Origin of the sequence: Cellulophaga baltica (assembly GCF_018861125.1) — a bacterium.
Taxonomy (GTDB): domain Bacteria; phylum Bacteroidota; class Bacteroidia; order Flavobacteriales; family Flavobacteriaceae; genus Cellulophaga; species Cellulophaga baltica_A.
Genome location: NZ_JAHKQN010000036.1, coordinates 57,672 through 109,308, shown reverse-complemented (window position 1 = coordinate 109,308; position 51,637 = coordinate 57,672). Strand labels below are relative to the sequence as shown.

Annotated in this window: 57 protein-coding genes and 1 tRNA gene (1 of these 58 running past the window's edge); 39 read left to right on the top strand and 19 right to left on the bottom strand. The window is 31.4% G+C overall.

The window, feature by feature from the left end; all coding sequences use genetic code 11:
- Positions 1 to 46 precede the first annotated feature (46 nt).
- Positions 47 to 772, bottom strand: coding sequence for an NUDIX hydrolase (locus tag KO500_RS17295; RefSeq protein ID WP_215957811.1), 726 nt, complete (start codon positions 770 to 772; stop codon positions 47 to 49).
- Between the two features lie 222 nt (positions 773 to 994).
- Here KO500_RS17295 and KO500_RS17290 point away from each other — a divergent pair, with 222 nt between their 5' ends.
- On the top strand, positions 995 to 2,485 hold the full coding sequence (locus KO500_RS17290) for a mannitol dehydrogenase family protein (protein WP_215957810.1): 1,491 nt from the start codon (positions 995 to 997) through the stop codon (positions 2,483 to 2,485).
- A 71-nt stretch (positions 2,486 to 2,556) separates the two neighbouring features.
- On the opposite strand, the gene KO500_RS17285 is transcribed toward KO500_RS17290, so the two are convergent.
- Genes KO500_RS17285 through KO500_RS17260 form a run of 6 tightly spaced genes read right to left on the bottom strand, consistent with a single transcriptional unit; the run spans position 2,557 to position 9,454 of the window.
- Entirely contained in the window at positions 2,557 to 3,438 is an 882-nt protein-coding gene (locus KO500_RS17285; RefSeq protein WP_215957809.1) for a carbohydrate kinase family protein, read from the bottom strand.
- Positions 3,439 to 4,935, bottom strand: coding sequence for a mannitol dehydrogenase family protein (locus KO500_RS17280; protein WP_215957808.1), 1,497 nt, complete (start codon positions 4,933 to 4,935; stop codon positions 3,439 to 3,441). It abuts the gene before it with no gap.
- An 11-nt stretch (positions 4,936 to 4,946) separates the two neighbouring features.
- The gene (locus KO500_RS17275; protein ID WP_215957807.1) at positions 4,947 to 5,915 is read right to left on the bottom strand and encodes an ABC transporter permease; all 969 of its coding nucleotides are present in this window, start codon (positions 5,913 to 5,915) and stop codon (positions 4,947 to 4,949) included.
- A 31-nt stretch (positions 5,916 to 5,946) separates the two neighbouring features.
- Complete coding sequence (locus KO500_RS17270; RefSeq protein ID WP_215957806.1) at positions 5,947 to 7,461, bottom strand: sugar ABC transporter ATP-binding protein; 1,515 nt, start codon at positions 7,459 to 7,461, stop codon at positions 5,947 to 5,949.
- Positions 7,462 to 7,479: 18 nt separating this feature from the next.
- Positions 7,480 to 8,541, bottom strand: coding sequence for a substrate-binding domain-containing protein (locus tag KO500_RS17265; RefSeq protein ID WP_215957805.1), 1,062 nt, complete (start codon positions 8,539 to 8,541; stop codon positions 7,480 to 7,482).
- Positions 8,542 to 8,575: 34 nt separating this feature from the next.
- Entirely contained in the window at positions 8,576 to 9,454 is an 879-nt protein-coding gene (locus KO500_RS17260; protein ID WP_252732622.1) for a hypothetical protein, read from the bottom strand.
- A gap of 309 nt (positions 9,455 to 9,763) precedes the next feature.
- Here KO500_RS17260 and thrS point away from each other — a divergent pair, with 309 nt between their 5' ends.
- From thrS to KO500_RS17235, 5 genes are all read left to right on the top strand, one after another.
- Complete coding sequence (gene thrS, locus KO500_RS17255) at positions 9,764 to 11,704, top strand: threonine--tRNA ligase (protein ID WP_215957804.1); 1,941 nt, start codon at positions 9,764 to 9,766, stop codon at positions 11,702 to 11,704.
- Positions 11,705 to 11,735: 31 nt separating this feature from the next.
- Positions 11,736 to 12,293 (top strand): translation initiation factor IF-3, encoded by a 558-nt coding sequence (gene infC, locus KO500_RS17250; RefSeq protein ID WP_436835713.1) that lies wholly within the window; start codon positions 11,736 to 11,738, stop codon positions 12,291 to 12,293.
- Between the two features lie 111 nt (positions 12,294 to 12,404).
- Positions 12,405 to 12,602: a 50S ribosomal protein L35 gene (rpmI, locus tag KO500_RS17245; protein ID WP_215957803.1), complete on the top strand. Its 198-nt coding sequence runs from the start codon at positions 12,405 to 12,407 to the stop codon at positions 12,600 to 12,602.
- Positions 12,603 to 12,695: 93 nt separating this feature from the next.
- Positions 12,696 to 13,040, top strand: a complete 345-nt coding sequence (gene rplT / locus KO500_RS17240; RefSeq protein ID WP_215957802.1) for a 50S ribosomal protein L20 — start codon at positions 12,696 to 12,698, stop codon at positions 13,038 to 13,040.
- A gap of 148 nt (positions 13,041 to 13,188) precedes the next feature.
- Positions 13,189 to 13,578 (top strand): DUF4870 domain-containing protein, encoded by a 390-nt coding sequence (locus KO500_RS17235; RefSeq protein ID WP_215957801.1) that lies wholly within the window; start codon positions 13,189 to 13,191, stop codon positions 13,576 to 13,578.
- Here the strand turns inward: KO500_RS17235 and KO500_RS17230 are convergent.
- The gene (locus KO500_RS17230; RefSeq protein WP_215957800.1) at positions 13,575 to 13,997 is read right to left on the bottom strand and encodes a secondary thiamine-phosphate synthase enzyme YjbQ; all 423 of its coding nucleotides are present in this window, start codon (positions 13,995 to 13,997) and stop codon (positions 13,575 to 13,577) included. The two genes, KO500_RS17235 and KO500_RS17230, sit on opposite strands and share 4 nt — an antisense overlap.
- 98 nt (positions 13,998 to 14,095) lie before the next feature.
- On the opposite strand from KO500_RS17230, the gene KO500_RS17225 reads away from it, so the two are divergent.
- The 10 genes from KO500_RS17225 to KO500_RS17185 all read left to right on the top strand — a co-directional run bounded on the left by KO500_RS17225 (position 14,096) and on the right by KO500_RS17185 (position 23,027).
- Entirely contained in the window at positions 14,096 to 14,896 is an 801-nt protein-coding gene (locus KO500_RS17225) for an HAD family hydrolase (protein WP_215957799.1), read from the top strand.
- A 90-nt stretch (positions 14,897 to 14,986) separates the two neighbouring features.
- Positions 14,987 to 15,550, top strand: a complete 564-nt coding sequence (locus tag KO500_RS17220; RefSeq protein ID WP_215957798.1) for a TetR/AcrR family transcriptional regulator — start codon at positions 14,987 to 14,989, stop codon at positions 15,548 to 15,550.
- Positions 15,551 to 15,624: 74 nt separating this feature from the next.
- Positions 15,625 to 16,176: a carboxymuconolactone decarboxylase family protein gene (locus KO500_RS17215; protein ID WP_215957797.1), complete on the top strand. Its 552-nt coding sequence runs from the start codon at positions 15,625 to 15,627 to the stop codon at positions 16,174 to 16,176.
- Positions 16,177 to 16,351: 175 nt separating this feature from the next.
- Entirely contained in the window at positions 16,352 to 17,086 is a 735-nt protein-coding gene (locus KO500_RS17210) for an SDR family oxidoreductase (RefSeq protein ID WP_215957796.1), read from the top strand.
- Between the two features lie 20 nt (positions 17,087 to 17,106).
- A complete protein-coding gene (locus tag KO500_RS17205; protein ID WP_215957795.1) occupies positions 17,107 to 17,421 on the top strand; it encodes an EthD family reductase in 315 nt (104 codons plus the stop codon).
- 2 nt (positions 17,422 to 17,423) lie between these two features.
- Complete coding sequence (locus KO500_RS17200) at positions 17,424 to 18,074, top strand: DsbA family oxidoreductase (RefSeq protein WP_215957794.1); 651 nt, start codon at positions 17,424 to 17,426, stop codon at positions 18,072 to 18,074.
- Positions 18,075 to 18,222: 148 nt separating this feature from the next.
- Positions 18,223 to 18,651 carry an aspartate/glutamate racemase family protein gene (locus KO500_RS17470; protein WP_252732618.1) on the top strand — a complete coding sequence of 143 codons (429 nt, stop codon included), beginning with the start codon at positions 18,223 to 18,225 and terminating at the stop codon, positions 18,649 to 18,651.
- A 122-nt stretch (positions 18,652 to 18,773) separates the two neighbouring features.
- The gene (locus KO500_RS17465) at positions 18,774 to 18,983 is read left to right on the top strand and encodes an aspartate/glutamate racemase family protein (RefSeq protein WP_303489120.1); all 210 of its coding nucleotides are present in this window, start codon (positions 18,774 to 18,776) and stop codon (positions 18,981 to 18,983) included.
- A gap of 248 nt (positions 18,984 to 19,231) precedes the next feature.
- The gene (locus tag KO500_RS17190) at positions 19,232 to 21,637 is read left to right on the top strand and encodes a TonB-dependent receptor (protein ID WP_215957793.1); all 2,406 of its coding nucleotides are present in this window, start codon (positions 19,232 to 19,234) and stop codon (positions 21,635 to 21,637) included.
- A 10-nt stretch (positions 21,638 to 21,647) separates the two neighbouring features.
- Positions 21,648 to 23,027 (top strand): hypothetical protein, encoded by a 1,380-nt coding sequence (locus KO500_RS17185; protein ID WP_215957792.1) that lies wholly within the window; start codon positions 21,648 to 21,650, stop codon positions 23,025 to 23,027.
- A 116-nt stretch (positions 23,028 to 23,143) separates the two neighbouring features.
- Here KO500_RS17185 and KO500_RS17180 read toward each other — a convergent pair whose 3' ends face one another.
- From KO500_RS17180 to tgt, 6 genes are all read right to left on the bottom strand, one after another.
- A complete protein-coding gene (locus KO500_RS17180; RefSeq protein WP_215957815.1) occupies positions 23,144 to 24,331 on the bottom strand; it encodes an asparagine synthetase B in 1,188 nt (395 codons plus the stop codon).
- A 103-nt stretch (positions 24,332 to 24,434) separates the two neighbouring features.
- Complete coding sequence (gene dnaB, locus KO500_RS17175) at positions 24,435 to 25,985, bottom strand: replicative DNA helicase (protein ID WP_215957791.1); 1,551 nt, start codon at positions 25,983 to 25,985, stop codon at positions 24,435 to 24,437.
- A 168-nt stretch (positions 25,986 to 26,153) separates the two neighbouring features.
- Positions 26,154 to 27,107, bottom strand: coding sequence for an acetyl-CoA carboxylase carboxyltransferase subunit alpha (locus KO500_RS17170; protein WP_215957790.1), 954 nt, complete (start codon positions 27,105 to 27,107; stop codon positions 26,154 to 26,156).
- A gap of 57 nt (positions 27,108 to 27,164) precedes the next feature.
- Positions 27,165 to 28,058 carry a DMT family transporter gene (locus KO500_RS17165; protein WP_215957789.1) on the bottom strand — a complete coding sequence of 298 codons (894 nt, stop codon included), beginning with the start codon at positions 28,056 to 28,058 and terminating at the stop codon, positions 27,165 to 27,167.
- A gap of 23 nt (positions 28,059 to 28,081) precedes the next feature.
- A complete protein-coding gene (locus KO500_RS17160) occupies positions 28,082 to 29,167 on the bottom strand; it encodes an LptF/LptG family permease (protein ID WP_215957788.1) in 1,086 nt (361 codons plus the stop codon).
- Complete coding sequence (gene tgt / locus KO500_RS17155; RefSeq protein ID WP_215957787.1) at positions 29,167 to 30,297, bottom strand: tRNA guanosine(34) transglycosylase Tgt; 1,131 nt, start codon at positions 30,295 to 30,297, stop codon at positions 29,167 to 29,169. The genes KO500_RS17160 and tgt overlap by 1 nt, the downstream gene beginning before the upstream one ends.
- A gap of 240 nt (positions 30,298 to 30,537) precedes the next feature.
- On the opposite strand from tgt, the gene KO500_RS17150 reads away from it, so the two are divergent.
- The 3 genes from KO500_RS17150 to KO500_RS17140 all read left to right on the top strand — a co-directional run bounded on the left by KO500_RS17150 (position 30,538) and on the right by KO500_RS17140 (position 32,210).
- Positions 30,538 to 31,128, top strand: a complete 591-nt coding sequence (locus tag KO500_RS17150) for an outer membrane beta-barrel protein (protein WP_215957786.1) — start codon at positions 30,538 to 30,540, stop codon at positions 31,126 to 31,128.
- A 155-nt stretch (positions 31,129 to 31,283) separates the two neighbouring features.
- Positions 31,284 to 31,673: an RNA-binding S4 domain-containing protein gene (locus KO500_RS17145; protein WP_215957785.1), complete on the top strand. Its 390-nt coding sequence runs from the start codon at positions 31,284 to 31,286 to the stop codon at positions 31,671 to 31,673.
- A 39-nt stretch (positions 31,674 to 31,712) separates the two neighbouring features.
- Positions 31,713 to 32,210 carry a phosphoribosyltransferase family protein gene (locus KO500_RS17140; protein ID WP_215957784.1) on the top strand — a complete coding sequence of 166 codons (498 nt, stop codon included), beginning with the start codon at positions 31,713 to 31,715 and terminating at the stop codon, positions 32,208 to 32,210.
- Here KO500_RS17140 and KO500_RS17135 read toward each other — a convergent pair.
- Positions 32,202 to 32,717, bottom strand: coding sequence for a shikimate kinase (locus KO500_RS17135; RefSeq protein WP_215957783.1), 516 nt, complete (start codon positions 32,715 to 32,717; stop codon positions 32,202 to 32,204). The two genes, KO500_RS17140 and KO500_RS17135, sit on opposite strands and share 9 nt — an antisense overlap.
- Before the next feature lie 147 nt (positions 32,718 to 32,864).
- On the opposite strand from KO500_RS17135, the gene KO500_RS17130 reads away from it, so the two are divergent.
- Both KO500_RS17130 and KO500_RS17125 read left to right on the top strand, forming a co-directional pair.
- Positions 32,865 to 32,937: transfer RNA gene (locus tag KO500_RS17130), tRNA-Lys, on the top strand.
- A gap of 233 nt (positions 32,938 to 33,170) precedes the next feature.
- Complete coding sequence (locus tag KO500_RS17125) at positions 33,171 to 34,421, top strand: site-specific integrase (protein ID WP_215957782.1); 1,251 nt, start codon at positions 33,171 to 33,173, stop codon at positions 34,419 to 34,421.
- 184 nt (positions 34,422 to 34,605) lie between these two features.
- Here KO500_RS17125 and KO500_RS17120 read toward each other — a convergent pair whose 3' ends face one another.
- Positions 34,606 to 35,511: a hypothetical protein gene (locus tag KO500_RS17120; RefSeq protein WP_215957781.1), complete on the bottom strand. Its 906-nt coding sequence runs from the start codon at positions 35,509 to 35,511 to the stop codon at positions 34,606 to 34,608.
- Positions 35,512 to 35,864: 353 nt separating this feature from the next.
- Here KO500_RS17120 and KO500_RS17115 point away from each other — a divergent pair, with 353 nt between their 5' ends.
- From KO500_RS17115 to KO500_RS17045, 15 genes are all read left to right on the top strand, one after another.
- Positions 35,865 to 36,029, top strand: a complete 165-nt coding sequence (locus tag KO500_RS17115) for a hypothetical protein (RefSeq protein WP_215957780.1) — start codon at positions 35,865 to 35,867, stop codon at positions 36,027 to 36,029.
- Between the two features lie 72 nt (positions 36,030 to 36,101).
- Positions 36,102 to 38,042: an ATP-binding protein gene (locus tag KO500_RS17110; protein WP_215957779.1), complete on the top strand. Its 1,941-nt coding sequence runs from the start codon at positions 36,102 to 36,104 to the stop codon at positions 38,040 to 38,042.
- Between the two features lie 23 nt (positions 38,043 to 38,065).
- Positions 38,066 to 38,731 carry a DNA-binding response regulator gene (locus tag KO500_RS17105; protein WP_215957778.1) on the top strand — a complete coding sequence of 222 codons (666 nt, stop codon included), beginning with the start codon at positions 38,066 to 38,068 and terminating at the stop codon, positions 38,729 to 38,731.
- Between the two features lie 492 nt (positions 38,732 to 39,223).
- A complete protein-coding gene (locus tag KO500_RS17100; RefSeq protein WP_215957777.1) occupies positions 39,224 to 39,373 on the top strand; it encodes a hypothetical protein in 150 nt (49 codons plus the stop codon).
- A gap of 37 nt (positions 39,374 to 39,410) precedes the next feature.
- A complete protein-coding gene (locus KO500_RS17095) occupies positions 39,411 to 39,944 on the top strand; it encodes a hypothetical protein (protein ID WP_215957776.1) in 534 nt (177 codons plus the stop codon).
- A gap of 72 nt (positions 39,945 to 40,016) precedes the next feature.
- On the top strand, positions 40,017 to 40,226 hold the full coding sequence (locus KO500_RS17090) for a hypothetical protein (protein WP_215957817.1): 210 nt from the start codon (positions 40,017 to 40,019) through the stop codon (positions 40,224 to 40,226).
- A 132-nt stretch (positions 40,227 to 40,358) separates the two neighbouring features.
- A complete protein-coding gene (locus tag KO500_RS17085) occupies positions 40,359 to 40,553 on the top strand; it encodes a YegP family protein (protein ID WP_215957775.1) in 195 nt (64 codons plus the stop codon).
- A gap of 1 nt (position 40,554) precedes the next feature.
- Entirely contained in the window at positions 40,555 to 40,851 is a 297-nt protein-coding gene (locus tag KO500_RS17080) for an excalibur calcium-binding domain-containing protein (RefSeq protein WP_252732614.1), read from the top strand.
- A gap of 12 nt (positions 40,852 to 40,863) precedes the next feature.
- Positions 40,864 to 41,259: a hypothetical protein gene (locus KO500_RS17075; RefSeq protein ID WP_215957774.1), complete on the top strand. Its 396-nt coding sequence runs from the start codon at positions 40,864 to 40,866 to the stop codon at positions 41,257 to 41,259.
- A 1-nt stretch (position 41,260) separates the two neighbouring features.
- Complete coding sequence (locus KO500_RS17070; protein WP_215957773.1) at positions 41,261 to 42,523, top strand: ABC transporter permease; 1,263 nt, start codon at positions 41,261 to 41,263, stop codon at positions 42,521 to 42,523.
- Positions 42,524 to 42,527: 4 nt separating this feature from the next.
- Positions 42,528 to 43,436 (top strand): hypothetical protein, encoded by a 909-nt coding sequence (locus tag KO500_RS17065; RefSeq protein ID WP_215957772.1) that lies wholly within the window; start codon positions 42,528 to 42,530, stop codon positions 43,434 to 43,436.
- A 2-nt stretch (positions 43,437 to 43,438) separates the two neighbouring features.
- Positions 43,439 to 43,687, top strand: coding sequence for a DUF4236 domain-containing protein (locus KO500_RS17060; protein ID WP_215957771.1), 249 nt, complete (start codon positions 43,439 to 43,441; stop codon positions 43,685 to 43,687).
- Between the two features lie 63 nt (positions 43,688 to 43,750).
- Positions 43,751 to 43,984: a DUF4177 domain-containing protein gene (locus KO500_RS17055; protein WP_215957770.1), complete on the top strand. Its 234-nt coding sequence runs from the start codon at positions 43,751 to 43,753 to the stop codon at positions 43,982 to 43,984.
- The gene (yidD, locus tag KO500_RS17605) at positions 43,981 to 44,295 is read left to right on the top strand and encodes a membrane protein insertion efficiency factor YidD (protein ID WP_215957769.1); all 315 of its coding nucleotides are present in this window, start codon (positions 43,981 to 43,983) and stop codon (positions 44,293 to 44,295) included. The genes KO500_RS17055 and yidD overlap by 4 nt, the downstream gene beginning before the upstream one ends.
- Before the next feature lie 86 nt (positions 44,296 to 44,381).
- Positions 44,382 to 45,164, top strand: coding sequence for a hypothetical protein (locus tag KO500_RS17045; protein ID WP_215957768.1), 783 nt, complete (start codon positions 44,382 to 44,384; stop codon positions 45,162 to 45,164).
- Positions 45,165 to 45,319: 155 nt separating this feature from the next.
- On the opposite strand, the gene KO500_RS17040 is transcribed toward KO500_RS17045, so the two are convergent.
- Positions 45,320 to 46,132, bottom strand: coding sequence for an endonuclease/exonuclease/phosphatase family protein (locus KO500_RS17040; RefSeq protein WP_215957767.1), 813 nt, complete (start codon positions 46,130 to 46,132; stop codon positions 45,320 to 45,322).
- Positions 46,133 to 46,608: 476 nt separating this feature from the next.
- Between KO500_RS17040 and KO500_RS17035 the strand changes: the two genes are divergently transcribed.
- Positions 46,609 to 46,791 carry a hypothetical protein gene (locus KO500_RS17035; RefSeq protein WP_215957766.1) on the top strand — a complete coding sequence of 61 codons (183 nt, stop codon included), beginning with the start codon at positions 46,609 to 46,611 and terminating at the stop codon, positions 46,789 to 46,791.
- Between the two features lie 231 nt (positions 46,792 to 47,022).
- Here KO500_RS17035 and KO500_RS17030 read toward each other — a convergent pair whose 3' ends face one another.
- Both KO500_RS17030 and KO500_RS17025 read right to left on the bottom strand, forming a co-directional pair.
- Positions 47,023 to 47,865 (bottom strand): RteC domain-containing protein, encoded by an 843-nt coding sequence (locus tag KO500_RS17030; protein ID WP_215957765.1) that lies wholly within the window; start codon positions 47,863 to 47,865, stop codon positions 47,023 to 47,025.
- A 111-nt stretch (positions 47,866 to 47,976) separates the two neighbouring features.
- Positions 47,977 to 50,391, bottom strand: coding sequence for an aminotransferase class I/II-fold pyridoxal phosphate-dependent enzyme (locus KO500_RS17025; RefSeq protein WP_215957764.1), 2,415 nt, complete (start codon positions 50,389 to 50,391; stop codon positions 47,977 to 47,979).
- A 213-nt stretch (positions 50,392 to 50,604) separates the two neighbouring features.
- Between KO500_RS17025 and KO500_RS17020 the strand changes: the two genes are divergently transcribed.
- The gene (locus tag KO500_RS17020; protein WP_215957763.1) at positions 50,605 to 50,979 is read left to right on the top strand and encodes a DUF7793 family protein; all 375 of its coding nucleotides are present in this window, start codon (positions 50,605 to 50,607) and stop codon (positions 50,977 to 50,979) included.
- Positions 50,980 to 51,063: 84 nt separating this feature from the next.
- On the top strand, positions 51,064 to 51,637 hold the 5' portion of the coding sequence (locus KO500_RS17015; RefSeq protein WP_215957762.1) for a helix-turn-helix domain-containing protein. The gene runs 419 nt beyond the window's last position; only the first 574 of its 993 coding nucleotides appear in the window; the start codon lies at positions 51,064 to 51,066; its stop codon lies off the right edge, out of view.

Below are 51,637 nucleotides of genomic sequence, written 5' to 3'. Positions count from 1 at the left end.
TTTAATCAAAAACACTTTTTACCCCCATTAGTCCTTGTCTACACTATTATATACTTACAAGGTAATCCTTCCCTTTTACCTCATCATATATTTCTCTACTAAAGAAATATAACTTAGATGGTTTCTTCGAGACCCCCTTACGCTTCTCATTTGTACCAACAACATAAGACTTACTCAACACCTTCTTACGAAAGTTACGATTATCTATTTCAATATTAAATATAGCCTCATATGCAAATTGCAGATCATTTAATGTAAACTTAGGAGGAAGAAAATCAAATATAATAGGTTCTATCATTATCTTCCTTTTTAAATCTTCATATGCATCCTCTACAATTTTACTATGATCAAACCCTAGCTCTGGCAATTCACCATATAAAAACCATTTAAAACCATCATGTTTAAGCTTCACTGTACCTAATGGCAATGCATAGTAGTATGCAGTAGTCATAGTTTGCGTTTTAACACCACGACTTCTTACCCATAATATGTCTTTATCAGACTTCATGCGGTTTGGATTTCCGTAAGTTTTGAATTGCATTTTATCAACATTACTTAAACCTGTTATCTCTTTAAAGATAAGATCAGCAGATTCTTCTAGAGTTTTACTTTTAAATACATAATACCCGGTAACTATCCAATCATCTATTATAGGATAGTCATCATCATACATATTTAAAGTTCTATTGCGCAATAAAACATGCAAACCATTTGAATCTAAACCAAAAACAACACAGTCAACGGTTACATTATCTCTTTTCCTAAAATCCATATTTTAAAACCAATCAGATAACAAATATAAAAAAACGCTAATGCCTTAATCATAAATACATATAATATCACAATTAATCATTCTTATATAATAGGAGATTAAAAAAAAAATTAAGTAATTTTATACTTTAAATTAGACTCCCACATTTCAATATATTTTACATAATGGATTACTACCATAATCCAACACCAGTTCCTGATATTAAACCACACATAGTTTAGCATGCCTGATTTTTTTTACTTAAATACTGAAAACATTAATACTTTATCTGAAAATATAGCAGTACCTAAATACGATAGAGATAAAATACAGACAAGTATTATACATATAGGTGTAACAGATACTCATAGAGCACACCAAGCGCATTACCTTCATAAGTTAATTGAAAATCACAAAGAACTTAATTATGGTATTTGTGGTGTTGATTTACTGGATTCCGACAGAAGCCTTTACAATATACTAAAGGATCAAGATGGTTTATACACTTTAATGGTCAAAGATTCAAATGGAAATCATGAAAATATAGTAATAGGTTCTATTATAGAATATTTATATGGACCTGAAAACCCTATTGCCGTAATTGAACGCATTGCCAAGCCCGATATTAAGATTATATCACTAACAATTGCTGAAGATGGGTATCATTTAAATGAAATTACTGGAGAATTTAATATAAATCATCCTGAAATTGAAGAAGACAGTATAAACAAATTCAATCCAAAAACGGTATACGGTTATTTAACCCAATCTTTTAAATTAAGAAAACAAAGAGGCTTAGCTGGTTGCACTATATTATCATGCGACAACATAAAATCTAATGGTGACACTATTAAAAGGTCGTTTTTAGATTACGTAAGCAAAAATGAACCTGAATTACTACCTTGGCTTGAAGAAAATACTCGTTTTCCTAATACAATGGTTGACAGAATTACAACTGTCACTGACTCCAAAGACATCAACTACTTAAAAAAGGGATTTTCTACCTACGATCAATGGCCTGTTGTTTGTGAGTCATTTACCGATTGGATTATCGAAGATGACTTTTTATTTGAAAGACCGAATTGGGAAAAAGTTGGTGTTAAATTTGTAAAAAGCATTGTACCGTTTGAAAACATGAAACTACATGTATTAAATGCTGGGCATTCAATTTTAGGAATTCTAGGCACATTACACGGATACACAAAAGTACATGAAGCAGCTAACGATGATGATTTTATTAAATTTTTAGAGCACTATATTAGCAACGAGGTAGCCCCCAACCTAACTACAATTAAACCTGAAGCCATTGACACCTACAAAGAAGAGTTATTTACAAGGTACAAAAACCCATATATTAATGACAAACTAACCAGGGTTTGCAAAGAGAGTTCTACTAAAATTCCAATTTTTATAGTCCCAATTATTGAAAAGCAATTAATAAATAACGAAACTATAGATTGCGGTGCATTTATTATTGCTGCATGGTGTAAGTATAATGATGGTGTAGATGACAACAATATTTCGTTTCAAATATCAGATTCATTAAGTAATAAACTTATTAGAACCGCAGCTCTTTCACACCAAAATCCGAAATTATTTTTAGAAATAGATTCCATTTTTAATAATTTAAAAAATGAAGATTTATTCGTAGAACAATTTACGAGACACTTAAACAACCTTAGAAACAATAGTATTAAAAAATGTGTTCAAATCTTTAACGCTAATTACGATTAAAAAAGGCCCTTGATTTTTTCAATCAAGGACCTACACACTTAAAAATCCAAACAAAAAATTTTTAGTTTTATTTATGAAGTAATCATTTTATGCACTTCTTCCTCTTCTATTTTAGGATTTGCACCAGCCTTACTAGCAACTAACGCCCCTATCGCACATGCATAATCTATGGCTTTTTGAGGATCTTCATTATTTAATAAATTACTTATCAAACCAGCTAAAAAAGAATCTCCAGCACCAACTGTATCAACAACAGTAATAAGATAACCACTGTTATGATATAATTTACCTTCAACATACAGTATAGCACCATGCTTCCCTTTCGTTACACAAATTGTTTTTGTATTTGTTTTTTCTGCTATGAAAAGAATTGATTGATCTAAAGATTTTGATTTAGAACCAAACATTGCGCTTATTTCAAAAATCTCATCATCATTAAACTTAATAAAATCTGCTTGATTCATCAAATGCAACAAAACAGCTTTTGTATAATGAGGCTCTCTTAAATTAACATCAAATATTTTATACTTAGCCACTTTTAAAAGCTCATACAATGTATTTTTTGAAGTCTCATCTCTTGCCACTAAACTACCATAAACAAAAGCTTCTGATGATTTTACAATTTTTTCAGCAATTGCAGTTAAATCTATATTATCCCAAGCTCTAGGAAACATAATACTATATGAAGCAGAACCCTTAGCATTTAAAACAACCTTTACGTTACCTGTCTTTAATTTATCATCAACCTGAATACCATCAGTATTAACCTCATTTTCTTTAATAAATTCAAAAATTTCCCTCCCGTCTTTATCTGCTCCAATTTTACTAATCATTGAAACATTATTTCCAAAAGATTTTAAACGTATTGCTACATTTAAAGGTGCCCCTCCAATTTTTTTATGCTCCGGGAATTCATCCCATAAAACCTCTCCAAAACAAGTTATATTACTCATCTATATTTTATTTAAAACATTACTATTGATATCTACCACACACTTTTCAACTCCGTATTTTAAAATATTCTCATACGCATTCACATACGAAGCTACAAATACTTCGTTTTCTTTTAAATTACCAAAAACAGCTTTAACACCCAAGAACAACTCAGGTTTATCCTTAGCTTCTAGCGCTTTTTCATGCAATACATCAACCATTGCATCTTTAATATTCAATGTATTTCCATTTTCGTCTAAACCTAAACTATAAATTGCCCAAGCTGCTATAACAAAAGCCGCATATTCAATTGGTCCATTTTCTTTAAGCTGAGCATTTACCGTAGGCAATATAAAAATTGGAATTTTAGCTGAACTTTCAGAGCAAATTCTATCTATCTGATCTTTAATATAAATATTACCAAAACGTTGAATTAATGAATGTTTATAATTTTTCAAGTTAATACCCTCTAAACCTGTTAATATAGGAGTAACCTCATTGCCCATATAAATTCTTAAAAATGCGCTTATAGCATTATTATGAACTGCTTCATCAATTGTAGAATAACCCATTAAAGCACCCAAAATTCCTAAAACAGAATGACCAGCATTTAGCAAACTCAGCTTCATTTTTTCGTACGGCGCAACGTCATCAACAAATTGCGCTCCAACATTTTCCCAAGCCGGCCTTCCTGTTATAAAATCATCTTCAATAACCCATTGCTTAAATGGCTCACACACAACTGGCCAAGCATCATCAATGCCAGAAGTTTCTTTTAATCCTGCTATTTCAAATTGTGAAGTAGCAGGCGTAATTCTATCTACCATACTATTAGGAAAAGAAACATTCTCTTTTACCCAATCAACTAAAGACGGTTCTGCTTTTTCAATATAACTTAACAGCATTTTTTTTGCCATGTTACCATTATGTTGAATGTTATCGCAAGATTGAATTGAAACACCTTTAATATTACGCTCCTTACGCAATTTTAGCGCTTGCGCTAAATAACCAAATATTGTTTTAGGTGAATTAGGATTATCTATATCATACTGTATAGCCGGATTATCAAAATCAAACTGTTTAGTTGCTTCGTTATAATTATAACCACCTTCTGTAATAGTAAGCGTAATAATTTTTATAGCTTCATCAGCCATTTTCTCAATAACCACAGTAGGATTTTCAGGTGCAAATAAATATTCAACAATAGATCCAACAACTGTTTTTGTTAAAGTACCATCTAGCTCTTTTACGATAAGTGTATATAAACCATCTTGATCCTTAAGTGTATTATATATTTTCTGATCAAAATCTAATAATGCAACACCACAAATCCCCCAATCTTTATTAGCCTCATCATGCAACAACTGGTCTGTATAATATGCCTGGTGCGCTCTATGAAAACCACCAATACCAACATGTACTATACCAGCTTTTACAGAAGATCTATCATAACCCGAAACAGAAACCTGACTAGTAAATTCAGAAAGGTTTTTGTTATTTAATTTTTTACTTGTCATTATTCTTTATTTTATTTCTTTTCAAAACGTTGCAGTAATACTGCAAATATGATTATACCTCCTTTTACTACTTGTTGTGGGTAAGACGGAACATTTAACAAATTGAGAATATTACTTATTAATCCTAAAATTAAAACTCCCATTAAAGTATTTATTACAGAACCTTTACCTCCACTTAAACTAGCACCACCAATTACAACCGCAGCAATAGCATCAAGCTCCCATGAAAGTCCCATATTTGGCGAACCTAAATTTGTTCTTGAAGCAACAATTATTGCTGCTAAAGCCGCTAAAGTTCCTGAAATTGCATATACTAGAAATTTATACTTACCCACTTTAATACCTGATAAACGAGAAGCTTCTTCATTACTACCAATTGCAATAACTAATCTACCGAACACATTATACTTTAACATAATTGTTGCTATAATTACAATGATAAAAAAGACGATTGCAATATTTGGAACACCCAATGTAGAATTGTTTGCGAAGTTTGACATAAACAAACCCCCGTATGTTTCAAACCTAATAGGAGAACCTTTTGAGAAGATAAACCCCATACCCCTTGCTACAGTCATTAACGCCAGCGTTGCAATAAAAGGAGCCATTTTTTGATACGCCACCAAATAACCCGCAACACTACCTAAACCAAAGCCTATAACTAAGGTTAGTAGAATTGCCAGAGGTAACGCAAATAAATTTACAAATATTGCAAATATAACAGCTAGCAATGCAACCATTGAACCTACGGATAAATCGATACCACCAGTAAGTATTACAATTAACATACCTACACTTATAATTCCGATACCCGAAACCTGCTTTAACAGGTTACTTAAGTTTACTGATGTAAAAAAAACATCAGAAATAACTGCTGAAAATATAACCAGCACTAAAAAAATGAATATTGTATTATACTTAATTAAAAACTTTAATATTCCCCCAGGAGTACTAAGTTGTTGTTTTAATGTTAAGGCCATTTTGTTTAATTTTTTATATAATTATGTTGTATTATTTTAATGCTTTCCCGATTGAATATCTAAGAATGTTTTCTTCAGAGAATTTTTCTTTTGGCAACTCTCCGTAAATTGTTCCTTCATGCATTACAAGAATTCTATCTGCAATTCCCATTATCTCTGGCATATCAGATGAAATAACAATAACTCCGACACCTTTTTTAGCTACCTCATTAATAAGGTTATAGATTTCTACTTTTGCACCGACATCAACACCACGTGTAGGCTCATCAATAATAATCACCTTACTATCTATACTTAACCATTTAGCTAATGCTACTTTTTGCTGATTACCCCCACTTAAGTTTTTTACATCAACCTCAGAACCTGGTGCTTTTATATTCAACTTATTCATCAATCCACGAACATTATCATGCTCTTTATCTGTCTTAATGAAACCTAGACTGCTTGAAATTGAATCAAAATTTGTTACACTAATATTTTTTCTAATTGACAATGGCAAGAAAACACCTTCTTCTTTTCTGTTTTCCGAAACCAAACCAATTTCATGCTCTACAGCCTCAACCGGCGATTTGGTAGTTATTTTTTCTCCATTTAAAAAAATACTTCCTGATTTTTTTCTGTGCGCACCAAAAATTAATTTAGCAGTTTCTGTTCTTCCACTACCCCCTAAACCCGCAATACCCAAAACTTCTCCTGGTTTTACACAAAATGAAACATCATGTACAAGCGTATCTTTAGCGGTTAAGTTTTTTACTTCAAAAATTGCCGTATCACCCACAACAACATCACGTAATGGATATAAATCTTTAAGTTCTCTACCAATCATTAAGTGAATAATACCATCTGTATCTATTTCAGAAGTTGGCATACTTCCTGTATCAACACCATCTTTAAGAACCGTTACTGTATCTGCTATTTTAAATATCTCTTCTAAATGATGAGAGATATAAATAATTGAAATACCTCTTTCTTTTAACTTAAATAAATTGTCAAATAATTTTTGCGTATCTGTAGGATCAAAAACCGTTGTTGGCTCGTCTAAAACCAAAACCTTAGTATCTTCCGAAATCGCTTTCGCAATCTCTACCACTTGTTTTTGAACAATACTTAAATTTCTAACGGTTGCAGATGCATCAATTTCAAAACCTAAAGAATCTAACAACTCTTGAGCATCTTGAGTGATTTTTTTCCAATTCATCCAAAATTTATTTGCACCTAATTTGTGCAAATAAATATTTTCAGCAACAGATAAATCATTAACTAATGACAATTCTTGATACACCACGTTAATACCCAAAACTTGACCATCATGTGTGTTTTTAGGATTAATTTCTTTCCCATTTAAAAGAACTTCACCACTATCTTTTTGATGCGCTCCACTAAGAATTTTCATCAAAGTAGATTTACCTGCACCATTTTCTCCAAGCAAGGCATGAATTTCACCATGCTTAACTCTTAAGTTTACGTCTTCAAGTACTGAAACAATCCCAAAACTTTTTGAGATTCCAGACATTTCCAACCTATATTCACTTTTATTTTCTTCCATAATTGCCATTATTAAATTTTAAAATAATGCATTAGGGTTATAATACTGAGCTGCATTATCTTTAGTAATTAGCAATGGAGCCGTAAAAGATGTTTTTGGAAAATCTTTTTTACCGTTCATATATTGTACCGCATAAGTCACAGCATTTTTACCAATTTGAACCGGACTATTCATAGCCGTACAACCATAAAAGTCAGTATCCATAATATATTTAATGGCTTCTTTTTGACCATCAGCACCTGCAACAATTAAAATATCATCAGTTTTACCCGCTTGTGCAATTGCTTTAATTGCCCCTAAAACACAAACATCAGATTCTGTTATCACCACATTTACATCAGGGTGCGCGACTAAAATATCCTCCATAGCTTTTAACCCTCCAGCATATGACCACTCCGTATACATTTGAGTTTTAATATCTAAATCTATATACCCAAGTGTTCTTAATTGCTCTTCAGTAATACCTTGTAACAAACCTTGCTTACGAGTTCTACCAACCGGGTTACCAGCATTACCACTTAACAAAGCAATATTCATTTTTTTCTTACCAAATTTTTTAGCTAACCATTCGCCTGCTAACTCACCATTCTTCAAATTATTAGATTGAATGGTAGTCACATACTCCGCAGAAGGGTCAATTGAACTATCTATAATAAAAACTGGAATATTTGCTTCTTTTGCCAATTTAGTCACTCCAACTAAAGCATCAGGATCTTTAGGATTTAATAATAAAACATCAACACCTTTAGTAATAAGATCTTCAACAGCAGCAACTTGCTTATTAATATCATCTTGACCATCAGCAGATAAAAACGTCATTCCATTTTTCTCGGTTGTTTCTTTGATGCTTTGCAACAACGCTTGATAATAAGGACCGTTTAATGTTGGCGTACAATACCCAACGGTTTTTCCTGAAAGATCAATAGCACTTTCAATTAACTCATCATCATCAATTGAACTTTCTCTTTTCCCGTTTGTATTTTTAATTGGCTCTGCACACCCAATTACATTAATTAACACCATGCAGGTTACAAAAAACCTAAAAAAGTATTTTGCAGTTAGTTTAGTTTCTAGTTTCATTTTATTTGTTTTTGTTGAGATTTAATTCTTTTACTTAAAATAACATAATATCTAATTGAAGCACTGTTCGTTCTTGCTCTGGGTTCCACATTGCAGTAACTTCTACAGGCATTTTATAGTTTCCAAAATTTATATTTCTACCTAAAGTTGCACCAACATTGATAACGTTTGCGGAACTCTCAGTATAAAAAGTTTTATCTGTTAAGAATGACCACGCACCACCAGCAAAAAGTGACAAGCTATAATCATCTCTTTCCCAAACCTTACTTTTAACCTCAAAGTAGTGTGTCCATGAGTTTTTAAAAGATCCATCATCTTGAACTTCAAAATCACCAGAACCACCACCTAATATTGTAGCTAAATATAATAAAGTGTTATCAGTGATATTGTACCCAAAATTTAAATCTACAAAGTTATACCCCTGAGTTTTATCATAACTCCAGTAATGCAATTCATCACCTCTCTCTTCTACACCTGTATAATTATTATGAGAAACAGCCTCTATAAAAAACTTATCAGAAAAACGATATAATGTATAGATAGAGAACTCCTTATAATTAGCACTTACATAAGCATCACTTTCTTCATTATAAATATCAGTACTAGACAAACTAGCACCTCCCCAAACCCCAAAAGTAAATTTTTTATCACGCGTATTATATTCCAAACTTGTTGCAAAAACCCCACCAGATTGCACTTGAAAACCATGCCAAATATGCATGTTTTTTAGGTGAGCACTAGCATTAAAAGCTTTATAATCATCTTCCTCTTCTTCTTGAGCAAGCACTAAATTTGAACCACCAAAAAAACCTATAAATAACACAAAAATGGGGACAACAATAGCATTCCTATTATCCTGTTTAGCAAAAAAAGACATATTTCTTTTCGAAAACGTTTGCATTATGTTTTTCATTATTAAAAATTTTTAAGGTTAATTGAAATAATTTATTAAACGTATTTTATACGTTTATTTTTCAAATGTAAAATAAAAACTGACATTACAATAAATTTTAACATATTAAATTGAGTATTTACTAATTTAAACCATTATAAATTTTATGATTGACAGTTTACCGAAACAAACAAACCTTTTAGCCACCACAACTACAACGTTATATATTTAAGAGATTAGCGAAGTTTAAATCTACCCAAAAAAGTAATAAAATGTTATTGAAAATATTTACGATGCACTTATCTTTGTCACTTATAATTTTTTTATAGTATGATTAAGATTACATTACCAGATGGTAGTATTAGAGAGTGTGAAAAAGGAAGCACACCTATGGATGTCGCTAAAAGTATTAGTTCGGGTTTTGCTAGAAATGTGATTTCAGCAAAATTTAACGATGTTGTTTTAGAGGTCACCACACCTTTAGAGGAAGATGGATCTCTTATACTTTATACCTGGAATGATAAAGAGGGCAAAAAAGCTTTTTGGCACTCATCTTCACACGTAGTTGCACAAGCAATTGAAGAATTATACCCTGGTGTTAAACTTACTATAGGACCTGCAATTGACAATGGGTTTTATTACGATGTAGATTTAGGAGACAAAACTATATCTGATAAAGACTTTCCTGCAATTGAGAAAAAAGCTATTGAAATAGCTCGTGGAAAACACGATTTTAAAATGCGTGCAATTACTAAAGCAGAAGCATTAAATACTTATAAAGAACAAGGTAACGAATACAAAGTTGAGTTAATTGAAAATCTTGAAGATGGAACTATTACTTTCTGCGATCACGATACTTTTACTGATTTATGTAGAGGTGGCCATATTCCTAATACCGGAATAATAAAAGCAATTAAAATTTTAAGTGTTGCAGGTGCTTACTGGAGAGGTGATGAAAATAAAACGCAACTTACTAGAGTTTACGGTATTTCATTCCCTAAACAAAAAGAACTTACTGAATATTTAGAATTATTAGAACAAGCTAAATTAAGAGACCATAGAAAACTTGGTAAAGAACTGGAGCTTTTTACTTTTTCTCAAAAAGTTGGTGCCGGTTTACCTTTATGGTTACCTAAGGGCGCTGCTCTTCGTGAAAGATTAGAAAACTTTTTAAAGAAAGCACAGAAAAAAGCAGGTTACGAAATGGTAGTAACACCTCATATTGGTCAAAAAGAACTTTATGTTACTTCAGGTCATTATGCGAAATACGGAGAAGATAGTTTTCAACCTATCAAAACTCCCAAAATGGATGAGGAGTTTTTATTAAAACCAATGAACTGTCCTCACCACTGTGAAGTTTACAACTTCAAACCACATTCCTATAAAGATTTACCTAAACGTTTTGCAGAATTTGGAACTGTTTATAGATATGAGCAAAGTGGAGAATTACATGGTTTAACTCGTGTTCGTGGTTTTACTCAAGATGATGCACATATTTTTTGTACTCCTGACCAATTAGATGAAGAGTTTAAAAATGTAATTGATTTATCTTTATATGTTTTAGGTTCACTAGGTTTTGAAGATTTTACTGCTCAAGTATCTGTAAGAGATTTAGACAAACCTGAAAAATATATTGGTACCGTTGAAAATTGGGAAAAAGCAGAAAACGCAATTATTAATGCAGCCAAAGAAAAAGGGTTAGATTTCATAATTGAAAGTGGTGAAGCTGCTTTTTATGGTCCTAAGCTAGATTTTATGGTGAAAGATGCCCTTGGCAGACAATGGCAGTTAGGTACAATTCAAGTAGATTATAACCTACCTGAGCGTTTTGATTTAAATTACAAAGGCAGTGATAATGAACTTCACAGACCTGTAATGATTCATCGTGCACCATTTGGAAGTATGGAGCGTTTTATTGCATTATTACTCGAACACACAGGTGGTAATTTTCCGCTTTGGTTAATCCCTGAGCAAGCTATATTATTACCAGTCAGCGAGAAACATGAAAAATATGCAGAAAAAGTTTTAATATCGCTAGAAAAACACGAAATTCGCGCAATTGTTGACAAGCGTAACGAGACTGTTGGCAAGAAAATACGAGAAGCAGAAATGAATAAAATTCCATTTATGCTAATTGTAGGTGAAAACGAAGAAGCTGAAGGTACCATTTCTGTTAGAAGACATGGAGGTGAAGATTTAGGATCCATTACAATTTCAGCCTTTGAAGAGTTGGTTACTAAAGAAATAAATAGTACCTTAAAGTCGTTTTAAAAATAATTAGTTTAATTAAAAAGATTTAGTCATAGCAATAAGAAAAAGATTTAGACCTCAACCACGAAGAGAAAATAAAAACCCTCATAAAATAAATGAGCAAATACTTTCTCCTAAAGTAAGGTTGGTAGGTGATAATGTAGAAGTAGGCGTTTACCCTGTTAGGGAAGCTCTGAACAAAGCTGGAGAACTCGAGTTAGATTTGGTTGAAATATCACCAAAGGCTGATCCACCTGTTTGTAAAATAACAGATTATAAGAAATTCTTATACGAACAAAAAAAGCGCGAAAAAGTTTTAAAAGCTAAAGCGACTAAAGTTATTGTAAAAGAAATTCGTTTTGGACCACAGACTGATGATCATGATTATGAGTTTAAAAAGAAACATGCTGAAAAGTTTTTAAAAGATGGTGCTAAATTAAAAGCATACGTTTTTTTCAAAGGGCGTTCTATTGTTTACAAAGATCAAGGTGAAATACTTTTATTAAGACTAGCTTCTGAATTAGAAGAAATAGGAAAAGTAGAACAGATGCCTAGATTAGAAGGTAAAAGAATGACCATGTTTATTGCTCCAAAAACGAGCAAAAAGTAAGACATAAATTATTACCACTTTTAAGTTGTAATAAAAAGATGAAAATTGCCAGCTCTATAGCCGGCATTTTCAATAAAAATAAGCGAGATAAATTAATAAACTAGGAACAAGATGCCTAAACAAAAAACAAAATCTAGTGCTAAAAAGCGTTTTAAGCTTACAGGTACTGGTAAAATTAAAAGAAAGCACGCTTTTAAAAGCCACATTCTAACGAAGAAGTCTAAAAAGCGTAAGCTTGCGTTAACTCACTCAGGTTTAGTACATGAGTCAGATGTTAACAGTATTAAAGAACAATTACGTTTAAAGTAATCATTCTTTCAGGTAATTAATTATTAACCATGGAGTTAGGCTTAAAAAAAGTGTCGATATTTGACCGCCTACTACAAAAAACAATTTAAAAGTATGCCAAGATCAGTAAATTCAGTTGCTTCAAGAGCCAGAAGAAAAAAGGTAATGAAGCAAGCCAAAGGTTACTTTGGAAGACGTAAAAACGTTTGGACAGTAGCTAAAAATGCGGTTGAAAAAGCAATGTTATATGCTTACAGAGACCGTAGAAATAAGAAAAGAAATTTCCGTTCATTATGGATCACTCGTATTAATGCAGGTGCTCGTTTACACGGAATGTCTTATTCTCAGTTTATGGGGAAAGTAAAAGCTAACAACATCGAATTAAACCGTAAGGTTTTAGCAGATTTAGCTATGAACCACCCAGATGCTTTCAAAGCTATCGTTCAAAAAATAAAGTAACAATAACAATATATCTCGCTTATAAAAAATCCGATTCTCACGAATCGGATTTTTTTATACCTTATCTCAAAATTATCTACGTTTAAAACAAATTTATTTTAAAAACCTACGTTTACTAAAATACCGTTATTAAAATGATTTTTTTTATATGAATGATGATTTTTTAAAAGAAGACAACAGCACTTTAGCATTAGTACACTACAGCCAACTTTTAAACTTTTTTGGATTTTTCGGCCTTATAGTGCCCTTAATATTATGGACAACTAAAAAGGAAGAAATTAAAGGAATGGATGCACATGGTAAACATATTTTAAATTACCAATTAAGCTTACTACTCTACTCTTTTATTTTTGGCTTCCTATTTTTTATTTCCTTTATATTAATGTTTGTGCTTATCGGATTCATAATTATGGGAATTTTAAGTTTAGTTGCAATTCCACTTGCCATCCTATTAATTATATATCCAATCTTAGGTGGTGTTTCCGCTTCTAAAGGAGAGTTTTACAAATACCCATTGACAATTAACTTTATTAGCTAAGCTCCAAAAGCTGTAATAACAATAGTTCTACCTGAGGCATAATCGCGGTGTTCACATAAATATATACCTTGCCAAATACCTAAATTTAATTTTCCTTTGGTAATTGGTATTTGAACTGAGGCTCCCATTAATGATGCTTTTATGTGTGCAGGCATATCATCATCACCTTCATAATCATGTTTATAATAAGGTTGTTTCTCAGGAACCATCACGTTTATATGACTTTCAAAATCTAACCGAACTGTAGGATCTGCATTCTCATTTATAGTTAAGCTAGCAGAAGTATGCTTTATAAAAACCTGAAGCATTCCTATATTAATATTTTTAATTTCAGGCAACGCCTCAATAACATCACGTGTAATAATATGAAAACCCCTATGATACGCAGTTAACCGTATTTCATTCTGATAAAAATTCATTTATTCGTAATTAAGAAATTCTTAATACAAACTTATCCTATTTTTTTGCCATTTTTAAACAGTTATCAAATAACTTTATAGCTTCTAATATGTAGACTATGGATTTATCTCAGATAAAAATGGTGGTTACTGATATGGATGGAACACTCCTTAATTCAAACCATGAAGTAAGTAATCGCTTTTTTGAATTGTATGAAGAACTTAAAAAACGAAATATTTTATTTGTTGCCGCAAGTGGTAGACAATATCACAGTATTGTAGATAAGCTTGCTACAATAAAAGATGAGATAATAGTAGTTTCAGAAAATGGGGGTTACGCGAAACAAAATGAAAATGAAATTGTATTAACACACTTACCTTCTGACGCTAAGGATGAGATCATAAAAACATTGAGTAACCATAGCAATATGTATCCGGTTTTGTGTGCTAAAGATTCAGCCTATTTGCTAGGCAATTCCCCTGAATTTGTTGAAAAAACAAAAGAATATTATGCAAAATATGAACTAATAGATAACTTATACGATTTTGATGGAGATATTGTTAAAGTTGCTATTTATCATTTTGAGAGCTCTGAAAAATATATTTATCCTGCTGTATCATATCTACAAGATCAATTAAAAGTAAAAATATCTGGTCAAAATTGGGTTGATATTTCAAGTAACGACGCTAACAAAGGTTTTGCTCTTGAAAAAGTAATGAAACTAAACAACATACAACCACATGAGCTGTTAGTATTTGGCGATTACAATAATGATATTGAAATGCTTGAGTTAGCAGACTATAGTTTTGCTATGGAAAATGCACACCCTAATGTTATTAAAACGGCTAACTACAAAACTACGAGCAATGACAATTATGGCGTTGAACGAATCTTAGAACAACTAATCAACTCTAAATAAACCTATTATACCGATTATTACATAAAAAAAAGTTAAATAATTTTCTATTTCAAAGCAAGTGCTTAGTTTTGTATTGTATTTTACAAACTAATGGCACGTAAAAAGCAATATAACGAAGAAGAAGTGATCAAAAAGGCAATGGGGCTTTTTTGGCGTAATGGCTATGAAGCTACTTCGGTACGTATGCTTGAAAAAGAAATGGGAATAAATCAATTCTCAATCTACTCTAGTTTTAAAAATAAACAGGGCGTATTTTTAGAAAGTATCAAATTTTATAAGACTGAAATTAATACTATTAAAGAAAAGTTGAAAAATTCTAACAATGGTATTACAGGTATAAAGCAATATTTTTATGACTTTCTTGAGTTTTCAAAAGAAGGAAATTTACGTAAGGGGTGCTTGGTAACAAACTCAGTAAATGAAATAAAAGATGAAGATGAACCTGAGGTTATGCTTGAGCTTAAAAAATTTGCAAATGAAATTAGAGATTTATTTGTAAGTAATCTAAAACAAGACGACCAATTAGAAAATACGTTCATAGAAAAACAAGCTGATTATTTAATGAATACACTTTTAGGCTTATCAATTGCATCAAAAGTATTCAACAAAACTCAACTAGAAAATATAATTGAAGTTACGTTTACTAACATGTAACTTTTTTTTAACACAAAACTAAGCGATTGCTTAGATAAATTAAATATTTTATAAATCAATAAAAATTAAAAATTATGACAACTTTAAAAGTACACAACATTGAATCAGCACCAGCAGAAAGTAAACCTTTATTAGAAGGGTCTTTAAAAGGGTTTGGTATGATTCCTGGTCTACATGGTGTATTAGCTAGTTCTCCTGAAACACTTAAAGCTTACCAAACATTACATGAGTTATTTACAAATACTTCATTTAACGAAGAAGAATTAACTGTTGTTTGGCAAACTATTAATGTAGAGCACGAATGTCACTACTGTGTACCTGCACATACGGCAATTGCTGGCATGATGAAAGTTAACGAAAGTATTACTGAAGCTTTACGAAACGAAACTCCACTTGCTGATGCAAAATTGGAGGCTTTACGCACAATGACTTTAACTGTTGTTCGTAACCGTGGTAATGTAACACAAGAAGATTTAGATACTTTTTATGCAGCTGGTTACAGTGAGCAACAAGTATTAGAAATTATTTTAGGCGTTTCTCAAAAAGTAATAAGCAATTACACAAACCATATTGCTCATACCCCAGTAGATGCTCCATTTGAAAAATTTGCTTGGTCTAAAAAATAATAAACATCTATCGCCAAATGTAATTTTATAATACAGAAGATTGGCTATTTTAAACCTTCCGTATATTATACGGAAGGTTTATTTTTTTTAGAGAACTTTTGTTAGACTTAAAAACACAAAACATATCAAATAATCTTTAAAATAAATTAATAATAACAGAGTTAAAATATAAAACATGAGTACAACTATAGAAAATAAAATAGCTTTAGTAACCGGTGCTAACAGAGGTATTGGAAAAGCAATTGTAGAATCTTTTATTAATCATGGTGCTAAAAAAGTATACTTAGCAGTAAGAGATGTAGATTCTACTAAAGAACTTGAAGAAAAATACGAACAAAAAGTAGTAACCCTTAAAGCTGACGTGTCAGATACAGCATCAATCAACGAATTAGCAAAAAACGCAACTGATGTTGATATTGTTGTAAATAATGCCGGTATCGGAACACCCAAAGGTACCATTGACAACGGGGTTGAAGAGGACTTTAATTTACAATTACAAGTAAATGCTTTTGGTCTATTACGTATAGCAAATGCCTTTTCTTCAACTTTAGAAGCTAAAAAAGGAACTTTAGTTCAACTAAACTCTGTTGCTTCAATTAAAAATTTCCCGCAATTATCAACGTATTCTGCATCAAAGGCAGCTTCATATTCTTTAACTCAAGGACTAAGAGCTGAATTAGGGCCAAAGGGTGTAAATATATTGAGTGTTCACCCAGGACCAATTGATACAGATATGGCTAGTAAAGCAGGTTTTACGGATGCCGCACCAACATCTGAAGTATCAGAAAGTATTGTTGCCGCAATAAAATCTGGTGAATTTCACTTATTCCCTGATGCTATGGCTAAACAATTCGAAAGTGCATACCAAGGGTTTTCTGAAAATATAGTTTTAGCTGACCTTTCTGAATAACTAATAAAAATTATAATAATATGATTAAAGTATCTGTAATGTATAAGAACGGTAATACTGTTAAGTTTGATACCGACTATTATAAAAACAATCATTTACCAATGGTCATTGAAGCTCTAGGTGATGATTTAAAGGAGGTTGAATTAGATTTAGGTATCGGAAATGGTGCCCCTGATCAACCTGCACCATATGTTGCAATTGCTCATTTAAAGTTTAATGACATTGCATCATTTCAAAAAGCATTTGGTCCACACGCTGCAACATTTGCTGCAGATGTTAAAAACTATAGCAATGTAGATGGTGAACTTCAAATTAATGAACTTGTAACTTTTTAATTATGGCTGATAAAATAAAAATAGATGTTGTTTCTGATATAGTTTGCCCATGGTGTGCTGTTGGGTACAAACGTTTAGAACAAGCTATAAAAGAAATGGGAATAGAAGATAAAATTGAATTGGAATGGCAACCTTTTGAATTGAACCCACATATGCCTGTTGAAGGTCAAGATGTTGAAGAACATATTACTGAAAAATATGGATCAACACGTGAACAACAAAAAGAATCTCAAGAACGCTTAACGGAGTTTGGCGCTGAACTTGGTTTTACTTTTGATTATTTTAAAGGCATGCGTATGGTTAACACCTTTGACGCTCATGTGCTTTTAGAATATGCACACCAACAAGGCAAACAGACAGAACTTAAAATGCGTTTAATGAACGCATTTTTTGGAGAACGCAAAGATGTTTCTAAAAAAGAAGTTTTAGAAACAGAATTAGAGACTATTGGTTTAAATGCTACCGAAGCTTTTAAATTTATAGAAGACAATACCGTTAGAAACAAAGTAAAAGACACTGAAAAATATTGGCACAGTTTAGGTGTAAACTCTGTACCAACTGTTGTTTTTAACAGAAAAAGCGCTGTTACAGGCGCACAACCTGTAACTGTTTTTAAAGAAGTACTCACGCAACTATTAAATGAAGATGCATAAAAAAATATGCTAGTACTTCTTACTAAAAGCCTTCAATAAAATAAACTTTATTTTGTTGAAGGCTTTATTATTCTAATAAAATTTATAATAGTTTTATTACAGTTTTAAGTCTGCTTAGCTTTATTTTACATCTTTTTAAAATTAGAATATGACTAATAAAATGATAGGTATAGTTGGCGGTGTTGGTAGTTATGCAGGTATCGATTTAATAAAAAAAGTATACGATTTAACAGAAGCAACATCTGATCAAGAGCATTTACCTGTTTCAATGTTATCTGTACCCCATAAAATCATTGATCGTACAAAATATTTACTTGGTGAAACAGACACCAATCCTGGTATTGCAATTGCTGAAATTATAGCTTCGCTAATAGCAAGTGGTTCCACTATTATTGGAATACCTTGCAATACAGCTCATGCTAAACCTATTTTAAGTTTAATCGAAAAAAGTATTCCAGAATCTTGTGTTTTGGTCAATTTGATTGAAGAGGTTGCTAAACACATATCAAAAGAATACCCTGAAATAAAGAAAGTAGGTGTTTTAGGAACTACTGGAACTATACTTGCAAAAGTATAGTTCCAGTAGTTTTATCTAAATATAACATTGGAGTTATTCAACCTTCAGAAGACATACAAGATTTATTTGTTCACCCTTCAATTTATGATACCAGTTATGGTATTAAGGCTTTTTCTAATCCTGTGAATGAAAAAGCAAAAGAAAATTTAAGTATGGCTGCCACATATTTATCAAGAAAAGGAGCCGAGGCTGTAATTTTAGGATGTACTGAAATCCCGTTAGCAATTCAATATCAAAAAATTGAAAACAGCTTAATTATTGATGCTACAACCGTTCTTGCCAAAGCTTTGATTAGAGAGTCAAAAAAATTAGAAAGTGTTAATAACCTTTAGAATTAATTACTTAAATACTATTTACTTCTTGACAACTTCAACTACTTTAGTTCTTAAAATTTAACTTTTTTATGACGGATTTTATATTAATTCTTATTTAAAAAATAATATAAAATACTGTATTACAAATACTTAATATTGTTAAATTAATTTCCATATTTTATATATCAAAAACGCGTCATTTTAGAATAAAACTAGTCTTAATTATTATATACATTTGCGACTTTATTTTTATTCAGTCTAAATAAATGAGATATATAATTTTTGTAATTACGTTATTATTTTTCAATATAATTCACTCTCAAACAGGTTTAATATCTGGTACTGTGGTATTAGAAGATGATTCACCTGTTATAAATGCCCATATTAAAGTGCTAGGAACTAACCGTAGCGCTATAAGTGATTTTGACGGTAAATTTGAAATAGACAAACTGCAATACAATACTTACGAGCTTTCAATTTCTACAATTGAAGCAGACAACAAGAAGGTTTCTATAAATATTGACAAGGAATACAACACTATTATCATTCGTTTGAGTAAAAAAATGAATCAATTAAGTGAAGTTGTAATTAACGGCAAAAGTATAGAGACTGAAAAAGAAACTTCAGGCTATGCTGTAAATGTCATAAAAACAAAAGAAGCAAGCCTTAGAAACATTCAAACTAACGATTTATTAAATACTACTGTTGGTGTAAAAATTCGTCAAAATGGTGGTTTAGGCTCCGAAGTCAACTATAGCTTGAATGGGTTGTCTGGGAGTTCTATTAAAATATTTATTGATGGTATTCCGAGTTCAGTTTACGGATCATCATTTAGCTTAAATAGCATCCCGCCATCAATGATAAAAAATATTGAGGTATACAAAGGTGTTGTTCCTGGTCATTTATCTGATGATGCTTTAGGTGGCGCTATTAATGTGGTATTACATAAAGGGTCAAAAGATTTTTTTAATGCAGCTGTTTCCTATGGTTCTTTTAATACAATTCAAGCTAGTGTAAATGGTTTATATCATTTTGATAAATCTGGTTTTACAATAAAAACTTCTTTATTTAATAATTATTCTGATAATAATTACAAAGTGTCTGGTAGAGCTATTGTTGTTACAGGTTTAGGAGGTGTACAAACACCAATTACAGCCAGACGATTTAATGATGTCTACAGATCTACTGGTGGTATGGCACAAATAGGGTATACAAATGTTAGTTGGGCTGACCAGTTTTTTATTGGAGTTACTGCTTCTGATGATTATAAAGAAGTTCAACATGGTGCTTTTATGACTATTCGACCATATAAAGATCGTTTTTTAGAGTCTGATGCATTATTAGCAAATTTAATATATCAAAAAGATGATTTTTTAACCAAAGGTTTAGCTATAAATATAAACGGTTTGTATGGTAGCCGAAATCGTACCGTAAATGATACCGTCGCCGCTGCTTATAGTTGGAGTGGCGAAAGAGCAATTGATTTTAAAGGCGATGAATATGAATACACTTGGGGTTCTCAACAAGAAGGTGGACCAACCTTAGCTAAAATTGAAAGAAAAGTAGCATCAATAAGAACTGGTTTGTCATATAAAATAAATGATCACCATAAATTTTTGGCTAATCATTCTTACAGTGGTATTGATAGAGAAGATAGCGATCCTCTGTTGTCTCTTTTAGAAAACACATTTATTGGCACAAGAGATTTACATAAAAATATTTACGCTTTAACTTACGAATTAGTAACACTTGACCAAAAATTAAGAGCGAGCGTATTTGGTAAATATTACCATCAAAAAACAATTAGTATTGACCCTGCAATAGCTCAAGATGAAAATGGCAACAGTATTGTTGTTGATGAAGTTGTTAGTTCAAACAATAAAGATGATGGATATGGTTTTGTAACATCATTTGCTATACATCCAAAATTAACTTTATTGGCCTCTGCAGAAAAAGCAATTCGCTTACCAGATGAAACGGAAGTATTTGGTAATGACGGAGATAATGTAGTAGCCAATACTAGTATTCGACCAGAAAAAAGTAACAATTACAATTTAGGTTTTAGACTTGGTGCTTTTAATATTAAGAAAAACCAATTTACAGTATCATCGAACTTTTTTATTAGAGACATAACCGATAGAATAGGTTTACCTATTGAAAACTCGCTAAATGTTGATGATGAATTAATTGTTTATGTAAATCAAGGTAATGCTAAATCTAAAGGAGTTGATGCACAATTAAATTATAGTTATAAAAATAATTTAGGATTAAATTTTAATATTTCTCGTTTCGATTTAACAACCACTACTGATGCCGGAACTGAAATAGATATTCCAAACACTCCTTTTTTCACCATGAACGGTAGTTTAAGGTACTCTCTAAAAGATGTATTTCAAGAAAATACTCGATTAAATCTGTTTTACAGCTTATACTTTACTGGTGAATTCTCTTATTTGAATATACCATCTGGTGTAGGAGGTGCAGATTTTTTTAAAGTACCTGAGCAAATCTCACAAGACTTGGGAATCAGCTATGCATTCCCAGATAAAAAAACTGTAATGAGTTTTGATGTTAAAAACATTTTTGACAAACCCTTATATGACAACTTACGTGTACAAAAGCCCGGACGAGCTTTATACTTAAAAATAAATTACACAATTAATAATTATTAATCAATTCAATATGAGACGCACACTATTAGACTTTAAAACATTAACCCTAACTGCACTAACCATAGGTTTAATGACTGCTTGTAGCAGTGATGACACTGATACAAGTACAGAAACTGAAACTGAAACTGAAGCAGGAACAGAAGATGAAACAAGATGGATCACTGTTGCTGGAGCTCAAATGGGCGATGAGCCAGGAGATGGAAATGGAGGTACATTAATTTACAGTGTAACCAGTGAAGAGGCTAAAGACCCTTCTGTATCAATCTCTCCTTTTGAAAACGGATTTACAGCACCATCAAACAGAACAGCTCGATTACAGTCTTCAGAAGACGGAAGTACAATCTTTAATATTAGTTATGCAGGTGATACTGGTGGTACTTACACTAAATATTTGGTAGAAGGTGGACAAACTTTTACACAATCAGGTACCGAAGTAAGTATTGAACCTTATGTAGGAACTGCACCTAGATGGATCAAATTATTTGATGGTGATAAAACAGGAGCTGCTGTTTATGTATCAACAGAAAATGAAATTGACGATAATGGTACCGAAGACGACGCTTCAGATGATACTTATATCAGAACAAATGCTACAATTGGTGTTGTAACATTAGATTTAGAAAATTCTTTAATTAATAATTTTCAAGAACATAGTGTTGCTTTAACTGATGAAGAAGAAGCTTTAGGTTATTATATTTCAAGAATAGATATGCCTGTTTTAAATGAGGCTGGTGACAAATTATATATTGGTGCTCGTTTAAGTAAACTTGACCCTACAACTACTGAGAGTGATAGCGATTATGAAATTTTAGGTTCTAAAACTATTGTATTAGACTACCCTTCATTATTAAACCCATCAGTAATTACTTCAACAGTTGGTTATGGTAATACAAACGGTTACCGTAGTATTAATGCTTTTTTATATGATGGTAGCGTATACCAAGCTAACCAAAGTGACCCATCAGGTTCTCACATTTTGAAAATTGATGCTGATAACGAGTATGATGATTCTTACATTTTTAATTTAGATGATGCTTTGGGTGTTGAAGGTGCTTATATTCTTGCTTGGAGACCTGCTGCAAATGGTAAAGCTGTTATCGCTTACCGTCACGATGGTTCTGAAGAAGGTGTTGCTGGTGCTCAAGGATTTTTTGCTTTAGCTGATTTAAATACTAAGACTGCTACAAGAATTGATGCTATACCTTACAATGCAGATTTCTACTTATTCCAATATCAAGGTTTTGTTGTTGATGGTAATGAAATTTATGTTACTGAAGCCCCTGTTGGAGAAAATGGAAACATCTATGTTATAGATACTGAGACTGGTGAAGTAACTAAAGGTGCTGAATTAGTTAATGCTGAAGGAAGTCACTTTATCGGAACTTTCTAAAATTCCATTATACCATCAATAAAATTGATGCTTTTTAAATATTACTAACTAGAAAACCGCTATTAAAACAATTGTTTTAATAGCGGTTTTTATTTTAGATTTCTCGAAATCAATAATTAAGTTTTTTGCTTTTTCTTTTTAGCTGCAGGAAATAAAACATTGTTTAAAATAAGTCTGTATCCTGGTGAAGAAGGATGCAATTCCAACTCCGTTTTTGGGTCTCCAACTCTATGCTGATAATCTTCAGGGTCATGACCACCATAAAAAGTAAAAAAACCTTTCCCCTTTATTCCGTGAATGTAACGAGCTTCATTATTCAATTTATTCTCACCTAAAACCAAAACTGTCGGCTTAATTTCATCTCGTTTAAATGAAGTTGTCTGCCCCATAAAACCTTTTACTAAGCTTGTATGGTTTTGACAAAGCATTGTAGGTACAGGATCCCATTTAGCAGAAAAATCCATTAACGAAAAGTAATCAGATTCTTTGGGTATTTTTCTTTTACTTGTCATATCTATTGATGAAAACTCATAAACTAATGGGTTACGTTCTAAAGTAAAATTTGTAAAAGCAAAGGTTTTACTATAATCTATTTTAGATTGATAATTAGATTCTGATGGATCACCATCAAACATAGTTTCACAAATATCTATACCATCAGAGGCTGATAAGGAAATATCAAAACTATCTGTTGCTGAACACATGGCAAACATAAAACCACCACCAATCACATAATTTCTAATTTTTAAGGTTACTGCTCTTTTCTCTTCTGAAACCTTCGTGAAACTTAACTTACGTGCTAAAGCTTCTGCATCTTTTTTACCTTCTAAATACCAAGGTGCTGTTTTATATGAAGCATAAAACTTTCCGTATTGCCCCGTAAAATCTTCATGATGTAAATGTAACCAGTCAAATAAAACCAATTTATCCGTTAATACCTCTTCATCATAAACGGTTTCATAAGGTATTTCAGCATAGGTTAACACCATTGTTACAGCATCATCCCAAGGTTGTTTACCTGTAGGTGTATAGACTGCTATTTTTGGCGCTTTTTCAAGTATTACTGCTTCTTGATTTTTTGATGGACTCGAAATATCATTTAAAATTGAATTTGCTTCGCCATCAGAAAGTATTTCAAACGAAACACCACGTATTTGACATTCTTTTCGAATAACATCTCCATCGGGCAATAAAAAAGAACCTCCACGGTAATTTAATAACCACTGAACCTTCTGTTGTTTTACTAACACCCAATATGTAATTCCGTAAGCTTTTAAATGATCTTTTTGACTTTCAGCATCCATTGGAATTAAAATAGAAGATGCTGTTATTGTGTATGAAAAAAGAAAGAGAATACTCGTATAAAGTATTCTCTTTCTTTTGTATTGAAATTTAAATTTTAAACTTTTAAAAAGGCACATCATTATCATCAAAATCTGGTGTATCGTTCATTGAACTACCAAAAGCTTGATCTGCATTTGGCAGATTTTTAGTTGCAAATGGGTTTTCTTCTCCGTCATTCATTTTAGACTGGAACTCAAAAGGAGAATCAAAGTCATCTAAATTATCAAATTTACCTTGATTACCAATAAACTTTAACCTAATATTCTCTAAACCACCATTTCTGTGTTTAGCTACAATAAATTCTCCTTGCCCAGCAGTTGGCGTACGCTCATCATCATCCCACTCATCAATTTTATAATATTCAGGACGGTAAATAAACGAAACAATATCGGCATCTTGCTCAATCGCTCCAGATTCCCTAAGGTCAGAAAGTAAAGGTCTTTTAGTCCCCCCCCGTGTTTCAACCGCACGAGATAACTGTGAAAGTGCAATTACTGGTACATTTAATTCTTTTGCTAGTGCTTTTAAGTTACGTGAAATAGTAGAAATCTCTTGTTCACGGTTTCCACCACCTTTTTGACTACCACCAGCTGTCATCAACTGCAGGTAATCAATCATAATCATTCGAATACCGTGTTGCGAAGCTAAACGTCTTGCCTTTGCTCTAAGGTCAAAAATAGATAATGAAGGCGTATCATCAATAAACAGAGGAGCTTTCTCTAATGTTTTTACTTTTACATTAAGTTGTTCCCACTCGTGCTTTTCTAATTTACCTGTACGTAATTTTTCTGAAGACAAACCTGTCTCAGAAGAAATTAAACGTGTTATTAACTGTACAGAAGACATCTCTAATGAGAAAAATGCCACTGGAATATTAGAGTTTACAGCCATATTACGTGCCATAGATAAGGTAAGTGCTGTTTTACCCATACCCGGACGTGCTGCAATAATGATTAAATCACTCGGTTGCCAACCAGAAGTAAGTTTATCAACTTTGTCAAAACCTGATGGCACACCACTCAAACCTTCTTTACCAGCAATCTCTTCAATACGCTTTTTAGCTTGAATTACTAAGTTTTGTGCAGTTTCAGCTGAACGCTTTAAATTTCCTTGAGTTACATCGTATAATTTTGATTCTGCTGTATCTAATAGATCAAAAACATCTGTTCCTTCATCGTAAGCTTCTTGAATAATTTCATTTGAAATTTTTATTAAACTACGTTGAATATATTTTTGAAGAATTATACGTGCGTGAAACTCAATATGGGCAGATGAAGCCACTTTTTGAGTCAATTTTATCAAATAAAAATCACCACCAACAGCTTCTAATTTTCCATCCTTCTTCAATTGAGAAGAAACGGTTAATAAATCGACTGGTTCAGAGGTTTCAAACAATTTAAAAATTGCTTCATAAATAAAGCGGTGTGCGTCTTTATAAAAAACTTCTGGATGTAAAATATCGATAACCTCATCAATACCTTTTTTATCAATCATCATCGCACCAATCACAACTTCTTCTAAATCAATAGCTTGTGGCGGTAATTTACCTTTCTCTAATTGAATTAGATTAGACTTGTCGACTTTATGTCCTAATATTGGGCTGGGTTTCTCCATAGTTTGCGAAAGTATCAAATTAACTTTCAGTTAACATTATAAATTAAATTTCTCTATTAACCGTTCATTAACAATTTGCTTGTTAATAAGTTACGATTTTGTGTTGATAACAAAAAAAAACTGGAGAATTAATTCTCCAGTTTTAATATTTATGGTTTAAAACAGGAATTAGTCGTTGAATACACCCATATTGGCATATTTTTCCATCCTGGTATTTGTAAGTTCTTTTGGTGATAACTTTTTTAACTCCTCGTAATGAGAAACTATTTTATTTTTTACAATATCAAAAGTTTTTTCTCTAGAACTATGAGCTCCACCAGCAGGTTCTCTCACAATTTCATCAATAAGTTTTAACTTTTTCATATCTGTAGCCGTAAGTTTTAATGCTTCAGCTGCTTGTTCTTTATATTCCCAACTTCTCCATAAAATAGAAGAACAAGACTCAGGAGATATTACAGAATACCATGTATTTTCTAACATTAATACTTTATCACCAACACCTATACCTAATGCTCCACCAGAAGCACCTTCACCAATGATAGTAACTATAACGGGTACTTTTAAGCGTGTCATTTCTAAAATATTACGAGCAATAGCTTCCCCTTGCCCGCGTTCTTCTGCTTCAATACCTGGGTAAGCACCAGGAGTATCCACAAAACACACTACAGGAATATTAAATTTTTCTGCAGATTTCATTAAACGTAAAGCTTTACGATACCCTTCAGGGTTAGCCATACCAAAATTACGGTATTGACGAGTTTTAGTATTAAAACCTTTTTGTTGACCAATAAACATAAAAGATTGATCACCAATTTTACCTAAACCACCAATCATGGCTTTATCGTCTTTTACATTTCTATCACCATGAAGCTCTAAAAATGTATCACCACAAATACCTTTTATATAATCTAATGTATATGGTCTATTTGGGTGCCTTGAAAGTTGAACTCGTTGCCATGCGGTAAGGTTCTTGTAAATATCTTTACGAGTTTCTTGTAATTTTTTTTCAATTTGTTTACAGGTTTCTGTAACATCAACCTCACTTTCTTCACCAATGATCATGCACTTATCCAACTGCTCTTCAAGCTCTTTGATGGGAAGTTCAAACTCTAAGTATTCCATGAATTCTCCTGTTTATTTTTAATCTAAAGACAAATATAAAACATTAAATAGGGATGTCTAAGTCCTACTTAACTTTTTTATTCTTCCTTTATTTTTTAATACGCCATTACTTAGTACCGTGCTTAATATAATTAATGCTCCTATATAGAACAAAGGATTCATTTTTTCACTTTCACCAACAAATATAAAAGCTAATATAATACCATAAATGGGTTCTAAATTCACTGTTAACATTACTGTATATGGTGATAAAAACTTCATTACTTTAACTGATGCTATAAATGCGTAAGCTGTACATACAGAAGCTAGTATGACTATAAACATCCAATCATTTAGTGAAACTTTAAAAAAATTATTTGTAAAACCACCTTGTACGCCTATATATATTGCAACAAATAAAAAACCAAATAATAATTCATAAAATGAAATTATACTCGGTTTTTCTACCGTTATTAATTTACCATTAACTAAAGTGAATACTGATGCTAAAAATGCTGCAACTAGCGCTAAAATTATACCTTCGACGTATTGAGTTTCTACATTAAAAATAATATAAAGTCCTATTATTACCACAATTCCAAAGGCAACTTCATACCAAATCATTTTTCTTTTATAAATAAACGGCTCAATTAAAGCTGTGAAAAAAGCACCTGTGGCTAAAGTTGCCAGAGCTATAGATACATTTGAAACTTTTATGGCTTTAAAAAAAGCAATCCAATGCAAAGCAATAACGACTCCTATTATAGCCATAGTCGCTATTTTTTTTGGTGAAATTTTTAAAGAAATTTTCTTAAAAGCAATAAACAAGCCTATACAAGCAACTGCAATACCCATTCGATAAAAAACCAATGGTAGCGCATCAATACTAATCAGTTTTCCTAAAACCGCAGTAAATCCCCATATAAAAACTATAAAATGGAGATGTAGATAGTTTTTTAGTTTCGTAGTCATACATTAAAAGTAGTACAAAAACGTTAACGTTTTGCTCTTTGAATAAGATAAAACCCTAATATTCCAAATATTAAGTTGGGAATTAAAACTGCTAGTAAGGGTGATAAACCAGTTTGTTCTGCTAAGGTACTAAATACACGATCGAAAAATATGTAGATAAAAGCAACAAAAATTCCGAAAGCTAAATTAACTCCCATACCCCCTCTTCGTTTTTGAGAAGATACTGCTACTGCTATAAATGTTAAAATAAACGCTGTAACAGGCAAGGCCCATCTTTTATACTTTACTAATACATACGTATTAATATTTGATGCTCCTTTACGTTTTTGACTATCAATAAAATCATTTAACTCAAATAAGTTTTTAGTTTCTGCGATATATGATACCGGAGTTAAATCATTTATTTTGAATGGAAATATTGTATCTAATCGAGGTTTAGTTTCTAAAATTTCTGTTTCACCAACTAAAGTCCTTTTTACAAATGACGTAAGTCTATAAACTGAATCTTTTGGAACCCAACGAATATTAGCTGCAGATAACTTATATTCTAACTCATTACTTTCTTCATTAAAATGCTCCATAGTAAAGTTATAACCAATCTCTCTCGTTGGATCAAACCTACTTACATAAATAAAATCATTCTCATTTAATTGATTAAAGATATTTTCTGTAACCCTATCTTGCCTACCTTTTTTTAAATATGTAAATGAGAATTCATTAAAGCCAATACTTGCATAAGGCACAATAAACATTCCCATAATAAACATAAATATGGCAACTATAGTTGAACCTATTAAATAAGGTCTTAAAAACCGATTAAAGGATATACCTGAACTCAATATAGCTACAATTTCAGTATTACTAGCTAATTTTGAAGTAAAGAAAATTACCGATAAAAATAAAAAAATAGGTACAAGTATACTCCCTATATAAATAGAGAAATTGCTCAAATAGATAAGAATTTCATTTAAAGGAGCTTCGTTTTCTTGCATTTTTCCTAGTTTCTCGGCCAAGTGGGCCATAATACCAATAGGAATAAACATTAATAACATTACAGAGAATGTTATGAGATAACGTTTTAATATGTATCTATCTATAATGCCTAACATTAAAGCCTTTTATCCATTTGTTTTACCATCTTATTTTTCCACTCATAAAAATCTCCTGCCAAGATATGCTTTCTTGCCTCACGAGTCAACCACAAATAAAAACCTAAATTATGAATAGTAGCAATCTGTTTTCCTAAATATTCATTGGCTGCAAATAAGTGACGTAAATATGCTTTTGAATATTCAGTATCAACAAAAGTAATTGCCATTTCATCAATCGGAGAAAAATCATCTTCCCACTTCTTATTTTTAATGTTTATGGTACCATGTGCAGTAAATAACATTCCGTTTCTTGCGTTCCGCGTTGGCATTACACAATCAAACATATCAATACCCAATGCAATATTCTCTAAAATATTTATTGGTGTACCTACACCCATTAAATAACGAGGCTTGTCCTCCGGTAGAATTTCACAAACAACCTCAGTCATAGCATACATTTCTTCTGCTGGCTCACCAACTGAAAGTCCACCAATGGCATTCCCTTCTGCTCCAACACCTGCTATATATTCTGCTGATTGTCTTCTTAAATCTTTATAAGTAGACCCTTGAACAATTGGAAAAAATGCTTGACTATAGTCATATTTATAAGGTACTTTTTCTAAATGTGTAATACAACGCTCCAACCATCTATGCGTCATGTGCATAGAACGTTGTGCGTATTTGTAATCACAAGGGTAAGGTGTACATTCATCAAATGCCATAATAATATCAGCACCAATTGTACGCTGAATTTCCATTACATTTTCTGGTGTGAAATGATGGTACGAACCATCAATATGTGATTTAAATTTTACTCCTTCTTCTTTTATCTTTCTTCTACCAGAAAGTGAATACACTTGGTAACCACCACTATCGGTTAAAATATTTCTATCCCAACCCATAAACTTATGCAAACCACCAGCTTTTTCAATAATATCTGTTTTAGGTCTAAGGTATAAGTGGTATGTATTTCCTAAAATAATATCAGGGTTAATATCTTCTTTTAATTCACGCTGATGCACTCCTTTTACAGATGCTACAGTACCAACAGGCATAAAAATAGGTGTTTCTATTTTTCCGTGATCAGTTTCAATTACTCCTGCTCTAGCTTTACTATTAGGATCGTTTTGTTTTAATGTAAATTTCAAATCTTATAAATAAATGAGCACAAATATAGTTAACTATATTAAGGAAAATACCTAAGAAAAAAATAAAGTTGGTAATCAACATTATAGAATCAAGCAATATATTTCTCTAAGATAACTTTAACATTCAATAACCAAAGTGTAACAATATATACTATTGATTGTCGTTAAGTTTGATAACGAGAAGTAAAATTTTAAATTGGTATTATTATTGATTTAGGTTTTACTCAAAATTTAAATGATATGAGAAAAACATTTTTAACTGCAATATTTGCTTTAGTAAGTTGTATTGCATTTGCTCAATCTGAGCAAGGATTTGGTATTAAGGCTGGTTTAAATTATGGAGCAACTGGTGATTACTTTGATGCAGCTAGAGATGCCTATGATGACCCAAAAGGTAATGTTGGTTATCACGTTGGTATTTTTGGTAAAATTGGAGAAGAAATTTATTTGCGCCCTGAATTAGTGTACACTAAAACAAAAACTGATTATGAAAATAACAGTTTAGACATGTCGAAATTAGATTTACCTGTTCTTATTGGAGTAAAAGTTATTGGCCCATTAAATGTTTTTGCTGGTCCTGCTTTTCAATATATATTAGACACTGATTATAGCGGAGTTACCTTAGGTGATGTTGAAAACGATTTTACAGTAGGTTTAAATATAGGTGCTGGCGTTAATTTAGGAAAAATTGGTATTGATTTACGCTACGAAAGAGGTTTTACCGAAAATGAGGTAACTGTTATTGATGCTAATAGTGGTATAAGTACAATCGGTGATCGTATTGATACTAGACCAGATCAATTAATATTAAGTTTATCTCTTAAAATATAAAGCAATATTATTAATTGCTTAACCATAAAAATCCCAGCAGAATACTGTTGGGATTTTTTGCTTTCAATATTTTTCAAATCTCTTCTATTATTTAATCATTATTACAAAACACAATTTTCTACTACTTTTGTAAGCACTATTAATTAGTATTGAATATGCGTATAGATAAATACCTTTGGTGCATTCGTTATTTTAAAACCAGAAATATTGGCACTGAAGCTTGCAAAAAGGGTCATGTTAAATTAAACGGAGCTGTAGCTAAGCCCTCTAAAGAGGTTTTGCCTATGGACAAAATAATTGTTCGTAAAAACCAGATTAATTATCAAATATCGGTTCTTGACATACCGCCAAATAGAGTTGGCGCAAAACTTGTAGATTTATATAGAAAAGATACTACGCCAGCATCGGAATTTGAAAGTAACGAATTGCTTAAATATTCTAAAGACTATTATAGAAAAAAAGGTACTGGTAGGCCTACTAAAAAAGATAGAAGAGATATTGACGGTTACGTAGACGACTCTTATGATGAAACCAGCGAAGAATAACCGACACTTTCTTATATTTGATTTTTAATTAAAGCTATTATGCAGAATACCATACTAACACACGAACAAATACAACATAAAGTAAGACGTATTTCGTATCAAATATTTGAAGCAAATGTTGATGAGCAAGAAATTATCTTAGCAGGTATTGAAGGTGGAGGTTTAAATTTTGCCAAAAAAATAGAAAAAGTACTTAAAGAAATTACAAATGCCACTGTTACAATATGTAAAGTAAGCATGGATAAAAAAAATCCACTATTAACGGGCGTACAAACTTCAATACCTGAAGAAATGTACACAAATAAGTCTGTTGTATTAGTTGATGATGTTTTAAACTCTGGTACTACTTTGATATATGGAGTCGTCCATTTTTTAAAAGTGCCATTAAAACAATTAAAAACTGCTGTTCTTGTAAACAGAAATCATAAAAAGTACCCCGTAAAAGCTGATTACAAGGGCATATCACTTTCCACCTCTCTACAAGAACAAGTTCAAGTTGAGTTTAAGCCTAAAAACGACAAAGTTTATTTAAGCTAAACCTGAAGCAATTTCTTCAGTTATCTCTTCCGCAGTTTTACCGTCGCAACTAATAATGTTGGTTGATTGTAAGTAAAAGTTATTACGCTCAAATAAATGCTTACCTATAAACTCTGGTAAATCTTCATCAGGTATATTTTTAATCACTGGCCTGTGCTCTTTTTCTTTAGATAGACGATCTACTAAACCCGGAATTGAAACTTTTAAATAAAAAACATTAGAAGTTTTTTCACTAATTACACCTAAATTATTCGAATAACAAGGTGTTCCTCCCCCAGTAGATAAAATAAATGATTTTTTTTCTAACATTAATTCTTGCACGTATTCATGCTCTTTTTTTCTAAAAAAGATCTCTCCTTTTGAGCTAAAAATCTCCAAAACAGACATATTTAATTTAGATTCTATATACTCATCAAGGTCTATAAAATTGATATTCAATTTCTTAGAAAGCAATTTTCCTATTGTACTTTTTCCGCTTCCCATGTAACCGATTAATACTATTTTCATGTTTTATTTTTATGTAAAATTGACCTAAAATAAAGTGAAAACAAAAAAAAATAATTTTTTTTCAAAATAGACTTGCACAATCAATAAATGGTTGTATATTTGCACCCGCAAACGGATAACATTATCCAACAGCAAAACTGAAATAATGACCTGGTAGCTCAGTTGGTAGAGCATCTCCCTTTTAAGGAGAGGGTCCTGGGTTCGAGCCCCAGCCCGGTCACTGAATGAAAATTCAAAATGTATCAAAACCTTGTAAATCCTATGATTTACAAGGTTTTATGATTTTAGGACCATCATATAAAATGATAGTATTTATCTTTCATTGGTTCACAAATCGTCAACACTTTTTTTTAATCGTCAACATGTTGACACTTTGAAATTGTATTTAAAATAACTCTATTATAGTTGATTTGACTTTCGTCTCTGGAACGTTTAACTTTTAAGACGACAACTATGCGTACAACTTCAACATTTTCCACCTTATTTTGGGTGTATGGCAAGCGCGCCAAAAACAATCAAGCTGGTATTTACGTTCGTATTACCGTAAATACCGAAAGGGTCAATATTAGTCTCAAACGAAAGATTGATTCCACTAAATGGGATTCATCACGACAACGGGTCAAAGGGTATTCTATAGAAGCAAAATCCATCAACCAATATTTAGACCAAGTTCAGTCTCAAATTTTTAATAGTTTTTCGGATTTAAATTTAGAAAAGAAACCCATTTCCGCTCAAAATATTAAGGCACGTTTTTTAGGGGAAAACAATGTGCATTATTCATTACGTTATTTAATTGATTTTTTTAACGATAAAATGAACAGTAAATTAAAGCCTAAAACGCTATGCCATTATAAAACTAGTCAAAAATACTTATTGTACTATGTAGCTCAAGAATACAAAACAGACAATCGTTTTCTAAACGAACTGGATTTTAGATTTGTAATCGGTTTTGAAAATTTTCTTAGAAAGTACCGTCCCAAACATAATAGAAACCAAATTGGAAATAATGCGGTAATGAAACATATTCAACGTTTGCGAAGAATGATTCGCCTTGCTCTAGATATGGAATGGATTGATCGAGACCCATTTATTAAATTTAAAGCCAAATTGGAAAAAAGAGAAAGAGAATTTCTCACCAAAGAAGAACTTGCTAGTATTGAAAACTTAAGCCTGGATATACCTCGTTTAGACGCGGTCAAAGACTTATTTATTTTTAGTTGTTATACAGGAATATCTTATGTGGACATTATGAAATTAACTCCTAAAAGTATTGTACCTGGTGTAGACTCAAAGCTCTGGATCATGGATACCAGAAATAAAACCGGAACACCTTTTAAAATCCCTATATTAAATCAAGTTGATAAAATCATTAAAAAATACAGCTCTAATCCAACTACCAACCAGAACAACAAGTTATTACCTACTCTTTCAAACCAAAAGTTAAACAGCTACCTCAAGGAAATAGCGGATTTAAGTAGTATTCAAAAAAATCTAACCTTTCATATGGCGAGACACACTTTTGCGACCACAGTGACTTTAACTAATGGAGTACCCATTGAAACTGTCTCTAAGCTTTTAGGTCATACCAAACTTGCCACTACTCAGATCTATGCAAAAGTTATAGAACAAAAAATCTGTGAAGATATGGACGTCCTTAAAACTAAACTTGAGGTCAAAAAACCACATCTTTCGATTGTACATTAAAACAAGAATAGCCCATTTCATTCGTGTGATGGGCTACTTTAATATTTATATATAGATTATACTTAGGTTTTTCTTATTTGAATCGATTTACGTCTAATATTTAAATTCATCATCGTCATAAACTTTTTGATTAAAGCGAAATATAAGTTCTTCTAAAAATCGTGCTTTACTATCTTTCCTTGTTCTATTGTACAAATGATTCTATTTTATTCGAATGCAAAGGCACATATTTCTTAATAATATAAGGGGTAATCTCATCCAAAGTTTTACCCGTTATTGGATGAAGACCAGGATTTGTAAAATATTCAATTCCTCCATCTTTATTTTTAGCATACCATATTAAAGGTTTATTAGTAACTGGTGCAAAAAAATCTGTCGCCATATCAACCTCTATCTTCTTAAAGTTATTCATTTTCACTTCTTCATAAGGTACAACTTCCGTTCCATATTTAGAATAAGGTTTCGTTTCACAGGATATTCTTTCAAAATGGTTTTTTGACCATGTCATACACCAAGTTTCATTATCATCAACAGGCTTTATTATAATAAATAATAGTACAATAACCCCAAAAAGTAAACTCGTAGTAAGTACTAGTTGTATTGTACTCCATTTTCCTTTTTTATCATCTCTCGCATTAATTAAATCAGAACTCTCAGACGTCAAGTCCAAATCTATATCTCCAACATTATTTACTCCTTTAATAGTTTCAATTTCCAATTTATACAATGGCTTATCCTTTTTTAAATACTCCTGCAAAGGCCTAGGTTGAAAATCAATCAGCCAACTAATTAATTCAATATTCTGAGTACTAGTGTTTTTTGCTCTCCCCTTAAGAAAATTAACAATCGGCTTAAATTTATCCACATCAAAATCCTGAATCTCTTTTAATTTGTTACTCTCGTTCTTAAATTGGAAAAAATGATTTAGAATATGATTGTCCTTAATTGAGTTTCTTTTATTCAAAAGCAAAATACAAGCCGCCCTTATATTTGCGGAAGTTGGCTTCACCAAATAGATACTAACCTTGCCCCCCTTTTCTAATTTATACTTGTCTAATATTTCATTTTTATAAGTTTCAGATGTTTTCATTTCTGCAATTTGGTTTGAATTTTTGGAATTTCATTGGAATTTTTTGGAACTATTGGAATTTCTGGAACCATATAAAGTTAATGCTTTTAAGCTATACTAATTTTGTCCTATCAGCTAGTTCTTGTTATGAAATGCTAACATAATAAATGTACAAAACTAGCTAATACGGAAATCTGTAATGCGGTTTGTAATTAACCGGTTGAGAAGTAGTTAAAAACTACTGCATTACAATTTCTACTTCTCAAAGGACAAAGGAGTAATCCTAAAATTTTATATGGGTTGTTGTAACCAAAAAACTTTCGAGCGAAAGCACGGACAGCAACCGCTTTGTTTAATCTCAACATTTTTAAATTATGAAAAAATCAATTATAGCCTTAATAGCGTTAGTTCTGAATACCGTTTTATTTTCATGTACAACTGAGCCAATTACCCAAAGAGATCAGTTGTATGAAACACAAGCCACTGAGGGGGACGATCAGAACATACCGCCACCACCACCTGAAGAAGGTAAGGATTAAGATTATTTTAAAAATTAGAGCCATACAATTTTATATGGCTCTTTTTTTAAATATATTTAAAACAAAAACCAGTTGAACAAAATTATAATACTAATCAGTAGCTTTATTCTTTTTTCATGTAACCAAAATGAAAAATCAATTGTTTTTAAAAAAAAATCTATCCCTATTGACAGTGTTTTATATTATTATAGATTATCAAAAGATAAAAGCATCTCGCTAAAGCAAAGAAAGGTGGCTATAAATGTCGCATATAAAACCTTATTAAATAATCCTGAAGATACTCTTTTAGCTAAAATATTATATCAAAAAAATATACTTCATTTTCAAAATAAAGACTATGATAGTCTTTTATTTTTTCATGAAAAAATAAAAAAAATACCTGCCAAAAATAAATACTATTTAGGAAAACAATATTATTTAGTTGCTTATTATTTTAATGTAGTTGAAAAAAAAATCGATAGTGCTTTTTACAACTACAATATATCAAGAACCTATTTCCAACAAATTAAAGACAGTAGTTGGGTTGGAATAACCCTTGTTCAAATGGGAACAATTCAAAAAGAACAAGCTGATTATTTTGGTAGTAAAGAAACTGTCACAGAAGCACTACAGTACTTAAATCGAAAAAATGATATAAATTATATTGCTTCATCTTACAATACATTAGCCATTAACCATAGAAAACTTTTTAACTATAAAGACGCAATTAAATATTACATAAAAGCAGAGAATATCACAAAATCAAAAGTAGATAAGTTAGCTATTCAAAATAATTTAGCTACTACTTTTATTGATGGTAAAGAATATAACAAAGCAATTGCACTTTTAAAAAATGTTATTGCAGACTCATTAACCATCTCAAACAAAAAAATATATAGCCGTGTTTTAGATAATTTAGCATACACACAATGGCTAAATGGCAGAACTACTGTTGAGCAGGATTTAAAAAAGGCTTTAACAATTAGGATTAATAACAATGATAAACGAGGACTAATGGCAAGTTATAGTCACCTTGGTGAATTCTACTCTAGAACTAACACCTCAGAAGCAAGTTTATATTTAGATTCTGTAATTAAAATTTCTAAAACCTTAAAAAATCCCAAAGCAGAGAAAGATGCCATAAAACAATTGATACTATTAGCACCAAAAAACATACAACTAAAAGATCGTTACCTTTTTTTGCAAGACAGTTTATACAAAAGAGAACTACAGGTAAAAACGCAGTTTGCAAAATATAAATATGACGATAAATTGAAACAAGAATCGATATTAAGATTACAAAAAGAAAAAGCAGAAGAGAAATTAAAAGCTACCGAACAGCAAAATCAAAAAATATTAGCGATCTCAGGTCTAGTTGTATTATTTTTAATTACATCATTCATAGTTTACTTTTTCATACAAAGATCTAAGCGTCTAAAGCAAAAAAATAAAACTGCTAAATTAGAAGCAACTTATGAAACGGAAGCTGAATTATCAAGAAAACTTCATGATGATTTTGGAGGAAAACTAAACCATGCTATGCTTTTAGTTCAGAACAACACTGATAAAGGCGAATTACTCGATTCATTAGAAACTCTGTATAATCAAAGTCGAAATTTTTCAAGAGTAATTAACGAAGTAGAAACAGGAGTAAATTACAAGAATGAACTCTTACAAATGCTTAATAACTATACCACAAAGAAAAACAAATTAATACTTATTGGTAGCAAAGAAATTGAATGGAACACAATAAATGCGCTTACAAAAACAACATTACACAAAGTTCTGAGAGAATTAATGATTAATATGGCAAAACATAGTCAGGCCACTATTGTTACTCTTTCTTTTAAAAAAATGAACAATATTCTTCAAATAAATTATTCAGATAATGGTATTGGAGCTACTGGAAAAGCTGTGAATACAAAAAATGGTCTTCGGAATACAGAAAAGCGTATTAATGCAATTGGTGGAACAATTATATTTGAAACTGAAAAAGAAAAAGGTTTTAGAGCTGAAATTAAAACTCCGAATTAAAAACTTTTATTATTATAGTTATTATGTTTAAAAAAATTCTAATAGCAGAAGATTTTCAAGATACAAATACAGGTATTGCAAACACATTATCAAACAAACTTAATATTTCAGAAATTCAAGAAGAACTATATTGTGATAAGGCTTATAATCGATTAAAATTTGCTCACCTCAATAACGAACCTTTTGAACTTTTAATTACAGACTTACACTTTAAAGAAAGCCATATAAGTCGTAAGCTTAGTTCAGGAAAAGAACTTATTAATGCTGTAAAATTAATACAACCATCAATAAAGATAATTGTGAACTCCATGGAAGATAACCCTTCTAAAATAAGGATGCTTTTTGAAGAACAAAAAATTGATGGCTATGTATGTAAAGGTCGTCATAGCCTCGATGAGTTAGCTGCAGCTTTAGTAGATATACACCTAAACAAAACGTATGTTTCTCCTCAAATAAATTTGACTGCATCGGATAATCTAGTTGAATTAGATGATTTCGATATTATTGTATTAAAAGAGCTTGCTGAAGGTTTAAGTAAAAAGGAAATCGCAATAAAATTTAAAAAATATAACATTACGCCAAGTAGTGAAAGTACCATAGATAAAAGAGTTAGCAAACTGTTCGATAATTTTGGAGCAAAAAACACAACACAACTTATTGCCATACTCACCCGAGATGGACTGATTTAAAATCATAAATATTTTCAAAAAAATTCAATCCCTTACAGAAATCTGTAAGGGATTGTGTTTTAATAGGTTTAGGTTTGAAAAAATTCAACTTAAAAAAATAGAAATGGGAAACACAATAGGTGAAATTTTAATTTCATATGACATAAATAAATTTCATACTGATATTAAAAAAAATATGATGTCTATAGGTTAAAAGGACAATTTTAAGTTTCAAGGTGAAAAAAAATTACTACTTACCTAACACAACTCTTTGGCATGCCAAAAAAAGTTCTAGTCAGGCAATTAAGGATTTGAAAGGTATTTGTGATGGTTTAAAAGTTGCTTTAGAAAAAGTTGTTGCTGTCAAAGCGAGCGAATTCTGTGGAATTTGATATCCCATTAAAAATTAAAAAAGTGACAAATCAAAGAAAGACTAGTAATGAAGCTACTGGTATTACGTTATCCCGAAGAACACTAAAAATATAAATTATAATTCATTTTAAAATAGAAATTATGGCAGTTAAACATACACCAACAAATGAAGTACATAAAGGAAGTAAAGGAGGAACTACAGGATGTGGTTTTAGTACTTCAGAAAACTCAAATCATTGGATAAACTCAAGCGATAGGATCACTTGCGATAAGAATGGTTGTAAAAATTAACTTTTCACAAATAATCAAATGAAATCCATTTAATAATATGAAATTATCAATCAATACGATCTTCTTTCTCCTTGTTTTCAACCTAGGAGTATCTCAGGACAAAAACAAGGAATTGAGCAATGCAGAAATATTTTCTTCACAAGCTGGTACTTTAATAGAAAAGGAATTCTTGGATATTGGAAATATAAATAATAATACCGAAATCAAAATTTTAAAAATAACTGATATGATTTCTGGTGATTCCATTAAGTCCTTAAGAATAACAACGGCTATAAAAGGATCTTATTCTACAGAAACTAAAATAGCACAGCTAGATTCAGATGAAATTGATGGTTTAATCAAATCCTTAATAATCATCAAATCTAAAGTGCTACAAACTAATGCCAAAAACTACACAGAAATTAGCTTTAAAAGTAGAAGCGGATTTGAATCAGGGTGTTATTGGAGTAAAAATGAATGGAAGACATATCTTCAAATTGAAAAATACAATAGAAAATCATTGGTCTTGCTAAAGGAGAGTGAATTCGAACTGTTTTTAGAATTATTAAACAAATCAAAAGCTCAAATGTAACTTCTTTATCATAATTGTATTATGCCAAAAACAAGAATCTTAATTAGATCGGATTTAAATATTAAATATATTATGCCTTTATTATTGGTTCTGTTTTTTTCTTCATTCAGCATGCCCTTAAACGAGGGAACCAACGTCTATATCTGCAAAGGAAAAAGTAGTAAAAAGTACCATTACAAAAAAGCATGTAGAGGACTATCTAATTGCTCTACAAAAACCTATCAAGTACCCTTAACCGAAGCCAGAGAAATGGGTAGAACCTTATGTGGTTGGGAAGATTAAAAAATATACTTCAACATTTTTACTCAAAAAAGAACTGCTTGTAACAGTTCTTTTTTGCATTACGGAAATCTGTAAGGTTTTGTCTTCCAAAGAGTTTAGGTTTGAATGACAAATTCAAAAATTATAGAAATCATGACTAATCCAAAATTTGAAATCAAGAAAAGTTCGAACGGTAAATTTTATTTCAATCTAAAATCAAAAGGTAATGGAGAGATTATAGCAACTAGCGAGATGTATAATTCAAAACAGAGTTGTAAAGATGGCATTGAAGCAGTAAAGAGAGATGCTCCTAACGCAGAAGTAATAGACTTATTAGGCAGTTACTAAAATGAGTTACCGTAAAGGATATTACAAAAAAGATGGAACTTATGTTCAAGGTCATTTTGTAAACAATGAAAAGGCAGATACAAAAATGAAAGGAAACAATAAAAAAGGTTGTTTAGGTGTATTTCTTGTAATACTGGTTGCAATTTTAAGTTTCTCCTGTTCTTCAGAATCCACTTGTGAATATAAAAAATGTTCAAATTTCTCATCGCAATCTGAAGCCCAATCAACCTTTGAAAGTGACAAAAATTGTTATTCAAACCTGGATAGAGATAATGATAATATTGCTTGTGAAAATTAAATAGATGTTTAAATGAATATATCAACAGAGTTAAAAAGTCATTTTTTAAGATTATACCTAATGGCTTTTGCAGACGACAATTTCGATGAACTAGAATTAAAGATGCTTTATAATTTCGCCAAAGAAAGAGGGCTTAGTAAAGCTCAATTAAATGAAATCTTACTAAACCCTTCACAGGAGTCTGTCATTCCGGAATCTTTAGACGAGAAAATTGAGTATCTATATGATTTAGCATTAATGATTTGGGCGGACCAAGTTGTTACTGAGGACGAAATAAATACTTTAAAAAAATACTGCAAAAAATTTAATTTTTTAGAGGAAAACATTGATGATATCTGTGAATTTCTTTTAGAAAATGCAAAAGAAAAAATCTCTTTATCAGAATTACTTACTAAAATGCAAGACTAATATGAGTGCTTTAAAAAATATATTCTCACTAAAAAAAAGTATTCCTCAGGAAATAGAAAAACCAAAAGAGGAAGATGTTAAAAAGATAAAACTTTCTTTTTTCGAAAGTGGCTATGGTTCATCAAAACAAGCATCGGGTAATCATACAATATTTAAGGCCTGTTTGCAAGATGTGTACATGGATTATAAAGGTAAATGTCGTGAAGATGAAAAGCTTCAGAAAGAATTAAAAGAACCTTACGTGCAAGAAAGAGGTAAGTATGAAATAGAATTAAAGAAAAGAAAAACAGTAAAGAGCATTATCGAAGAAGGTATTGCTACCTTGGAAAGTAAAATTTCAATTTTCAAAAGTGAAATATCCGAAGTAAAACACAATCCTGAAAAATTCGTAGAGGATGTTGACAAAAAGCCAAAAGCACAATTTTATCTTGGTTTGATTGTTTTGATTCCGATCACATTCTATCTATTAGTTTTCTATATATCAGCCTCTTATTCGGCATTTTTCAAAGCATTCGATACTGACCAACTTACTAACGCCATTTTTGATGCGAATGCTTTTAACAAAGCAATTGATGATGGCTGGTTAGAAGGTGTTTTTGTAGCTACCATTCCTTTTGCCTTTATGGGTTTGGGGTATTTGATACATATGTTTCAAAAACACAAAAACTGGATATCCTATGTTAAGATAGCAACTCTATTTATAGTCACTTTTATTTTTGACGCTATACTTGCCTATCAAATCGAAAAAAAGATTTATGATATTGAGAAGACGCTTAATTCTGCTGATTTTAATGTTCAAATAGCCTTTACAAAAGCCGAATTTTGGGGTATTATTTTTGCAGGTTTCGTAGTCTATATCATTTGGGGATTGGTATTTGATTTTATTATGAAAGAGTATGATAACTTTGATAAAATAAAAACTTTTATCAGATCTAGGAGAGAAGATATTAAAAACTGCGAACAAGAAATTATTTCACAGACAGAAAAATTAAACCCAATAAAAGAAGAAATTTCAGGAATTGAAGGGAAAATAAATGATTTACAAAGAACAATAGATGGCTTTGTGTTTTCTAACAAACACTATCTCACTTATCATGCAGAATATGTAAAAGGGTGGTTTTTAGGTATTGCTGATAATTTTGATGATTTAAAAAGAAAAGACCAATTACTTTCACTTTGCACCGCTCAAGAAAAAAAACACCTAGAAGACCATGATATTGCAGATGAAAGCTATGAAGGGCGCTTATATAAACTTGTAAATTAATCATATGAAAAAGAATTTCCAGTTCCTAACAATACTAATGTTCTTATCCTTTGTTATTGCTTCATGTAAAAATGAGCCTAAGGTTGAAGCGCTTATACATGAACATGATTTCCCCAAGGTATCTGCAAATGATAATCTAAATATTAGTATACTTTTAGATTTATCAGATAGAATAAATCCAGCGAAATATCCTTCCCCATCAATGGAGTTTTACCAAAGGGATATTGGATATTTAAAGTCAATTGCGGAGAATTTTGAAACTCATATTATGAATAAACGATTGATAAAAATAGACGATAAAATTCGGGTATTCATTGATCCTGAACCTTTTGACAAAACTTTAAACCAAAAACTGGAGGCTCTTAAAATCTCTTTTGACAAGAGTACCGTTTCTAAGGAAGCAATCTTAGCTACCTGTAAAAAATATGATAGTATTTCAACACTTATTTATGAAGCAGCAATCAAAGATGATCATTATGTTGGCTCTGATACTTGGGGGTTTTTCAAAAATAAGGTTGATGATTATTGCGTAGAAAATGGTTACAGAAATATTCTAGTGGTTTTAACGGATGGATATATCTATCATAAAGACGTTATAATAAGAGAAGGCAATAGAACTACCTACCTAACACCACAAGACAATAAAAGTTTTGGCTTCAACAAATCTGGTTGGAAAAAGAAATTTGATCAGCAAGATTATGGCTTTGTATCTGCAAATGAAAATCTTTCCAATTTAGAGGTTTTGGTTTTAGGCGTTAATCCGGATGATAAAAACCCTTATGAAGAAGATGTAATTAGAGCATATTGGAGCAAATGGTTAGTAGAAATGAAAGTTAAGAAATTCGAAATCAAACAAGCAGATTTACCTTCTAACATGGAAAAAGTGATTCGTGATTTTATTCTAAAGAAGTAACTATGTCATTCAGGTTTAATAAAAGAGTCAAAATAGCTAAAGGTTTAGGAATAAATATAAATAAATCTGGAATCACCCCTACCGTTAGAACTATAAAGGGTAGTGTAAGTTCAAAAGGTTACTCAATTAGAACAGGAATTCCAGGCTTAACATACCGCAAAACATTTTCCAAAGCCAAAAATAGTGGATGTTTAGTTATAGTGCTTTCCATGATATCAGTTGTTTTATTTTTAGTAGTGAAAGTAACATAACTCTACTATACTTAATTAACACTATTCATTGGGATAAATTAATCTTAACTTAAAAAACTAGATATGGAATACAAAGTAGTACCATTACAACCAAACTTAGGTTTGAAAGCATCTTCAGCGAAAGACGCATCAGATTATCTTGAAAAATTTATAAATCATTATGACATTCAAGGTTGGAGGTTTATTAGAGTAGAAGTTATTTCTGCCTATGTCTCTGGTGATAAAGGTTGTTTTGGTTTAGGAGCAACTTCAGGACATACAACAAATAAACAAATGGTAGTTTTTGAAAAAAAATGAGAGTAGTATTTTTATGGTTTATTAAAGCTTATTGGTTTTTAATTCCACCTCACAAAAGAAATAAGTGCATTTTTAGTGAGAGTTGCTCCCACTATGTCTTTAGAATTACTCAGAAACGAGGTCTAATAAAAGGCTTAGTTGCTCTAAATTTTAGATTTAAACATTGTAGACCTGGTTATTATATTATTAATGGTAAAGATGGAAAATTATTCATTTCTTCACGAAATAAAGTTTTTGATTTAACGGAAATTAGTGAAAACGTTTTGGAAATGAAAAATAAAACCAGCCCATTTGAATGTTCCAATAATTAAACCATTTTATGAACATCATCAATGATTAAATTTTCTTGCTTGCAACAATTAAGAGTAACCCTTAATTAAAAGTTAAAAATAAGACAATGAAAATATTTTTATATCCAGCAATACTTCTTACACTAATTAGCTGCAAACAGAATAAAATTGAACAAAAGGCAACAGAATCAGTTCAAAACGGGGGAATTACCAAGGTAAATCAAACCTACAAAAACACAAAAACATCAATTGAAACTATAGAAGTTTCGACTAGAGAGAAACCTTATAAAATAATATTTAGTGAAAAATTAGTTTCACGATATACTGTCGAAAGTAGAAACGAAGTGAAATCTAAAGCCTTAGTCAGAAAGTTGTCCGAATATACAACCAAAGAATTGGAAGAATTACCAGATTTCATAAGACTTAATTTAGCTATTGTTGTCCCATATAATATAAACAAAGAGGGCTTGATCAATACTATGAAATCAATAGTTAACCAAGAATCAAAATTAAATAGTGACATTGATGAAATTGTGATTTTTGCTTATGATGACAAAAAAGACCTAAACAATGGTGGCGGTTTTTATACGTTTGGAAAACTATTTTGGGGGCCTAATGGAAAATCTGGAAACGTAACGCCAACAATAGCAAAAGAAAATTTTCGAAATGTCTATCAATTCGAGATAGATATTAAAGAAAAAGTTGGAAATATTAAAAAGACAGATTTACCATCAAAATGGGAATTAGACATTTACAATACGATAATGGCAGAAGAAAATATAGGAATGGAAGAAGATAAATTGAACAAAATGACAATGGAAAAATTCAATATTAAAACCACAAAAGAACTTGATGCTATTTGGTTAAAGGTAGCAGCGTACAAAAATTAACCGTTGCAAACATGGTTAAGTCAAGTAGAAGATAAAGTGCTGTCTTCATCGGTTTTTTCGTGTTTTAGAATTCTACCAAATCATTCCAATTTGAATTGAAATATTCTATGCTTTGGTTCAATGTATAGATATAATTAAACATTTTCTTGACTACCTTATTTCAAAATAAATTCAAAATAAACAGGCAAATGGTCCGATAGCTTTCTTGCTTTATCGAGATTTTCACAAACTCTTACAAAATCTATAACTTTACTTGCTAGTTTAGTTATCTCTTGAGAATAAAAAATATTGTCAATGGCATGGTTTAGATACTCACTCTGGCCACAAGTTCTCTTTAGAGTTGTTTTCTTGTTTGATACCGCAGCTTTGAAACCACTTTTTTTTAAGTCGTTAAAAACAGCTTTACTCTGATCTATGTTAAAATCTCCAGCAATCAGTATTGAAGAATTCGAAGAGTATTTAACATATTCTGTTAGTGCTTTTATTTCACTTTCAGGGTCTTTATCAAAGGGTTTTGAGTGAAAATTAAGTACGGTAAATTTCTTTTTACCCATATAAAAATCTAATAAAAAAGGTTCTCTATCTATTAGAGAATCTAGCTCTTTTATTAATCTACCTCTATTTTTTATTTTAATAAGCTTTGTTTTCCAGACAAACGCATATCGCTCTGTTGCATACTTTGAACTGTTAGTAGGATTACTAATCACATAATCCCACTTATTTCCTTTTCTATTTAATATCGCTGTCAATTTTGCAACTGCTTGCGCCCCACCATAACCTGAGACAACTTCTTGTATTGCAATAATATCCACCTTATGAAGAATCTCAGCGATTATATCTAATTCCTCACTACTTTTTGTTTGTCCAAAATCTCTAATATTCCATGACATCAAACTTATTTTATCATTCTGTGAAAGTCCCTCAAAGGCGATGAAAATAAGAAATATAAGGAGTATTTTTTTTAGCATGCTCTTTTATTTAAGCCTTAAAAATAGATAAAAAGAAGTCATTAACATTACGTGAATCCATAATACAAGAACAACTTTCTAAACAGAAAAAAAGCTTTCTAATCAATTTGAGTCGAATAACCCTTTTAATTAGCTCAATTAATATTCATATTTGAGCTGAATATTACAATTAATCGGCTCATGAAGTACAATTGGCAACGGAAGAATTGGTAGGGCGATTTCCGAAAAAGCATTATCACAAAACTTCCAGAGACCAATATTATTAAGCTTATCAAGAACTATTGAACAAGATAAGAAAGCATATTATAATGCATTACAATCAGCACAGCGTTCTAATGAAATTACACCTTGGATAAACTGTTTTAAAAGCTCAAATTCAGACAGAGAAAGAAATTGAATTCACCTTAAAAAAAGCCAAACTGTTTGACCATTATGAGAAGGCAATCAATGAACGCCAATTAAAAATTATTCGAAGAATGTTAGAAGAAGGTCCTGATGGGTTTGAAGGTGGAATGAATGCAACAAAATACATAGGAATAACAGGAACATCAAAAGCTACTGCAACAAGAGATTTACAAAACTTGGTTGAACAAAATATTTATATTCCGATTGGTGGCGGAAGAAGTTCACGCTATCAAATTAATTTAAAAAGCTTTTAGTTAAAAAACATCTTAATTCTTTTCTTATAGAACTGAAAGATCTATGCAAAAGTTATAGAACAAAAAATCGGTGAAGATATGGACGTCCTTAAAACTAAACTTGAGGTCAAAAAACCACATCTTTCGATTGTACATTAAAACAAGAATAGCCCATTTCATTCGGGTGATTCGCTACGTCAAGATTTAGGTAGAGATCATACTTAGGTTTTTCTTATTTGAATCGATTTACGTCTAATATTTAAATTCATCATCGTCATAAACTTTTTGATTAAAGCGAAATATAAGTTCTTCTAAAAATCGTGCTTTACTATCTTTCCTTGTTTTAATTTCGGAATAGGTTTTATAGATATTATCCAATCGAATATTAAACAACTCTTCAAAGGCCGCTGCTATACTTTTAATATCTTCCTTCCCATCATTTACGACAGAGCAGGAATACAAGGCGTATATTAATTCTGTTAGTGCTGTTTTAGAAGCACTCCAAACCAGGGCTTTCTTAGGCTTACCAAAATTCATTGCGGTATGTCTTTGAAGATTCAATTGCTGAATCAAACTTTGCAAATAATTAATAAATGAATTCATACCATTTATACGAGCCCACAGCATGTCATGAGAAGTAAAGAAATTGGGATCTAAGTATAAGGTTTCTGGAAGAGAATAGGTTGGAAAAACAGAATTTTTACGTACAAAATACAACCGATCCATGTAGGTAAGTTTTTGTTCCATATAATGTACAAAATCCCAATTTCTACTAAAAAACTTGTTGATTTGTCTAATTTTCTTTTTCAAAAATGAGAGTTGGTATTCAAGTCCAATTTTAGGAAGCATCAATTCACAAGACCTAATTTCATTAAAATAAATAAGATAGCTCAATGGTTGTACTTTTATTTCCTTGAAAAAATGAATTTCACTCTCTTCTGAATTAAAGGAATCCTCTTTTAGGTTGTTTCTAAGAAGGTATAAAGTGTTATTGCATAAGTGTATGCCTTCATTGGCGTTTTCCAAACCGATTTTATCTACAGCTTGAATCTTTTTCAGCTTTCTATTAAATTCAAACATCTCATTTTCAAACATGGCATACTTCTTTATATCAATATAGAGTTCAATAGAAATAAGAAGTTCAAGTTTGCAATTACTTCACATTTCTTTTTTAAATCCTGCTACTATTTTTAATAGATGTTTTACTTATAAAGTTCCTATCAATTCCATCGGAAAGTTATCCGCAGCTTGGACGTAAGCAATCTTGGGAATGACGAGGGCACCTAACTTTCTTTTTTCAAAAGAAGCACTTATACCAAATTCAATACTTGGACTTCCCAAATCCCCTGCTCTTTTCAGTGTTTGAAATAATAATTGCCTATAAATTTGGAACGCATTTGCATAGTGATAATCCATTCCTATGAATGCAGGAACATAAATTTTTCCTTTATTTTTGTAACAAAACATAACTCCTACAGGGTCCACATGATGAACATCTGTCACTTCGGGATTCAAATAAAGCGTTAAGAATTCCCAATTTGCATGCGCTGCCATATTCTTTACTATTTTTTGTGGTAATAAAAATAAATTCAAAGCCGTATTTCGGACAGCAACATTGTTATAGAGCTCATAAAAGCATGCCAATTGTCTGTCATCTGGATAGGTTACTGTTTTAATTGTAAAACACTTTTCATAAGGCTGAATATCTTTATAAAAATGTTTTCTTGACCTTCGTGATAACTTTTGAACATAGGATTCACTATTTTCCCATCTGAAGTTCGTAATCACACAAGAATCCGGCATAGTCACTTTAATAAAGCCCTGTTCATGGAATAAGACATTTGTAGCTTTATCGAATTCAAAATCTCTCAATACAATTATTTTCGCCTCCAACTTGGAACCAAGCGCTTCCACAAGTTTCAATAGTTCTTTCCAAGCCAACGGCCATAAACCATTGGTTTTATCTACATAACAATGTTGCCCTTCGGTAAAGGAAGAACCCATACTTAGAACATATGACGTAAGGTAATAATGATCTTTTTTACGCCTTTCTTCTATTTTTTTAGATACTGCCTCAGAAGCTAACATATCGTCCTTCCAAAGGGAATAAGTAAAAAATGTAGCCAGTATTGGGCTTTGATTCAGGTCTCGAAGAATGAAATAATGAAATTTCCAATTATGTTCTAACGCTTTGTTCCCCTTAAAAGTCTCTTCCAAAAAAAGTAATCCATCCCAATCAAATACTCCATGATCTCCATGTAACATATTCCATTCGTCTTTAGGAATATCTAGAATAGTCGTATGGTAATCGGCCACTACTGAAGATGGAGAAGCTGTCACTTGGCTTTCCTTAATTTCTGGCAAGTTAAACGCTCGATGCACTTTAGCAAGGCTTGTGGAGGTTTCTTTTAAAGCCTTGGGGTAATGAAAGCTCATTGCCTCTACTAGCTTTTTGATTTCAGCTTTTTTATTATGCCTGGAAATGGTAATTCGAACCCCTGTATTTTTGACAGGTACCGCTGGAAATATACCCAAATTCACAAAAAAACCTTCATTCATCAATCGGTTCACAAAATTGTATCCTGTAACAGGCATCCCTGTACCCAAATAAAATACGGGGGAATGATTTCGTTCTATTAAAGGTAAATCAGTCGCTGCCAACAAGTCATTAAAATAAGTAATACGTTCCTGTAAATCTGTTTGAAGGTCATAGATTTCAGAAGATAAATGAATAGTTGCGGAAGCAATAGCTGCGGCCACTGAAGCAGGTTCTAGTTGTGCAGAAAAAGTTAAAGGGCCTCCAAAATTCTTGATTTTAGCATATCTTTTTTTGTTTGAACACACTAATACAGCACCGCTAGCTCCAAAGGTTTTACTCAAGGTTCCAAAAACCAACACATGTTCGGGCAAGTCTTTCAATTGGTTCATAACAAAACCTGTCCCATTTTTTCCAGACCAACTCATCCCATGGACATCATCAAAATAAAGATGTAATGCTGGGTATTTTGTGCTCAACAGAAGCAATTCTTTTACTGGTGACACATCTCCGTACATGGAGTATACGCCATCTGCACAGTACCAAATTCGTTTGTATTTAGAGGCTAAAGTTTTAACCTTGTCCTCTAGCATTTGTAGGTGATTATGTCGAATCATTTCAACAGGAATACTTCTTGTTTTCAAAATACGTGCTGCATTTTGAACGCTCCAATGTACTTGATGATCTAAAATAATAGCATCACCATCTTCCACAATACTCGGAATTACCCCCATATGCCCTAGTGTACTATTCTTCGTAATAATAATAGGGGTTTTATCATACATTTGAACTAGCTGGGCTTCCAAGGTTTTATACAACGGGTTTGATATATACGTTTTAGACAGCGGAAATTGTGTTCCATACTTTAAGATAGCTTCTATAGCAGCTTTCTTTAATCGCTTATCTTGTTCCAACCCAAGGTAACCAGTAGTTCCGAAGTGGTACAATTTTTTTTGATTTACTTTTATTTTTCTCCCGTTGAAGAAATCATCTTCTGCATACAAATGCAATATTCCGTGACGTTTTGCTGCACTGAATACCTCATCAACAGTATCTAAAAAATTATTATGTTTTATTTTAGCCATAGGATAGTGACTTTATAGTGTTTCTCTTTGAACCAAGCTATAAAATTTATGGGTTCCTGCATTACCTCAAGCTTTATTTGAATTGAAGTTCTCCTTATCGGACAAGAGATCCTCCGTATCAGATAAGTTTTGAGCTTTGAGTTTTAAAAAATCCACCTAAATTGAAGACTACTTATAATTTTCATTTAATTTAGTAGGTAATATCTTGATATTATGCAACATCAGACTAAACATGCGGAATTTTGGTTTGCTCATGATCTTCTTTTTATAAAGTACAAACAAGACATTAGCATCACAGGAGCCATTGCTCTTCAGATAGTTAAAGATCGGATACAAATCCAAAAAGGACTTGCATATTGTATTTGCTGTGACGTTCGTGGTGTTAAGAGAATAGACAAACCTGCCAGAAATTATTTGGCGTATGAAGGCGCTGCCTTGTGCAAAGCCGTAGCCTTCCTTGTGGACTATCCATTATCCCAAATGCTTTCTGATTTTTATATAAGAACTAGTCGTCCTCCTATACCTATGAAAATATGTATGACTATGGAAGAAGCCTTAACCTATTTAGAATTGTATAAATACGTATAGAAGTTTATTTACACTGCTGGCTATAACTCAAAGCTACTTATGTAAAAAATTAAAACTTCTATCCACTAAAGATTAGAAGATGCTATGTCTGATTTTAACAAGAAAAATAGAATTCAACAAATACAAAATGCGCTTATTGAAATAGCGAATGGAAATTTTTATTACCAACTGGAAATTAGTGAATTAAATGACGAGTTAGACACCTTAGCGATGACTGTGAATATGACTTTGGAAGAAATCAAAACTAGGTTTATTTATGATGGTTTTGCGAATGTCAATGAAAGTTATATGCAACTGGTACAAATGTATTTTGTTTTAAATATTCAAGATCAAATCATTCTTTATAACATTGGTATAAAAAAAATTTTGGGGTATTCCCGAATAGAATTAAAGGATGTAACTTTTAGTGCTCTACTCAACAAGCCTTCCCAAAAAATATGGCAAAATTTTTTAAAAAAATCGAACAGTAAAAAAAATCCATATAAAGAAAAAGACCTACTCTTAGTTTTTCGCACCAAGATTGGCATGGTGATCAAAATCAATTGTCTAATAGGGCGACATTTCGACGTTAAAAATGATAGGGATATCTTTTTAATTACTGCCGTTGAAATTGCAAAAAGAAGTAAAAAAAGGAAACTACGTCTTCAACAAAAAGTTC

Bases quoted from the DNA above. Each gene is read 5' to 3' on its own strand.
- KO500_RS17295 (WP_215957811.1), bottom strand. From the start codon at position 772: ATGGATTTTAGGAAAAGAGATAATGTAACCGTTGACTGTGTTGTTTTT.
- KO500_RS17290 (WP_215957810.1), top strand. From the start codon at position 995: ATGCCTGATTTTTTTTACTTAAATACTGAAAACATTAATACTTTATCT.
- KO500_RS17285 (WP_215957809.1), bottom strand. From the start codon at position 3,438: ATGAGTAATATAACTTGTTTTGGAGAGGTTTTATGGGATGAATTCCCG.
- KO500_RS17280 (WP_215957808.1), bottom strand. From the start codon at position 4,935: ATGACAAGTAAAAAATTAAATAACAAAAACCTTTCTGAATTTACTAGT.
- KO500_RS17275 (WP_215957807.1), bottom strand. From the start codon at position 5,915: ATGGCCTTAACATTAAAACAACAACTTAGTACTCCTGGGGGAATATTA.
- KO500_RS17270 (WP_215957806.1), bottom strand. From the start codon at position 7,461: ATGGAAGAAAATAAAAGTGAATATAGGTTGGAAATGTCTGGAATCTCA.
- KO500_RS17265 (WP_215957805.1), bottom strand. From the start codon at position 8,541: ATGAAACTAGAAACTAAACTAACTGCAAAATACTTTTTTAGGTTTTTT.
- KO500_RS17260 (WP_252732622.1), bottom strand. From the start codon at position 9,454: ATGAAAAACATAATGCAAACGTTTTCGAAAAGAAATATGTCTTTTTTT.
- thrS (WP_215957804.1), top strand. From the start codon at position 9,764: ATGATTAAGATTACATTACCAGATGGTAGTATTAGAGAGTGTGAAAAA.
- rpmI (WP_215957803.1), top strand. From the start codon at position 12,405: ATGCCTAAACAAAAAACAAAATCTAGTGCTAAAAAGCGTTTTAAGCTT.
- rplT (WP_215957802.1), top strand. From the start codon at position 12,696: ATGCCAAGATCAGTAAATTCAGTTGCTTCAAGAGCCAGAAGAAAAAAG.
- KO500_RS17235 (WP_215957801.1), top strand. From the start codon at position 13,189: ATGAATGATGATTTTTTAAAAGAAGACAACAGCACTTTAGCATTAGTA.
- KO500_RS17230 (WP_215957800.1), bottom strand. From the start codon at position 13,997: ATGAATTTTTATCAGAATGAAATACGGTTAACTGCGTATCATAGGGGT.
- KO500_RS17225 (WP_215957799.1), top strand. From the start codon at position 14,096: ATGGATTTATCTCAGATAAAAATGGTGGTTACTGATATGGATGGAACA.
- KO500_RS17220 (WP_215957798.1), top strand. From the start codon at position 14,987: ATGGCACGTAAAAAGCAATATAACGAAGAAGAAGTGATCAAAAAGGCA.
- KO500_RS17215 (WP_215957797.1), top strand. From the start codon at position 15,625: ATGACAACTTTAAAAGTACACAACATTGAATCAGCACCAGCAGAAAGT.
- KO500_RS17210 (WP_215957796.1), top strand. From the start codon at position 16,352: ATGAGTACAACTATAGAAAATAAAATAGCTTTAGTAACCGGTGCTAAC.
- KO500_RS17205 (WP_215957795.1), top strand. From the start codon at position 17,107: ATGATTAAAGTATCTGTAATGTATAAGAACGGTAATACTGTTAAGTTT.
- KO500_RS17200 (WP_215957794.1), top strand. From the start codon at position 17,424: ATGGCTGATAAAATAAAAATAGATGTTGTTTCTGATATAGTTTGCCCA.
- KO500_RS17470 (WP_252732618.1), top strand. From the start codon at position 18,223: ATGACTAATAAAATGATAGGTATAGTTGGCGGTGTTGGTAGTTATGCA.
- KO500_RS17190 (WP_215957793.1), top strand. From the start codon at position 19,232: ATGAGATATATAATTTTTGTAATTACGTTATTATTTTTCAATATAATT.
- KO500_RS17185 (WP_215957792.1), top strand. From the start codon at position 21,648: ATGAGACGCACACTATTAGACTTTAAAACATTAACCCTAACTGCACTA.
- KO500_RS17180 (WP_215957815.1), bottom strand. From the start codon at position 24,331: ATGGATGCTGAAAGTCAAAAAGATCATTTAAAAGCTTACGGAATTACA.
- dnaB (WP_215957791.1), bottom strand. From the start codon at position 25,985: ATGGAGAAACCCAGCCCAATATTAGGACATAAAGTCGACAAGTCTAAT.
- KO500_RS17170 (WP_215957790.1), bottom strand. From the start codon at position 27,107: ATGGAATACTTAGAGTTTGAACTTCCCATCAAAGAGCTTGAAGAGCAG.
- KO500_RS17165 (WP_215957789.1), bottom strand. From the start codon at position 28,058: ATGACTACGAAACTAAAAAACTATCTACATCTCCATTTTATAGTTTTT.
- KO500_RS17160 (WP_215957788.1), bottom strand. From the start codon at position 29,167: ATGTTAGGCATTATAGATAGATACATATTAAAACGTTATCTCATAACA.
- KO500_RS17150 (WP_215957786.1), top strand. From the start codon at position 30,538: ATGAGAAAAACATTTTTAACTGCAATATTTGCTTTAGTAAGTTGTATT.
- KO500_RS17145 (WP_215957785.1), top strand. From the start codon at position 31,284: ATGCGTATAGATAAATACCTTTGGTGCATTCGTTATTTTAAAACCAGA.
- KO500_RS17140 (WP_215957784.1), top strand. From the start codon at position 31,713: ATGCAGAATACCATACTAACACACGAACAAATACAACATAAAGTAAGA.
- KO500_RS17135 (WP_215957783.1), bottom strand. From the start codon at position 32,717: ATGAAAATAGTATTAATCGGTTACATGGGAAGCGGAAAAAGTACAATA.
- KO500_RS17125 (WP_215957782.1), top strand. From the start codon at position 33,171: ATGCGTACAACTTCAACATTTTCCACCTTATTTTGGGTGTATGGCAAG.
- KO500_RS17120 (WP_215957781.1), bottom strand. From the start codon at position 35,511: ATGAAAACATCTGAAACTTATAAAAATGAAATATTAGACAAGTATAAA.
- KO500_RS17115 (WP_215957780.1), top strand. From the start codon at position 35,865: ATGAAAAAATCAATTATAGCCTTAATAGCGTTAGTTCTGAATACCGTT.
- KO500_RS17105 (WP_215957778.1), top strand. From the start codon at position 38,066: ATGTTTAAAAAAATTCTAATAGCAGAAGATTTTCAAGATACAAATACA.
- KO500_RS17100 (WP_215957777.1), top strand. From the start codon at position 39,224: ATGGCAGTTAAACATACACCAACAAATGAAGTACATAAAGGAAGTAAA.
- KO500_RS17095 (WP_215957776.1), top strand. From the start codon at position 39,411: ATGAAATTATCAATCAATACGATCTTCTTTCTCCTTGTTTTCAACCTA.
- KO500_RS17090 (WP_215957817.1), top strand. From the start codon at position 40,017: ATGCCTTTATTATTGGTTCTGTTTTTTTCTTCATTCAGCATGCCCTTA.
- KO500_RS17085 (WP_215957775.1), top strand. From the start codon at position 40,359: ATGACTAATCCAAAATTTGAAATCAAGAAAAGTTCGAACGGTAAATTT.
- KO500_RS17080 (WP_252732614.1), top strand. From the start codon at position 40,555: ATGAGTTACCGTAAAGGATATTACAAAAAAGATGGAACTTATGTTCAA.
- KO500_RS17075 (WP_215957774.1), top strand. From the start codon at position 40,864: ATGAATATATCAACAGAGTTAAAAAGTCATTTTTTAAGATTATACCTA.
- KO500_RS17070 (WP_215957773.1), top strand. From the start codon at position 41,261: ATGAGTGCTTTAAAAAATATATTCTCACTAAAAAAAAGTATTCCTCAG.
- KO500_RS17065 (WP_215957772.1), top strand. From the start codon at position 42,528: ATGAAAAAGAATTTCCAGTTCCTAACAATACTAATGTTCTTATCCTTT.
- KO500_RS17060 (WP_215957771.1), top strand. From the start codon at position 43,439: ATGTCATTCAGGTTTAATAAAAGAGTCAAAATAGCTAAAGGTTTAGGA.
- KO500_RS17055 (WP_215957770.1), top strand. From the start codon at position 43,751: ATGGAATACAAAGTAGTACCATTACAACCAAACTTAGGTTTGAAAGCA.
- yidD (WP_215957769.1), top strand. From the start codon at position 43,981: ATGAGAGTAGTATTTTTATGGTTTATTAAAGCTTATTGGTTTTTAATT.
- KO500_RS17045 (WP_215957768.1), top strand. From the start codon at position 44,382: ATGAAAATATTTTTATATCCAGCAATACTTCTTACACTAATTAGCTGC.
- KO500_RS17040 (WP_215957767.1), bottom strand. From the start codon at position 46,132: ATGCTAAAAAAAATACTCCTTATATTTCTTATTTTCATCGCCTTTGAG.
- KO500_RS17035 (WP_215957766.1), top strand. From the start codon at position 46,609: ATGTTAGAAGAAGGTCCTGATGGGTTTGAAGGTGGAATGAATGCAACA.
- KO500_RS17030 (WP_215957765.1), bottom strand. From the start codon at position 47,865: ATGTTTGAAAATGAGATGTTTGAATTTAATAGAAAGCTGAAAAAGATT.
- KO500_RS17025 (WP_215957764.1), bottom strand. From the start codon at position 50,391: ATGGCTAAAATAAAACATAATAATTTTTTAGATACTGTTGATGAGGTA.
- KO500_RS17020 (WP_215957763.1), top strand. From the start codon at position 50,605: ATGCAACATCAGACTAAACATGCGGAATTTTGGTTTGCTCATGATCTT.